This window comes from Lysobacter sp. CCNWLW3, from assembly GCF_036697405.1.
Classification (GTDB): Bacteria; Pseudomonadota; Gammaproteobacteria; order Xanthomonadales; family Xanthomonadaceae; genus Lysobacter.
In genome coordinates, this window is sequence record NZ_JBAHWA010000024.1 from 1 (window position 1) to 43,046 (window position 43,046).

Sequence of the window (43,046 nt, forward strand, 5' to 3'; positions counted from 1 at the left end):
TTTTCGAATGGACATCCTTGTCCATTCGAAAAACGGCGCGCGTCCTGCGCGCCGCCCTTCGGGTCTACGGTTGTTCGTGTGAGTGCGGGGCTGTGGATTCCAATGCCGCGGCAACCGCAACCGCAACCGCAACCGCAACCGCAACCGCAACCGCAACCGCGACTGCAACCGCGACTGCAACTGCAACTGCAACTGCAACTGCAACTGCAACTGCGACTGCGACTGCAATCGCTGGCCGTAGGATGCGGTGAGCCGTAGGCGAACCGCATCGTCGCGGGAGCCGGGGCTCTGGGGCTGCCATGCCGCATGGGCCGAAACGAAGGGGCTGCCTGCCCGATCTTTCGTTTTGCGGCGTCGCTGCGTCCGCGTGGAGACGTTCCGGCCGATTTCCCTAGGCCGATTCCCCCTAGGCCGACTCCCCTAGGCCGATCCCCCTAGGCCGATCCCCCTCGTGGCCGCGTCCCGCCGCTTGGGCCGCCCGCGCGGTCGCCGCCCTCTGTGCGCCGCTCGCCAAGTCCTGCACACTTCGCCGCATGAGCGACCGCAACTACGCCTCCCTGAAATGGCGCGCCCTCGCGCGGCGGCATCCGTCGGCGTTTCTGCTGGCCGCGCAGCTGCTGAGCATGCTGGCGTATCCGCTGTTCGAGCCCTCGGGCGGCGGGCGGGTGGTGTTCGGCGCGTTCGGGGTGCTGGTGCTGGCGCTGGCGGTGTGGGTGGTCAACCGCAGCCCGGCCAGTATGTGGGTGGCCTGGCTGCTGGCGGTACCGGCGTTCGCGCTGTCGATCCTGTCGGTGCTGGTCAGCAGCGACGTGCTGCTGGTGGCCTCCTCGGCGCTGGAGGCGTTGCTGTACTTCTATGCCGCCGGCAGCCTGATCGCCTACATGATGAGCGACCACCGGGTCACCGCCGACGAGTTGTTCGCGGCCGGTGCCACTTTCACCCTGCTGGCCTGGGGCTTCGCCTATGCCTTCCTGGTCTGCCAGGCCTGGTATCCGGGCAGCTTCGTCGGCGCCGAGCGGCCGGGCGAGCCACGGACCTGGATCGAGCTGCTGTTCCTGAGCTTCACCAATCTCTCGGCGGTGGGCCTGGGCGACGTGATTCCGCTGGGCTCGGGCGCGCGCGTGCTGGTGATGCTGGAGCAGTTCGCCGGCGTGGGCTACATCGCCGCGGTGGTTTCGCGCCTGATCGGGCTGACCATCCTGCGACAGGAGCGTCGTTAAGCGCCGATGCAGCCAGGCCACGGATAAAAAAATCGCGCCTTAGCCCCGTGAAGGCCGCGGCGCGAAAGTGGAACGATACGTTCTGTAGGACGTCGGCGAGAGAGGGCCTGTGTGCCACCCGCGATGAGTGCGGAGGTACCCGGCGACGTTAGAATGACGGCCTCAGGCGCGTTAGCCCGTGCGCGCCCCAGCGTTATGCCGGGTCTGGCCGTTGGCCTTACACGTCTTCAGGCACATGACGCCGAAGCGGCCCGCCGCGACCATTGCAGGATTCATGTCACGACCCCCCGAGCCATCGCCGCCGCCGCTGCCGTCCGAGCGCCTGCGCGTGGGCGACTGCCTGGTCGACGTGCCGCTGCGCGAGATCCTCGCGCCGGGTGCGCGCCGGCCGCGCCGGATCACGCCCAAGGCCATGGGCGTGCTGCTGAGCCTGGTCGAGCACCAGGGCAGGGTAGTGAGCCGCGACGCGCTGCTGACGGAGGTGTGGCCGGACACGCTGCCGACCAACGACGTCATCACCCAGGCCATCACCCAGCTGCGCAAAGCCTTCGATGACGAACGCGGCAATCCGCGCTACATCGAGACCATCGCCAAGAACGGTTATCGCCTGCTGACGCCGGTGGTATGGCTGGATGCGGCGTCCGACGGCGCCGCGCCGGCGCGCGCCGAACGCGCGCGACCGGAAGCGGCGCTGGTCGATCCCTCGCGCACCACCGCCGAACATCCCGCGTTTCCGGATTCCGAGCGCGACGAGGCGGTGGCGGCGATCCCGATCGTCGCCGCGCCCAGCGCGCGCGGCGCCTGGACCTCGATCGTGGGCACGATCGCGGCGGTGGCGGTGCTGGTCGGCGCGATCCTGCTGTGGTCGATGCTGCGCGAACCGGCGGCGGCGCCGCAGGACGCGCGCGCGATCAGCGCGATGCCCATGCCCAGCGAGCGTCCCTATCGTCTGATCACCTCGATGCCGGGCTTCGAACTGGCGCCGACCCTGTCGCCGGACGCGTCCATGGTGGCCTACGTCGCCATCCCCGAACGCGCGCGCGCCACCGCGATCATGGTCCAGACCACCGACCAGACCCAGCCGCGCGTGCTCAGCCATCCCAGCGGCGCGGCCGAGGACAGCGCGCCGGCGTGGTCGCCGGACGGGCGCTGGATCGCGTTCCTGCGCCTGGAGCCGGGCAGCGCCTGCCGGATCATGATGATCGCGGCCAACGGCGGCGCCGAGCGCGAGGTCGGCACCTGCGACCACCGCAGCCCGCCCAGCTTCGACTGGACCCCGGACAGCCACGGTCTGGTGTTCGGCAGCATGCCGACCGCGCTGGGCGTGGTCGGCATGCGTCAGCTCGACCTGGCCAGCGGCGAATGGACCGCGCTCAATTACCGTCGCGGTCGCGCCGACCTCGACAGCGCGCCGCGCTACTCGCCCGACGGGCGCTGGATCGCCTTCGTGCGCAACGCGCCGCTGGGCGACTTCTGGCGCGTGCCCGCCGAGGGCGGCGAAGCCGAGCGCATGACCGAGCTGCGCGCCGACGTGCGCGGCTGGGACTGGCTGCCCGATGGCAGCGGTCTGCTGTTCGGTCGCGCCGTCGACGGCGACGTGCGCATGTACCGGCTCGACTTCGACAGCGGCCGCATCACCGACACCGGCATCGTCGACGCCCAGAGCCCGGTGGCCGCGCGCAGCCGCCAGGCGGCGGTGTTCGTGCAGCGCAAACCCTATTTCGGCCTGTACCGGGTGATGGTGCCGGAGCATTCCGGCGGACTGGTGCACGTGGTCGAGCCCCTGTTCGCGTCCTCGGCGCGCGACGTGCTGCCGTCGATCGCGCCGGACGCTCGCCAGATGGTGTTCGTGTCCGACCGCTCCGGCAGCAACGGCCTGTGGTGGGCCGACCTGCAGCGGCCCGAATCGCTGCGGATGATCGCCGGCGTGCAGCCGGCCACCCGCTACGTGTCGAGTTGGTCGTCCGACGCGCGCAGCGTGCTGGTCAGCGGCCGCGATCGCGACGGCCGGCCGGTGGTGCACGAGGTGGTGCCCTCCAGCGGACGGGTCTCGCAATTGGACGTGCCGCTGAGCGAGCCCTTGCAGGCCCTGTACCTGCCCGATCCGAACCGGATCCTGGTCCTGGCCGGGGCCGGCGACGGCCATCTGCGCCTGCACCTGTTCGACCGCCGTCAGCGCCCGATGCAGGCCCTGGCCGTCGTCGACGACGTGTCCCAGGTCCAGTTCGACCCGGTCGGCCAGCGCGTGCTGTTCACCCGGCCGACCCGCAGCGGCCTGTGGCAGGCCGATCTCGGGCTGTCGCCGGGCAGCGTGCGCGAGCTGAACGCGGAGGAGCCGATCTCCGATCGCTACCGCCTGTGGGCGGTCGCCGGCGACGGCCAGATCCGCTACCTCGAACAGCTGCAAAGCTGTGCCGCGCGCTTGCGTCGCATCGGCCTGGGAGACGCCACGAAGGCCGCCCCCCTGTGCCTGGACCAAAGCCGCCGCGCCGCGGTCAACGGCTTCTCGGTCAGCCCGCGCGGCGATGCCATCTACGTGGCCCTGGTCGAGTGGGATGGGGCTGATATCGGTTACATGGACCTGCAGGGGCCTCCGAAGACCGAAGTGCCGGGTTGGTTCAAGTAATTGACCCAAAAGGAAAACATGCTTTCGGAACTTCTTCGGTTTTGCTCTCGTTGCGATTTCGCATAACTCTCCGACAACTTTCCTGAAGCCACGCTCCGGCTCCGGCAAAAGCTTTGGCCATTCTCGGCACATGAGGTGGACCAATGGAGCAATCGCAATGGGCGGATCGCGGGCAGCTGCTGCAGCTCGACAGCCCGGACAACGCAGCGCTGGGTAGCTGCGTCGGCGTCTCCCGCCTCGGCAGCGCACAGCTGTCGGGCGCCAACTTCTCGATCTGGGTGCAGCTGCGAGGCGCGTCCTGGGTCGAAGCCAAGGAAGGCAAGTTCCGTCTGCGTCGCGGCGATTGGATCGCCTTCGAGCGCGACTCCAAGCCGGTGCTGCAGGCCGACCGCCACGGCCTGTGCGTGGGCCTGAACCTGAGCGCCGACGCGCTCAAGGCGATGGCGCGCTTCACCGACTGCGGCCTGTACGCCGGCCGCGGTCGCATGACCCGGCGCGACGCCCGCGTCGCCCTGCGCCTGTGGCGCCAGGCCAGCGTACGCGCCGCCGACACCGAGGCCCCGGCCGAACTCACCGCGCTGCGCCCGATCCTGCTGCACCTGGCCGGCATCCAGCGCGACCTGGCTTCGCGCATCCCGCGCTGCCCGGGCCGTTCGCGCAGCCGCAAGCGCCAGGTGTTCGGGCGTCTGCAGCGCGCGCGCCTGTACCTGGAAGGCAATTGCGACCGCGTCGTGCGCATCAGCGAACTGGCCGAGCTCACCAGCTTCTCCAGCTGGTACTTCTCCAAGACCTTCCACAGTCTTTACGAAGAGAGCCCGCAGGCGGCATCGGCGCGCATGCGCCTGGAACACGCCGCGGATCTGCTCAAAAGCACCTCGATGATGATCGGCGAAGTCGCCGCAGCCAGCGGTTTCGACAACTGCTGCAGCTTCGCGCGTGCGTTCCGCGCGCGCTTCGGGGTGTCCGCCACGCGTTATCGCAGCGCCGCCGCGAGCGGTGCGGGCGCGGCCTCGCGGGCCGATTCGGCAAAGTCTCTCGGCGTCGCGCGCAAAGCGATGATGGCCACGGGAACCTGACGACGACGTCGGCGCATCCTATATCCAAGGTGCGCCGACGATCCGTCGCGACGCGCCGCGACGACGCCGCTCGATCGTCGCGGCCGATGTCATCGAATGCATCCGCAGCATCGCGCGCGCACCTCGCGCGCGCTTCGGCGCATCCGCATTGCGGCGACGAAGCATGGATGCGAACGACGCGAGCGTGAGCTCGCGGACCGACTCGGCAAAGTCTCTCGGCCTCGCGCGCAAAGCAGCGATGGCCACCGGAACGTAATTTTGCTGGGCGTTTTAACACGCCCATAACGATTACCTGGAGAGAGATAGATGAACCATCGCAATTTGCGTCCCGCGGTGCGGCTCGGCTTGCTGCCGGCCGGTATCGCGATCGCACTGGTGCCGGCGTTCGCCAGCGCCCAAGAAGCCGATGCAGCTCCCGCCCAAGACGCCACGACGCTCGATCGCATCGAGGTCACCGGCTCGCGCATCAAGCGCGCCGACATCGAAACTTCGCAGCCGATCTTCACCCTGACCCGCGCCGAGATCGACAAGCAGGGCGTGACCTCGGTCGCCGACGTGCTGCAGCGCATCTCCAGCAACGGCGCCGCGCTGAACTCCACCTTCAACAACGGCGGCGACGGCTCGGCGGGCATCAGCCTGCGTAACCTCGGCTCCAGCCGTACCCTGGTGCTGGTCAACGGCCGCCGCTGGACCACCCAGCTCGACGGCTCGGTCGACCTCAACACCATCCCGGCCTCGATCATCGAGCGCGTGGAAGTGCTGAAGGACGGCGCCTCGACCATCTACGGTTCCGACGCCATCGCCGGCGTGGTCAACATCATCACCCGTCGCAACTTCGAAGGCGCCGAAGCCGGCGCGTACTTCGGCCAGTACAGCGCGCAGGACGGCGACCGTCAGGCGTACGACGTCTCGATGGGCGTCAGCAACGACCGCTCCTCGCTGCTGATCGGCGCTTCCTACGTCAAGGAAGAGGCCGTCATGGCCGGCGCGCGCAAGATCTCCGCAGGCGGCGCGCCGTTCTATTCCGGCCAGAGCGGCACCGGCTTCCCGGGCTCGTTCGTCGACAACATGGGCACCGCGTCCAATACCGACGACGTGCGCTACGTGCTCGACGCGCAGGGCAACAAGGTCGTCTACGACTCGGCCGTGCACGGTTACAACACCGCCCCGGACAACTACCTGCTGACCCCGCAGGAGCGCACCTCGCTGTTCGCGCAGGGCACGTTCGACATCACCGACAACCTGACCTTCCGCACCGAGACGCTGTACAACCAGCGCCAGTCGGAGCAGCTGCTCGCCGCCATGCCGGTCACCGGCCAGACCCTGAGCAAGGACAGCCTGTATGCGCCGGCCGAGTACAAGGGCGTGCGCGACCTGATCGGCGTCAACCGCCGCTTCCAGGAAACCGGCGGCCGTTCGTACAACCAGGACACCAAGAACTTCCACTTCTACGGCGGACTGGAAGGTTATTTCAGCGTCGGCGAGCGTCAGTTCGATTGGGACGCCGGCTACCGCTACGACCGTTCCGACGACAGCACCCTGACCTACGGCCTGTTCAACGTGGCCGCGCTGCGCAACGCCTACGGTCCGTCGGAAATGCGCGACGGCAAGGCCGTGTGCGTGACCGCTCCGGGTGGTTCGGTCATCGCCGGCTGCGTGCCGATCAACCCGCTCGGCGGCCTGGGCTCGATCTCGCCCGAAGCGCTGGCATACACCGGTTTCACCGCGCACGATTCGTCCAAGGTCGAGTCCAAGAGCTACACCCTCAACGTCAGCGGCGACATCGTCGACCTGCCGGCCGGCCCGCTGGGCTTCGCCGCGGGTTATGAGCACCGCACCGAGAGCGGCCAGTTCGATCCGGACGCGTTCATCGCCGCCGGCCTGAGCACCGGCAATGCGCGTTCGCCCACCGCCGGCCAGTACTCGCTGGACGAGTTCTACCTCGAGCTCGCCGTGCCGGTGCTGTCCGACCTGCCGTTCGCCAAGCTGCTCGACTTCTCGGTCGCCACGCGTTACTCGGACTTCAGCAACTTCGGCAACACGCTGAACAGCAAGTTCGGTTTCCGCTGGAAGCCGATCGACGACCTGCTGATCCGCGGTAACTGGTCGGAGGGCTTCCGCGCCCCGAGCATCAGCGACCTCTACGGCGGCAACACCGATTCTTTCGAGAGCTACATCGACCCCTGCTCCAGCCACTCGCCGCTGCGCAGCAACCCGCAGGTCGCGGCTCGCTGCACCGCCGAGGGCGTGCCGAACACCTACGTCCAGCCGGGCAACGGTTCGTCGCGGCAGACGCTCGAGGCCTTCACCTGGACCTCGAACGACCAGCTGTCGCCGGAAACCTCGACCAGCAAGACCCTGGGCTTCGTCTACAGCCCGAGCTGGCTGCAGGGCTTCGACATCGCGGTGGACTGGTACAAGGTCAAGATCGAGAACGCGATCACCCGTCCGGAAGCGCAGTTCATCCTGGACAAGTGCTACGCCGGTACCCCGGGCGAGCAGGCCGCCTACTGCGGTCTGTACCAGCGCGGCGGCACCTCGGCCGGTAACCCGAACATCATCGACAAGCTCGAGATGCCGCTGCTCAACCTCGCTCAGTACGAGGTCGAGGGCTACGACGTGACCTTGAACTACCGTCTGCCGGAAACGGCCTACGGCAAGTTCTCGATCACCTGGGACACCAGCTATACCTCCAAGTGGATCGCCACGGCGACCGAAGACTCCGCGGCTGAAGAGCGTCAGGGCCTGTACCTGCCGAACGATCCGTACTGGCGCATCAAGTCCAATCTGTACCTGGATTGGAGCAAGGGCGACTTCGGCGCGACCTGGGGCATGCGCTACAAGTCGGGCATCGACGAGGTTTGCCCGTTCACCGGTGCGAACGCGCAGGCTTACTGCTCGGATCCGAACCGCGTGACCGCCGACGGTGCGGCGCCGCGTAACCACCTGGGCGCGACCACGTACCACGACATGCAGTTCCGCTACAACACGCCGTGGAACGCCACCGTCTCGGTCGGCGCGAACAACGTGTTCGACAAGGATCCGCCGCTGTCGCTGACCGCGAAGTACAACATGTTCGATCCGCAGTACGACCTGCCGGGCCGTTACTACTACCTGCAGTACCGTCAGCGCTTCTGATCGACGGTTGCCGTAGTAGGCAGCACGCAGTACCGGGAGGCGGGCCTATGGCCCGCCTCCTTTTTTTGTGCGCGTGTCCGGGCGTGGCGACGCCTTCGCGGTCCTGTGTACGATAGGGCGGTCGCAAGCCCGGATCGCACGATGAAATTGCAGGTGCCGTTCATCCAGTTGCCGCTGACCTTCGACGCGGCGCGGCTGGCCGCCGAGATCGCCGCCCTGGGCGAGGGGCCCTGGCGCCCGCATCCGCAGGGTTTCGCCGGCAATTCCATGCTGCCGCTGGTCGCGGTCGATGGCGATCCGGCCAACGAGGCCTTCTCCGGGCAGATGCGGCCGACACCGGAACTACTGCGCTGCCCCTATCTGTGCCAGGTCTTCGCCAGCCTGGGCGCCACCGTCGGCCGCAGCCGGCTGATGCGCCTGTCCGGCCATGCCGAGGTCACCCGCCATGCCGACCAGGGCTACTACTGGGCCGAGCGCGTGCGCGTGCACGTGCCGGTGGTGACCCAGCCCACGGTGCGCTTCGAATGCGGCGACGCCGCGATCAACATGGCCGCCGGCGAGTGCTGGATCTTCGACACCTGGCGCCAGCACCGGGTCATCAACGACGCCGTGGAGTCGCGCATTCATCTGGTGGTCGACACCGTCGGCGGCGGCGAGTTCTGGGAACTGGTCGGTCGCGGGCGCCCGCACAACGTGCCGCCCGCGGGTTGGCCGCAGCAGGCGGTCGCGCCGCGCGCGGGCGAGCGCGCGGGCTTCCCCTGCGAGACCGTCAACGTGCCGGCGGTGATGAGCCCCTGGGAGCTCAACGCCCACTTCGGCCTGCTGTTCGCCGACGCCGAGCCGCACCCGCAGTTGCAGCAGGTGCGCCAGGCCTCGATGCGCTTCGCGCGCCTCTGGCAGGGCCTGTGGTTCGAGTACGGCGAGCGCCCCGAAGGCCGCGCGCGTTACCGCGACGCGCTGCAACGCTTCATCGACGAGGTCAAAGGCCCCAGTCAGACCATCCGCCTCAGGAATGAGCTGCGCTGGTTCAACGCGATGATGACCATCGTGGCCAAGTTCGCCGTGAGCGGCGAGGCGCCGGCGGCGGGCAGCAGCGCCGAGCAGCAGCGAGCGGTCGGCGACAACGCCTGAGCGAGGCCGTGCTTGGCCTCTCTTCTTTGGGAGAGGGAGGGTGAGGGGCCGGCGCCAGCGCGCGACCCCCACCTCATTCGCGGCCCTCATCCGCCCTTCGGGCGCCTTCTCAGCTTTGCACTTCCTTCGGTCGCCGCAGGCGGGAGAAGGGAAGATCGAAAGCCAAGGCTCAAAACACGAAGGCCGCCCAAAGGCGGCCTCCGTAGTTCGCCGGCGCCGCGCGCGCCTTCAGAACTTCGGCTTGTCGCCTTCTTCGGTCGCGTTGTAGCGGTCGATCGCCTCGAGCAGGATCTGCTTGGCTTCGGCGGCCTTGCCCCAGCCGTCCAGCTTGACCCACTTGCCCTTCTCCAGATCCTTGTAGTGCTCGAAGAAGTGGCCGATGCGGTCCAGCCAATGCTGGCTGACCTGCTCGATGTCGGCGATGTGGCTGTAGCCGGCGAAGACCTTGTCGACCGGCACCGCCAGCAGCTTCTCGTCGCCGCCGGCTTCGTCGGTCATGCGCAGCACGCCGACCGGACGGCAGCGGATCACCGAGCCCGGGATCAGCGGCAGCGGCAGCACCACCAGCACGTCGGCCGGGTCGCCGTCGCCGCACAGGGTGTGCGGCACGTAGCCGTAGTTGCAGGGGTAACGCATCGGGGTCGACAGGATGCGGTCGACGAAGATCGCACCGGAGGCCTTGTCGACCTCGTACTTGACCGGCTCGGCGTCCTTCGGGATTTCGATGATGACGTTGATCTCTTCCGGCGGGTTCTTGCCGGTGGGGACGAGGTCCAGGCCCATGGTGCGTAGCTCCGACTGCTGGTGGCCCGCCGGGGGACGGGCCGAAAGAAAGAGCGGGCATTCTACGCGGCCGGCTGCTGCGATGCAGCATGGGCGGTCCGGAACCGGGGGGCTTACCTCGCGCGCGGCTCCCGGATTCCGGCCCCGCCGGCGCGCATGGGGCCGCAGCGCGCCGCCCGGGACGCCGCAGCGCATGGCCCCAGCCGATATGGGGCGCCTCATGGTTCAAGGCAGCGCCGCCCGGACACCGCGAGTTCGACTCCGCCTTGCGCGCCGGCGGCGGCCATCGCCCAAGTAGCGACGGCCGGCAGCGGCGCTGCTCGGGCCCGGCGTCGGTACGCGCAAGGCACGCCCAGCGAGCCCTGGGCCGCATACCATTCCCGCTCGGACGGCTTACACGAAACGGTGCAAGGGAATGGACAGAACGAAGGCCTGGAACCGGCTCAGCCTGTGCGCGCCGCTGCTGTTGGCGGCGGCCGCCGCCGATGCCAGGGGCGATGCCGACGAGGCGCGCACCGCGGCCTACTTCGAGCGCATCGCCGACAGCCCGCCGCAGTTGCGCATGTTCCTGCAGGCCATGCCCAAGGGCGGCGACCTGCACAACCACGCCAGTGGTTCGGTGTACGCCGAGGACTACCTGCGCTGGGCGGCGGAGCAGGGCTATTGCGTGGCCACCGACAGCCATCGCATCGTCCGCCCGCCCTGCGAGGCGCCGGCGACGGTCGCGGCGCGCGACCTGGCCAGCAAGGACTACGGCCGCTACAGCCGCGCCATCGACGCGCTGTCGATGCGCAACGCCACGTTGCCCGATTTCGACCGCTTCTTCGCCAGCTTCGACGGCTTCCGCGCCGTGTCCGCGGGCGATTCCGGGCGGGTGATCGCGGCCGCGCGCGAACTGGCCGCGGACGACCGCGTCGCCTACCTCGAACTGATGTCGATGCCGCGCAGCGCGCAGGGCCTGCTGGATGCCGCCAAGGCCAGCGGCCAGGACGGCAGCGACCTCGATGCGCTGTCGGCGGTGCTGGCGCCGCTGGTGCCGGCCGCGATCGCCGAGGCGCGCGCGGAACTGGATCGCGACGAAGCGGCCTTCGTCGCGGCCCAAGGCTGCGCCGGCGACGGCGCCCAGCCCGCGTGCGCGGTCGAGCTGCGCTACCAGATCCCGGTGCCGCGGCATCGGCCGCCCGCGCAGGCCTTCGCCGCCATGGTGTTCGGCTTCGCCCTGGTGGAGGCCGATCCGCGCTGGGTCGGCGTCAACATCGTCGGCCCCGAACACCATCCGGTGGCGCAGCGCGACTACGCGCTGCACATGCGCATGTTCGCCTACCTGAAGCGGCGCCAGCCCGCGGTGCCCTTGTCCCTGCACGCGGGCGAGCAGACCCTGGGCCTGGTCGCGCCGCGCGATCTGCGCTTCCACGTGCGCGATGCGGTGGCGGTGGCCGGCGCCAGGCGCATCGGCCACGGCGTCGACATCGCCTACGAGAGCGACGCGCCGGCGCTGCTGCGGCGCATGGCGCGCGAGCGCATCGCGGTGGAGATCAATCTGAGCAGCAACGCCGCCATCCTCGGCGTGCAGGGCGCGCAGCATCCGTTGCAGGCCTACCTCGCCGCGGGCGTACCGGTGGTGCTGGCCACCGACGACCAGGGCGTGCTCCGCAGCGACATGACCCACGAGTACCAGCGTGCGGCGCAGGAGCAGGGCCTGCGTTATCGGCAGCTCAAGCAGATCGCGCGCGACAGCCTCGAATACGCTTTCCTGCCCGGCGACAGCCTGTGGCAGGGCCGCGCGGGCGGAGCGCGCGTGGACGCCTGTGCGGGCGATGCCGCCGGGCCGGCCTGCGAACGCTACTTGCAGGGCAGCGCCAAGGCGCGGGCGCAGTGGCGGCTGGAACGGGAATTCGCGCAGTTCGAGCGCGGCCAGCGCTGAGCGCGCGCGGAAAAGAAAACGGCGGCCGTGGCCGCCGTTCTCCGTTGGCTTGAAACCTTGCGTTTACTCGACGTGGACCTCGACCCGGCGCGCTTCCTTGGCCGTGCCGTCGCCCTCCATCACCACCGGCTTGTCCATGCTCACGCGGTCGGCGGACAGGCCCTGCTGGATCAGCCAGTCCTTGACCACCGACGCGCGCTGCTTGGCCAGGTCGGCGTTGAGCTGGGGATTGCCGCTGCTGTCGTGGAAGCCCGACACCCGCGCCTTCAGCGCCGGATCGCGCTGCATGCGGTGGTAGACCTTGGACAGCACGGTTTCGAACTCGGCCGGCAGTGCGGCCGATCCGCTTTCGAAGTACAGCGTGGCCAGCGAGTCCGGCTGGCCGTCGGCGGCGGCCGGCGCGGCGTCCATCGCCGGTGCCGACAGCGCCGCCACCGGTGCGGCGTGCGCGGCCGCGTCGGCCGGGCCGGCGCCGCTGGGCAGCAGCGGCACCAGCAGCAGGGCGACGATGTTGATGATCTTGATCAGCGGATTGATCGCCGGGCCGGCGGTGTCCTTGTACGGATCGCCGACGGTGTCGCCGGTGACCGCGGCCTTGTGCGCCTCGGAACCCTTGCCGCCGTGGTGGCCGTCCTCGATGTACTTCTTGGCGTTGTCCCAGGCGCCGCCGCCGGTGGTCATCGAGATCGCCACGAACAGGCCGGTCACGATGGTGCCGATCAGCAGGCCGCCCAGCGCCTTCGGCCCCAGCAGCAGGCCGATCACCACCGGTACCGCGACCGGCAGCAGCGAGGGCACGATCATTTCCTTGATCGCCGACTTGGTCAGCATGTCCACCGCGCGCGAGTAATCGGGCTTGCCGGTGCCTTCCATGATGCCGGGGATGTCGCGGAACTGGCGGCGCACTTCCTCCACCACCGCGCCCGCCGCGCGGCCCACGGCTTCCATCGCCATGGCCCCGAACAGGTAGGGGATCAGGCCGCCGATCAGCAGGCCGATGATCACGTAGTGGTCGGACAGATCGAAGGAGAACACCGTGCCCGGATGCGCGGCCTGCAGGTTGTGGGTGTAGTCGGCGAACAGCACCAGCGCGGCCAGGGCGGCCGAACCGATCGCATAGCCCTTGGTCACCGCCTTGGTGGTGTTGCCGACGGCGTCGAGCGGGTCGGTCACCGCGCGCACTTCCGGCGGCAGCTCGGCCATCTCGGCGATGCCGCCGGCGTTGTCGGTGATCGGGCCGTAGGCGTCGAGGGCGACGATCATGCCGGCCATCGACAGCATCGAGGTCGCGGCGATGGCGATGCCGTACAGGCCGCCGCACGCGTGCGCGCCCCAGATCGCCAGGCACACCGCGATCACCGGCAGCGCGGTCGACTTCATCGACACGCCCAGGCCGGCGATGATGTTGGTGCCGTGACCGGTGGTCGAGGCGGCCGCGACGTGCTGCACCGGTTTGAACTGGGTGCCGGTGTAGTACTCGGTGATCCACACGATCACGCCGGTCAGGACCAGGCCGATCAGGGCGCACCAGTACAGGTTCAGCGCGCCGTAGGACGAGTCGGCCATCAGCTGGGTGGTGATCGGGTAGAACGCGATCGCCGCCAGCACCGCCGACACGATCACGCCCTTGTACAAGGCGCCCATGATCGAGCCGCCGGCCTTCACCTTGACGAAGAAGGCGCCGATGATCGAGGCGATGATCGACACGCCGCCCAGCACCAGCGGGTACAGCACCGCGTTGCTGCCGGCCTGGGCGATCATCAGCCCGCCCAGCAGCATGGTCGCGATCACGGTGACCGCGTAGGTTTCGAACAGGTCCGCGGCCATGCCGGCGCAGTCGCCGACGTTGTCGCCGACGTTGTCGGCGATCACCGCCGGGTTGCGCGGGTCGTCCTCGGGGATGCCGGCTTCGACCTTGCCGACCAGGTCGGCGCCGACGTCGGCGCCCTTGGTGAAGATGCCGCCGCCCAGGCGCGCGAAGATCGAGATCAGCGAGGAGCCGAAGGCCAGGCCGACCAGGGCGTGCAGCGCCGCTTCGCCGGTGATGCCCATCTTGGCCAGCACCAGCCAATAGCCGGCTACGCCGAGCAGGCCCAGGCCGACCACCAGCATGCCGGTGATGGCGCCGCCGCGGAAGGCGACGTCCATGGCCGGGCCGATGCCCTTGCGCGCGGCTTCGGCGGTGCGCACGTTGGCGCGCACCGATACGTTCATGCCGATGTAGCCGGCCGCGCCGGACAACACCGCGCCGATCAGGAAACCGATCGCCGTGGGCCAGTTCAGGAAGAAGCCGATGACCACGAACAGGACCACGCCGGCGATGCCGATGGTGCTGTACTGGCGGTTGAGGTAGGCGCGCGCGCCTTCCTGGATCGCGCCGGCGATCTCCTGCATGCGTTCGTTGCCGGCGGGTTGTGCGCTGATCCAGCGCGCGGAAATGATCCCGTACAGGATCGCGATGACGGCGCAAGCCAGCGCCAAGGTCAAACCGTACTGCTCCAGCATGAACCCCTCCCCAGAGTGGACATCAGGACAACGGGATTACCTCAGATTTTGGTCGCGTGCCGGAATCCCGGCGCGGCAACGCTGGGACTATCGCACAGCCCCTGGGCCTGTGAAACCTCGTGAAACCAAGGTTCAGCCCCAGCGTGCCAGCCTGCGACCCCAGTCACGTATCGATGGAGCCCTGTTCATGCGCATCGCCGTCGTCCTGTTCGCCGCCGCGCTGTCGCTGCCGGCCCTGGCCGCCGATCCGACCCCGGAAATCCAGCGCCCGGCCGCGTCGCCGCAGGCGCTCGGCGCCGTTCATACCCTGCGCCAGATCCCCGAAGCCTGCGCCCGCCTGGAGGGCCAGTTCACCGGCCAGGCCGCGCTGCCGTACAAGTTCGCGGTGGTCCGCACCAGCCCCAATTGCCAGCCGCGCGCGCGCTTCGTCGACGCCGCCAAGGCCCAGCCCTCGCTGGCCGCGGGTTGGAAATTCAACGATGTGATCCGCGTGCCCAGCGCGGCCTGCCCGTCGCAGCAGGCGGTGGTGCGGGTGTGGCGCAAGCCCGCCGACGTCGCCCCGCCCAAGCTCGACGGCCAGGGCCAGGCGCGTCTGTATCTGGCCGACGAGAAGGCCAAGGCCGCGGCCAACCAACTGGCGGCGGTGCCGATGTTCGCCGCGGCGATGACGGTCGAGGGCAAGGCCTGCGGCGGTTGAGGCGCGCCGCGCGCCGCGCGCCGCGCGCCGATCGCGGAAACGCGAACGGGCGCCGCTGGCGCGGCGCCCGTCGAAGATCGCGCGCCTTACTTGGCGAGCTTGAGCTTGTCGGCCAGGGCGTTGAACGCCGCGGCGTCGGTCGGCGACAGGTTCGGACGGCCGGCCACGATGCCCATGCCCAGCGTGCCCTGCACGTAATAGGTTTCGCCGGCTTCGATTTCCATGGTCAGCACGTCCTTGGTCTCGCCGTGCACGCGGTACTCGTGCGTGCCCGGTTCGGCGACGTGCACGAAGTACTTGCCGCTGCGCAGCTTGCCCAGCTCGGTTTCGCCTTCGCGCACCTTGAAGCCGACGGCGCCGCCGACGAACTTGGACGGACGGAAGAACACGATCTGGCCCTTGCCCTGGGGCGGCACGCCGATCACGCCGGCGGTCGCGGCGGCGGCTTTTTCCTCGCCGACGGTCGCTTCGGCCTGCGCGGTCGCGGTCGCGTCCTGGGCCAGCACGGCGCCGGAGAACAACAGGCCGAGCGCGAGTGCGGAAACACGGAACTTCAGATTCATCTAAGGACTACTCCTTGGGTGGTTGAACATCGCCGGCCGCTGCGGCCGGCGACGGAGAAACGGGGGCGGGCGTGGGCGCGTCGACCAGCGTGGCGGCGACGGGCAGTTCCAAATCCTGGGCGAGCTTGGCGCGCAGCGCGGTGTCGGCCGGTATCTCGATCTCGCGGCCGCGCACGAACATCGCGAACGGGCCGATCACGAAGGCCGCCCCCATCGCACCGTTGATCTGCTCGCGCCCGCTTTGCCCCAGCGACAGCCCGCGCAGAGGGATTTGGCGGCCGTTGTATTCCAGGTAGCGGCCTGCGATCAGCAGTTCTCCGGGCGCGCCGCCGCCGCGCGAACGCGCGCCGTGCACGACCTCGCCCACCGCGGGCGTGCCGGCCGGAATCGGTTCGGCGCCGGCGACGGTCAGCGGCTGGCTCAAGCGCAGCGCAAAACGGTCGCCGCGCTTGTGGCGCGCGGAGGACAGAGGCTCGCCTAGCTGCAGTTCGACCACGCTGCCCGCCGCGAGTCGGCAGCAGGGCGCGGGCGCAATGGGGCCGCCAGCCATGGCGGCGGTAGCGGCATCGTCGAGCGCAGGCGGCGCGACGTCCACCGGCGCTGCCGGCACGATCGTTGCGGATGGCGGAGCCGGCGCCGCGGTTTCCTGCGCCTGCGCGGCAGGAACGGCAAGCAAAGCCGCGAGCGCGGCTGCGAACATGAGCATGAGCGACGCCCCCCCTGAGCGTGGTCGCACCTTAGCCAAGCCGCCGATTTCGGGCAAGCGCCACGCGCCCGGCCCGCCTGAGCGGCCGGGCCGCGACGGCGGCGTCCACCCACGGCGCGGATGCGGCCCCGTAGCCAGGCCGCGCCGGTATTTTGCGCCCCGCGAGCCGGACCGCCGGCATCGCGCCGCGTGCCGGCGCACCGTCCTGGCGACGCCTGCTACCGATCTGGCGACTCGTCCGCGGCGGGCGCAGCCGCGGCAGCCCGTCAGGCTAGGCGGGCGGCGTATTTCGGCCGGGTTTCGCGTCCGCAACGGGTTTGCTTTTGCGCCCGGACTTGGACATTCTCATCGCGCCCGCGCAGCGGGCGCCTTGGGGGGAGGCGTTGGGGATCCGCGATCGCGTCGGCGCGATCGGCGGCGGCATGCCCGACCCCTGGGATTCAGTCAAATATCCACAGGGGATGTCGAAATGAAGCGTGGTTTTTTCCGCGGCCCGGTCGCGGCCGTATTGATGCTGCTCGCTCTTACCGGTTGCGTCAGCATGCCCAAGCAGCAGGCGTTCAACCGCGACGCGCACGGATCGGTCAAGACCATCGCGGTGCTGGAAACCCACAAGACGAACACCAGCGTGTTCATGCTCCATCACCCCGGCGTCAACTTCGGCTTGATCGGCGGCCTGATCGCGGCCGGCGACCAGGCGAGCAAGGAAAAGAAGTTCCACGCGACCATGCAGGCCGCGAACTTCGAGCCGCTGGCCTACTTCAGGGAGCGTCTGGACGCGCACATGAGCGAGCGCGGCTACAGCCTGGTCTGGCCGGCGACGCAGATCGACGCCAAGAAGACCCCCCGCACCTCGTTCGGCCTGCGCAAGAGCTACGCCGCCGTGCAGGGCGCGGACGCGCAACTCGACGTCAACTTCGGCTTCATCGGCTATGCCGCCGCCGGCGCCAGCGACGGCTCGCCGTACCGCCCGACCGCGACCATCGGCGCGCGCCTGGTCAGCCCGGACGGCAAGCAGAACTACTACACCGACTATTTCGCCTACAACAACGTATTCAATATGGCCGACGCGGTCGCGCTCAACGCCGACCAGCAGTACAGCTATCCGGACTTCGACGACCTGCACAAGGCCGGACCGCAGTCGATCGAGGGGCTGAAGGCCGCCATCGATTCGGTCGCGGCCGAACTCGCGCGCCAGCTCTGAGGGCGCCGGCATGCGTATCTGGGGTTTGTGGCCCATCGCCGCGCTGCTGCTGGGCAGCGGCTGCGCGTCCATGGCCTATAAGGCGAAAGCGCCCAACCTGGGCGGCCAATGCGCGGACGATCTGCGCAACGTCGCCGCCCTGCCGCTCAGGCACACCGTGACCACGGACAAGGCCAGCCTGAAAGCCAGTCTCAAGTACACCGAATTCGCGAGCATCGCCCACTGCTACCGCCCGGCCGACGCCGAGGCGATGGCGGTGGCGCTGTACCGGCTCGACGGCGTGAGCCCGCCGTCGCAGCTGAGCGTGTCGGTGCTGCTGTCGCCCGGCGGTACCTTCGCTTCGTCGGTGGAAGTGTTGGACGCCCAGTACCGGCCGCTGCAGCGCTACGGTTTCGAGCGCTTCGTGCGCCGCGGCGCGCAGTACTCGCTGAACGTGTTCCTCAACCCGTCCGACCAAGGCGCGCCGGCGTATCTGCTGCTGGCGCCGGACCGCGGCCAGGTCGGCAAGGTCGACACCGCCGTCGGCTCGCAGACCAACGCCATGCCGATCGTCACGGCGGGGGTGATGTTCACCTTCGTCTCCGGCACCGAAACCCAGGTCGCGCGGCCGTTCGTGGACGGCGGCCAGGTACGGGTGACCTCGCAGCCGCAGTCCTCGGCCTCGTTCGACGACTAGCGCAGCCGTCGCGACCGGTGCCCGCCAAGGCGGCACCGGTCGCATGCGCGGGCATCCGAATCGCCGGGCGCCGCCACGCGGCGTTCGCGCGCGGCGACGGCCGGCGCGCGGCTTACTGGATGCCGCGGCAGTTCTTCAGCCACACCAGGCGGTTGGCCTGGTCGTAATGATCGTAGGTGGCGTTGAGGTACATCTTGTCGCCGGTGCGCATCGCCAGCGAGTAACCGTTCTGGTCCGGCAGCATGCGGCAGGCGATGCGGATCTCGAACATGCGCGAGCGGCTCTGGATCAGGCCCGGCACCAGCGAGGGGTTCATGTCGAAGTAGAGCTCGAACGCGCCCTTCTTGCCGGCCACGCCCTTGTTGACGCCCTTGATGTTGTAGACCTTGCCTTCGAAGCGCACGTCGATCGCGGCGCCGTTCTCCAGGCCCTGGCGCTCGATGTCGGTGGCCAGGGAGGTGGCCTGGATCTCGATCGGCTTGGCCGCCGCGCGCGCCACCGGCGCCTTGCCGGGCTTGAGCTGGGTCAGCATCTTGCACATCGCGCTGCGGATGCCGTCGGCGTTGCCGAAGGAGCCGCGGCGCGTCTTCATCAGCATCGACACGGTGCCGTCGGGCTTGGCGGTGACGTAGACCTGCAGGCCCTTGTGGGCCATGTTCGCCGGTTCCTCGAGCAGCAGCGAACCGCTCTCCGCGCTTTCGTCCAGCACGTCCATGCCGTCGGCGATGGCGAGGTTGCGCATCTGGCCGATCGCGCTGGGCACGCTCAGGCCCGCGACCTTGTAGGAGGTCGAGTATTCGGCGCCGGACAGCGCATTGCCCTTCTTGCTGAAGTTGTCGTCGCACTGGCCGGCGAACGCGGACAGGGAGGGCAGCAACAGCAGCAGCGGAGATATCAGCTTGGCTTTCATGAGGAGTTCCTTGAAGTGATTCGGTCTTCCGTGCGCCTTGCCGACGGCCGGCGACGCCCGCGGCCGCAGATTGCCGGATTAGCCCAGTCGATTCAACGACAATCCGGCAGGAATTCCGTTATCGCGTTCGCATTCCTGCGCCCGGGCGTGCGTTGGGTGCGCTCAGTCGCAGGGATCGGCGGGGTAGCGGCGCTGCATTTCCTCGGGCGTCAACGTCTCGATGCTGTGACCGATGTTCCAGCGATGGCCGAAGGGATCGATCACCGTACCGGAGCGCTCGCCGTAGAAATGGTCGCGAGGCGCCATTGCCAGACGCGCGCCGGCCTCGACCGCGCGCGCGACCGTCGCGTCGGCATCGTCGACGTGCAGATGCAGGGTGTGGCTGTGGCCGCGTTCGGGTTCGGGGCGGCGGATATCGATCTCGGGATACTCCTCGCACAGCATCAGGGTGCTGCCGCCCAGGTCGAGTTCGACATGGCCGACGCGGCCGCCGGGTTCGACCAGGCGGAACTTCTCGCTGGCCTCGAAGGCATGGATATAGAACTCGACGGCGGCCCGGGCATCGGCGACGCAGAGGTAGGGGAACAGTTCGTGTACGGCCATGGCAGGGCTCCGCGGTTGGGTGTGCGGGCCAGCCTGCGCCCCGGGGCGGGCTCCGCGATTGGACGGAATTTACCGATTCGGCGTCGCTGCGGGCGAGCCGCGTGCGGGCGTCCGCGGCGGCGGTGCGGACCTTGCCCTGTGTGGGAGCGGCGTAAGCCGCGATGGGCAGGCGGCAACGACGAAGCTCACGGACGTCATGCGCCGGGTGCGGCAACGCGATCGCGGCTTACGCCGCTCCCACAGAAAGCGGCCCTGGCGCTTCAACTCAACGGCAGGTGGTTCGGCGAAGCGGGGGCGCGCGCGGCGTATTCGCGCGGGCTCACGCCGGCGAATTCGCGGAACTCGCGGATCAGGTGCGACTGATCGAAATAGCCCGCGTCCAGGGCCAGCTGCGCCCAGGCCGGGCGCGGCGTCGCCGCCAGCGCGGCGAGCAGGCGCTGGAAGCGCAGCACGCGCGCATAGCGCTTGGGCGCAAGGCCGGCGGCGTCGCGGAAGCCGGCGATGAAATGCCGGTGGCTGCGCCCGCAGGCATCGGCCAGCGCGGCCACATCGACATCGACCGGCGCGCGCTGCACCCGCGCCAGCGCCTGCGCGATCTGCGGATCCAATCCGCGCCCGGCGCGCGCGCGGCGCAGGCGCGCCTGCAGAAACTCCAGCAGCACCGCGCGGCGGCGGCCCGTTTCGGCCTCGGCGGCCAGGCGCTCGTACAGCAGTTCGGCCTCGCGGCCGCACAACTGCGCCAGATCGACGTGGCCGCTGGCGAGCTCGGCCGCCGACACGCCGAACAGCGCCAGCGCCGCGCCCGGGCGCAGCACCGCGCCTACCGAGGCGGCGGGCTGGGCGGTGTCCTTGATGCAGTAGCCGGCGCGCACGCCGCCGACGGTGGCCGCGCTGTAGCGGCGGCCCTGGCGATCGCCGGCATCGGCGTAGATCCGCAGCGGCGGCCCGTCCAGCCGGATCGACAGGTGCATGGCGCCGCTGGGCAGCGAATGTTCGCGCGCATGCGCGGGCGGCGCGGTCGGGCGCGCGCAGGCCCAAACCTGCGCGACCCAGGGCCGCAGCGCCGCCGTGGCAAGCACGCCCGCGGCCTCAGCCGGCGAAGTCCGGCAGCTTGCGCTTGACCGCCAGGTTCTTCAGCGCCACGTACTTGGGCAGGCCGTCGCGGCCGTAGGGCGGCGGCGCCTCGCCGCGGATCAGCGGCTCCAGGTACTTGCGCGCGGCGGCGGTGATCCCGTAGCCGTCCTTGCGGATGAAAGCCGCCGGCATCTTCTTCTCGTGGTTGGCGACCTTGTCCAGCGGCGCGGCCTCGATCTTCCAGCGATACGGCGTGTCGCCGCTGCGCACGATCACCGGCATCACCGCGTTGCGGCCCTTGAGCGCGTACTCGACCGCGGCCTTGCCGACCGCGCGCGCCTGCTCCACGTCGGTCTTGGAGGCCAGGTGGCGGGCCGAGCGCTGCAGGTAGTCGGGCAGGGTCCAGTGGACCTTGTAGCCCAGCGCATCCTTGACCCGGCCGGCGAGGTGCGAGGCCACGCCGCCCAGCTGGGTATGGCCGAAGGAGTCCTTGCCGCCGCCGGCGTCGGCGACGAAGCGGCCGTCGGCGGTCTGGATGCCCTCGCTGGCCACCACCACGCAATAGCCCACGCGCTCGACCACGGCCTGGACGCGCTTGAAGAAATCGGCCTCGTCGTAGGGGCGTTCCGGGAACAGGATCAGGTGCGGGGCCTGGTCCGGGCCCTCGCCGGCCAGGCCGGCGGCCGCGGCCAGCCAGCCGGCGTGGCGGCCCATGGCCTCGTAGACGAAGACCTTGGTCGAGGTCTCGGCCATCGCCGCCACGTCCAGCGCCGCCTCGCGCACCGACACCGCGGTGTACTTGGCGGCCGAGCCGAAGCCGGGGCAGCAGTCGGTCACGGCCAGGTCGTTGTCGACCGTCTTGGGCACGCCGATGCAGGTCAGCGGGTAGTCGAATTCGGCCGCCAGCCGCGACACTTTGAGCGCGGTATCGGCCGAGTCGTTGCCGCCGTTGTAGAGGAACCAGCGCACGTCGTGGGCCTTGAGCACCGCCAGCAGGCGCTCGTAGCGGGCGCGGTCGGCGTCCAGGGACTTGAGCTTGACCCGGCAGGAGCCGAAGGCGCCGCCCGGGGTATGGGCCAGGGCCCGGATCGCGGCCGCCGATTCCCTGGAGGTGTCGATCAGGTCCTCGCGCAGGGCGCCGAGGATGCCGTTGCGGGCGGCCAGCACCTTGACCTTGCGCGCGCGCGCGGTTTCGATCACGGCCGAGGCGGTGGCATTGATGACGGCGGTCACACCGCCGGATTGCGCGTACAGCAGGGTTCCAGAGGCCATGGGGGGTTCCAGGATTGACGCCGGATTGCGGTAAGCTGACCGCAATATTGACGCCCGGCGGTGGGGTGGCGACGGCTGAGTGTAGCGCCGCGCCCCGGGCACGCGACCCAGGCCGCTCCCGAGAGAGCGCCGGCCGCGCGAGCCATTCTTGTTCTAGGAGCGATGTAGATGCGATTGGTACTTCTGGGCGCGCCCGGTTCCGGCAAGGGCACGCAGGCAGCGCGGCTCAAAGATCACCTGCAGGTGCCGCACATTTCCACCGGCGACCTGCTGCGCGCCGAAGTGGCGGCCGGCAGCAAGCTCGGTCTGGAGGCCAAGGCGGTGATGGATGCCGGCAACCTGGTCAGCGACGAGATCCTGCTGGGCATGCTGGAGGATCGTTTCTCGCGTCCCGACACCCACGGCGGCTTCATTCTCGACGGCTACCCGCGCAACCTGGCCCAGGCCGACGCGCTGGACGTGCTGCTGAAGAAGATCGGCCAGCCCATGGACTACGCCGTGCAGCTGGAGGTGCCGATCGAGCTGCTGGTCGAGCGCATCGCCGGCCGCGCCGCCGAGCAGGGCCGCAAGGACGACAGTCCCGACGCCGTGCGCACGCGCCTGAAGGTCTACGACGACGTGACCGCGCCGGTGATCGAGTACTACCGCCAGCACGGCCGCCTGACCGCGATCGACGGCGTGGGCTCGCTGGACGAGGTGTTCACGCGCATCGTCGAGGCGCTGTCGCCGGCGCCGGTGGTTGGGTGAGTCAGCGCGTTTGCGAGCCATCGGCTCGCGCGCTGGCGAACGCCCGTAGCCGGAAGCGTAGGGCTGGAGCGACTTGATGAGCGCAGGGACGCGCGAATCTAGTCGCCGCGGCAACACTTAAGCGCGGTGTGCGAGCGCGCCGCAGCATTTCAGGAACGTCGGATCTTGAAGCTACATATTCTGGGCATCGCCGGAACCTTCATGGGCGGCGTCGCCGCGCTCGCGCGCGAACTCGGCCACGAGGTCGAAGGCAGCGACCAGGCGGTGTACCCGCCGATGTCGACCCAACTCGAACAGCTCGGCATCGCCCTGCGTCAGGGCTACCGGCCCGAGCACATCTCCGCGGACTGCGACGAGATCGTGGTCGGCAACGCGCTCTCGCGCGGCAACGACGCGGTCGAGCAGGTGCTCGACGACGGCCGCCGCTACACCTCCGGCGCGCAGTGGCTGTCCGAGCGCGTGCTGCCGGGCCGCGATACCCTGGCCGTCGCCGGCACCCACGGCAAGACCACCACCACCACCATCCTGACCTGGCTGCTCGAAGCCGCCGGCCGTTCGCCCGGTTTCCTGATCGGCGGCGTCGCCGAGGACTTCGGCGTGTCCGCGCGCGTCGGTGGCGGCCGCGAGTTCGTGGTCGAGGCCGACGAGTACGACACCGCCTTCTTCGACAAGCGCAGCAAGTTCGTCCATTACCGGCCGCTGGTGGCGATCCTCAACAATCTCGAATACGACCACGCCGACATCTTCCCAGACGTGGCCGCGATCCAGCGCCAGTTCCATCATCTGGTGCGCACCGTGCCGCGCCGCGGCCGCCTGATCGTCAACGGCGAGGACGCGCGCCTGGCCGAAGTGCTGGCGATGGGCTGCTGGACGCCGGTGGAGACCTTCGGTCTGGATGCCGGCAACGGCGCCGCCTACACCTGGAGCGCGCGCCTGCTGTCCGAGGACGGCAGCGCCTTCGTCGTGGTCCACGACGGCATCGAGATCGGCGAAGTGCGCTGGCCGTTGCTGGGCCGCCATAACGTGATGAACGCGCTGGCCGCGCTGGCCGCCGCGCACGCGGTCGGCGTCGAGGTCGTCTCGGTGCTGCCGGCCCTGGCCGCGTTCCGCAGCGTCAAGCGCCGCCTGGAAGTGATCGGGCAGGCCGATGGCATCACCGTCTACGACGACTTCGCCCACCACCCGACCGCGATCGCGACCACCCTGGCCGGTTTGCGTGCCCGGGTCGGCGCCGCCCGCATCGTGGTGGCGATGGAGCCGCGCAGCAATTCCATGCGCCTGGGCGCGCACGCGGCGGCCCTGGCGCCTTCGCTGGACGGTGCCGACGAGGTGGTGTTCCTGCATCGCCCGGAACTGGCCTGGGATGCCGGCCAGGTCGTCGCCGGCCTGCGCGGCGAGGGCGTGACCGTGGCCGACGCCGAGGCCCTGATCGCCGCCCTGCGCGCCCGCGCCCGCGCCGGCGACCATGTCGTCTTCATGTCCAACGGCGGCTTCGACGGCGCGCCGCGTCGCTTCCTCGCGGCCTTGCGAGATCACGCGGGCTGAGCGCGTCACGGGCGGTCGTTGGCCAGTCGCCCGTCCGCGATAACGCCAATCTGAATGTGCCTATTGAAGCGGTTTTTAATGCCGCTTCTTGCGGCCATCCATTGGATCCCTGGCGTATCGACACATTATTGACGCTTATAAATCACCTCAGTAGTGCCTAGTTGCGCTGGTTTGGCATCAAGAAATCGCACACGGCCGGTCGTTGGGCGATAGCAACTTAAAATTGCTATTCGTGCATACCAAAAGTGCCACTCTGGGCTGCGGGATACGCAACAATGAGTTGCGTCATTCTCGCTGCCCGTGCGCTGCCTCCGCGCCCGCCCGGGCGGTCCGTTTCGGCCTGGCAGGATGCATGGGCGGTACCGCATGAACTCAATCCACCACGACTTCGCCCAGCGCCTGCGCCACGCGCTGGACTATTCCGGTTTCATCAAGGGCCGTGGCCGCATCGGCGCCCTCGCGATCCAGTACAACGTCAGCCGCGAGACCGCGCGCAAATGGCTGGCCGGGCTGTCCCTGCCCGAACTGCAGCGCATGATCGACATCGCCAGGCAGCAGCGCGTGAGCTTCGAATGGCTGAGCACCGGGCGCGGCAGCGTCGACGGCAACGGCGTGTCGGTCCGCGACGGCAGCGGTCACTACGGGGATCCCGACGAACTGCAGCTGGCCGGATTGGTCCAGCGCCTGTCGCGCAAGAAGCGGCGCGCCCTGATCGAGCTGCTGGAGCCCCAGCCCCAGTGAGGCGATAGCCGCGCGCGAGGCGCGGGTACACTGGCTGGCATGTCGCTCGATCCCGATGCCACCGCGTCCAGCCCGGAAACGCTGGGCCTGTTTCCCCTGCATACGGTGCTGGTGCCCGGCGCCGCGCTCGGCCTGCGCGTGTTCGAGCCGCGCTATCTGGATCTGGTGCGCGACTGCGGGCGCCGCGGTCGCGGCTTCGGCGTATGCCTGATCATCGACGGCGAGGAAGCCGGCACGCCGGCCAGCGCCGCCGCCTTCGGCACCGAAGCGGTGATCGAGGATTTCGGCACCGGCGCAGACGGCCTGCTGACCCTGCGCGTGCGCGGCGCCCGCCGCTTCCACGCGCGCCGCGTGCGGGTGCGCGACAACGGCCTGCAGGTGGCCGAGATCGAATGGTGCGCGCCCGACCCCGAGCAGGCGCTGCGTCCCGAGCACGGCCTGCTCGCGACCTTGCTGCAGGAGCTGATCGACCGCTACGGCGGCGAACACGCGCTGGCGCCGCGGCTGCGCATGGAAGACGCGGCCTGGGTGGGCTGGCGCCTGGCCGAACTGCTGCCGCTGCAGCATGCCCAGCGCCAGGCCCTGCTGCAGATCGACGACCCCCACGAACGCCTGGACCGCTTGCTGGGCCTGCTGCCCTGATCGCGGTCCGTAGGATGCGGTGAGCCGCAGGCGAACCGCATCGCATCGCGTCGGCGCGCCTCCGACGATGCCGCGTCGGCCCAGGCACGCTTAAGAACCGGTCAGTTCAGGCCAACGGCTCCCGTAGGATGCGGTGAGCCGAAGGCGAACCGCATCGCATCGAACTCCGCATCCGGCATGGACCTGAGGCCTGGAACTGCGCCGCAATCAGCCCTAAGGCCCGCGCCCCTCCGGCAACTCCCCGCCCACCGGCAGCGTCCGCAGCCGCAGCACCGGCGTGCCGTGCAGCCCCGAGGCCTCGATGGCGCTGAACTCCTTCAACGCCGCGCGCACCGTCGCATGCGCGCGCACGTCGTCGCTGGTCGGCAGCCACAAGGCCGCCGCGTCCAGGGGCTTGTTCAGGCGCAGCACCTGGCTGGTGCCCAGCCACAGCGGCGTGCCGTCGTCGAGTTTCGCCGGCGCCGGCCACAGGCGCAGCGCGTACTGCTCGTCGGGGCGCGTGCTCGCGCGCAGCAACAGCAGTGACTCGGCCTGCGCGTCCAGGGTGGCCGGCAGCACCGCCTGCTTCAGCGGCGCGGCCTCGTCGTTGAGCAACATGATCGTGGCCATCCAATCGGCCTGCGGCTGCACTCGCCAACCCTGCGCCACCAGCGTCGCGCGCAGCGGCTCCAGCGGCCCGGCGACCTGCAGGTCCAGCGGCCAGCGCCGGCGCAGGTCGCGTTCGTTGCGGTGCTCGGGCAGGGTCGCCCAGTCGCGCCGCCACCAGGCGTCGATCGACAGCACGCGGGTCGGCGCGGCCGCGGCGAACTTGGCCAGCAAGGCATCGGCCGACCGCGGCGCATGCCACAGCGCCGCGGCCGCGAAGCTGCCGTAGAACAGCCAGGCCAGCGGCCGCATCCAGAACGAGCGGGCGACGTGGCGGCGATAGGCGATGCCCAGCACCAGCAGCCAGACGATGCCGAAGAGGGTGCCGCCGACCAGATCGCTGGGCCAATGCGCGCCCAGATAGAGGCGGGCGAAGCCGACCAGGGTGGTGACCACGCCCGCCAGCAGGTACGGCCACACCCGTTGCCGCCCCGGCAGCTCGCGCGCGATCAGCACCGCGAAGAAACCGAACACGATCGTGGTCATGGTCACCGCGACCGAGGGGAAGCCGAAGCCGGCCGGCGCGGTCGGCGGACGCGGCATGTCGATCGCCGCTTCCAGCAGGGAGGTCAGGGCCAGGCCGAACACGATCGCCGCAACCCAGTGCGCCGCGGCCATCCAGCGCCGCCGCCACAGCAGATAGCCCAGCGCGACCAGCGCCGCCGGCGCCAGCACCGCGGCGTCGCCCAGGCTGGCCAGCGCCGCCATCAGGCGGTCGGCGAGCGGATTGCGCAGGCTCCACATCAGCTCGTGGATGCTGTGGTCCAGCGCCAGCGGACCGCCGCTGGCGAGCAGGGTGGCGAGCAGGGTGAACCAGACCCAGCTGATGCCGAGCAGGCACACCGCCAGGATCGCCAGCGAGGCCGACTCCGGCCGGTTCGGGTCGATCAGGGCTTCGGCGTAGCGGCCCATGTGCGGATGCCGGCGGGTCCAGCGCAGCGCGCGCGCGAGCAGGTTGTTGGCGTGCGCGGCGAACCAGCGCCAGGTGTAGAGCACGCAGGCCCAGACCAGCGCGACCGCGACCAGCAGCCCGCCCAGCACCAGGGCCAGGCGGTCGGCGACCGCGGCCACCGCGTCGTAGGACGCGCCCAGCACCCAGCCCGGCGCCAGGAACGCGGCCGCCCAGGCGATGCAGGCGAACAAGCTGGGCAGGGCGTAGCGCCGCGCCGGCATGTGCAGCATGCCGGCGATCGCCGGCACGAACGGCCGCACCGCGCCGACGAAGCGCGCGATCAGGATGCTCTTGCTGCCGTGGCGGCGGAACAACTGCTCGCCGCGGTCCAGCCACTGCGGGTAGCGCGAGAACGGCCAGCGCTGGCGCAGCTGCGGCCCCCAGCGATAGCCGACCCAGTAGCTGAGCCCGTCGCCGACGAAGGCGCCCGCGGCCGCGCAGGTCAGTGCGTAGGGCCCGCTGATATGGCCCAGGCCGACCAGCGTGCCCACCGCGAACAACAGCGGCAGGGCCGGGACCACGATGCCGGCGATGATCAGGGCGTCGCAGAACGCGATCAGGAAGATCACCGCGCCGGCGGCGGTGGGGTTCGCCGCGATCCATGCGGTCGCGCTTTCGAGCCAGACTGAATCCATCGGCCGATTATAGGAGCCGGGATTGCGGATTCGGGATTCGGGATTGGCAAAAACGCCGATGCGTCGCGCCGGTACACTGCGCTCGTGACAGCCGACATCGCTGGGAGCCGGGATTCGGGATTGCGGATTCGGGCTTCGTAGAGCGCCGGTGCGGCGCGTCGATACACTGGCCCCAGCCTGCTCCGGATCTTCAATACAGCGCGCCCCGCCTTTGCCAATCCCGAATCCCGAATCCCCAATCCCGGCGATAGAAATCGCCGCGCTCAAGGCCGACAGCTTCGGCCGCATCGCGCTGATGCGCGACGGGCAGGGCCTGTTCGTGCGCCGCGACCTCGCCCACGTGCCGCTGTGGCTGCGCCTGCCGGCGTGGTGGTTGGCGCGGCGCGAAGCCTTGGCCCTGCGTTGCGTGCAGGGCCTGGCCGCGCCGCAGCTGCTGCGCTGGGACGGGCGCCGGCTCGACCGCAGCTACCTCGACGGTGCGGCCATGTACCAGCGCCCCCCGCACGGCGATCTGGCCTACTTCCAGCGTGCGCGCCGCCTGCTGCAGCAACTGCATCGCAGCGGCATCGTCCACAACGACCTGGCCAAGGAGGCCAACTGGCTGGTCCTGGCCGACGGCGCGCCGGCGGTGATCGATTTCCAGCTCGCGATGCGCGGCCGGCCGCGCGCGCGCTGGCTGCGCCTGCTCGCGCGCGAGGACCTGCGCCACCTGCTCAAGCACAAGCGCACCTACTGCCCGCAGGCCCTGACCCCGGTGGAGCGGCGACTGCTGAAGCGGCATTCCTGGCTGCGCGAGGCCTGGTTCGCGACCGGCAAACCGGTGTACCGCTTCGTGACCCGGCGTATCCTGCATTGGGAAGACAACGAAGGGCAGGGACCCAAGCCCTGAAGGCTCGGTCCGCCGCGTCCGTACGCAGGCGGGCCGGGAGCGCATGGTGCGACGCCTCGGCTAGGATCGATTGCGCTGGCGGGCGCCGCCGCCCACGAATCACGTCACGACCAGGCCGCGGTCGCGCAGGCGATCGCCGCCGGCGTTCCCCCAAGGAGTTCCCATGAGCAGTTTGTCCGGCAAGACCCTCTTCATCACCGGCGCCTCGCGCGGCATCGGGCGCGCGATCGCGCTGCGCGCCGCGCGCGATGGCGCCAACGTCGCGATCGCGGCCAAGTCCGAAGTCGCCAACCCCAAGCTGCCCGGCACCATCCACAGCGTCGCGGCCGAGATCGAGGCCGCCGGCGGCCGCGCGCTCGCGCTCAAGTGCGACATCCGCGAGGAGGACCAGGTCCGCGCCGCGGTCGCGGCCACGGTGGACGCCTTCGGCGGCATCGACATCCTGGTCAACAACGCCAGCGCGATCTGGCTGCGCGGCGTCCTGGACACGCCGATGAAGCGCTTCGACCTGATGCAGCAGGTCAACGCGCGCGGCAGCTTCCTGTGCGCGCAGGCCTGCCTGCCGCATCTGCTGCAGGCGCCCAACCCGCACATCCTGACCCTGGCGCCGCCGCTGAGCACCGACCCGAAGTGGTGGACGCCGCACACCGGTTACACCCTGGCCAAGATGGGCATGAGCTTCGTCACCCTGGGCCTGGCCGGCGAGTTCGGCCCGCAGGGCGTGGCGGTCAACGCCCTGTGGCCGCGCACGGTGATCGCCACCGACGCGATCAACATGATCCCGGGCGTGCAGGCCGAACGCTGCCGCACCCCGGAGATCGTCGCCGACGCCGCGCATGCGGTGCTGGTGCGGCCGGCGCAGGGCTACTACGGCCACTTCCTGATCGACGACGACGTGCTGTTCGCGCTGGGCGTCACCGACTTCACGCCCTACGCGGTCGATCCTGGCCAGCCGCTGCTGCCGGATCTGTTCCTGGATTTCGACAGCGCGCCCAAGCACCGGCGCTGAGCGCGGCGGCATGCGCCGGATCGCATTCGCGATCCGGCGCGCAAGCCGTCGATGCGGCGTGCGCAGCGAACCGCCGCGCCCGCCGCGGCGTGCTTATTTCTTCGTCGTCTTCAAGGCGTCCGACAGCGCATACATCAGATCGACGTAGAAACGCTCGGCCTGGGTCAGCCCGGCGATCTTCGAGCCGGCCTGCGGCTCGACCACCATGTACTCGTTGGGCGCGTGCGCGCCGCTGCCGTGGCCCAGGCCGCCGGCGATCATCGGCAGGCCCAGGGTCTGGGTGAACACGTAGTAGGGCGCGCTGCCGGCCAGGCGCGGAGCGATGGTCGGAGTGAAGCCGTACTTGCGGTAGGTGCCGATCGCCGCGCGCGACAGCGGCGCGTCCACCGAGGTCTGCGCCGGCGGGTAGCCCGACAGCTGGCGCACCACGATATCGTCGAAGCCCTGCGCGTCGAGCTGTTTGCGGATCAGCGCCAACGCCTGTTCCGGGGTCTGGTTGGGCACCAGCCGCGAATCGATCTTGGCCACCGCGCGGTGCGGCAGGATGGTCTTGACGCCTTCGCCGGTGTAGCCCGCGACCAGGCCGTCGATGTTGAGCGTGGTGTCGAACAGCTCCGAGGCCACCGCCTCGCGCACGTTGCGGCCGTTCTTCCAGCGCGTGGCGCCCAGCACCTCCAGATTCTTGGCCGCGTCCTGTTCGCGGTCGCGGATCAGGCCGTTGTACAGGCGCTGTTCCTCGGCGTTGGGCGGGCGGATCGCGTCGCGATAGCCGGGCACCGCGATCTCGCCCTCGGGCGTGGTCAGGGTCGACAGCGCCTGCACCAAGCGCCAGGTCGGCGAATCCAGGGTGGCCGCCATCGAGCCGTGGACCTCGCTCTTCTGCGAGCCGCCGGTCTTGGGATTGCCGCGCGCCTCCAGCTCGAAATACAGGATGCCCTTCACGCCCAGGAACATGTTCGGCTCGCCGTCGCGGCCCTGGGTGTTCATCGGGAAGAACACGCCGTCGGCCTTGCGCAGCTGCGCCTCGTACTTGGCCACCACTTCCGGATAGTGCGGCGAGCCCAACTCCTCCTCGCCCTCGGCCAGCACGATCAGATTCACCGGCGGCTTGCCGCGCACCGCGATCATCGCCTGCAGCGCGTTGAGGAAGGCGCGCTGCGGACCCTTCTGGTTGGTCGCGCCGCGCGCCATCAGCACCTTGCCCAGGCCGGGCTCGTCGACCAGTTCGCCCTTGAAGGCGTCGACCTTCCAGCCGGTGGGTTCGATCGGCTGCACGTCGTACATCATGTACACCACCAGGGTGTGCTCGGCGCCGGCGTCGTAATAGCCGTACACGCCCGGATGGCCGGCGGTCGGCACCAGCGCGGTGTCGCGGAAGCCCAGGGCCTGCAGGTCGGCGCGCAGCAGCTCCGCCATGTCCTGGATGCCCTTGTTCTGGGCGCTGATCGACGGCTGCCGCACCCAGCGCCGCAATTGCTCCAGATCCTGCGCGCGGTTCTTCTCCAAGTGGGCGTAGACGTCGGCGTAGTCGCCGGCGTAGGCCGGTACCGAGGCGGCGTCGAAGGCCGCGGTCTCGGTGATCGCGATCTTGGGCGCCGGCGCATCGGACGGTGCCGCGGCGGCGGCGCCGGCGGCGAGCAGGGCGGACAACAGGCAGGCGAACGACGAGCGGCGCGGCTGGGTCATGAGCGTGTAGGTCCTGAGGGGGTGGTTCCCGATTCTGCGCGCGCTGGGCCGCGCATCGCATGACGCAGCGCACAGTGCGTCCTGGCGCATGCCGTCTTGTCGGTCCCGTGCGAGCGGGCTAAGGTCTGCGGGCTTTTCCGATCGGGGATGGGGATGTCGTACTTGCAGGGCTTGCCGGCGTTCGCCGGCTATTTCGCGGTCGGGCTGGGATTCGTCGCCCTGTTCCTGGCGGTCTATCTGCAGTTCACGCCGCATCGCGAACTGCAGTTGATCCGCGACGGCAACCTCGCCGCCAGCACCGCCCTGGCCGGCGCCTTGCTGGGCTTCTGCCTGCCCCTGGCCAGCGCGATGGCGCACAGCCTCAGCCTGATCGACCTGGCCGTGTGGGGCGCGGTCGCGATGCTGGCGCAGGCCGCCGCGCACCTGCTCACCCGCCTGCTGCTGCCCGGATTTCCCGCGCGCATCGAGCGCGGCGAACAGGCGGCCGCGCTCCTGTCGGCGACCTTGCACCTGGGCGTGGGCCTGATCAACGCCGCGGCGATGACCTACTGACGATGGCGAAGAAACGCAGTTCCTCGCAAGCCACGCCGACGATCACGCAGCCTGGCCCGCTCAAGCGCAAACGCTCCTACGAGGTGCCCTTGCTGTGGCTGGGGGCCGCCGCGCTGATCGGCTATCCGATCGTGCGCGATCTCACCGCCGAACCGGTGCAGCGCGGCGGTTATGCCGATCGCTACAGCTGCGAATGCGATTACAGCGACCGCTGCGTCTACGAGAACGGGCGCTGGTACGGCCCCTGGTATCCGGACAAGGCCCAGGATCCGCGCGACGCCCAGGCCGGCAACCGCTGCCGCCATCACCGCGGTTACTACGGCGGCTACGGCACCGCCAGCGGCTACCGCAGCGACGGCGAATACCGCGCGCCGACGATGGAGCGCGGTTATCGCGGCGGTTTCGGCCGCACCGGCACCGCGCGCTCGGTCCGCTCCTGATGCGTCGCGAGCGCTGCGCGCCGCGACCGGACTGGCGCGCGCGGGTCGAGGCGCTGGGCTTCGACTTCCACAGCCTCGACGGCGCCTATTGGGTCGACGACGCCTGCTACCGTTTCCGCGCCGAGCAGATCGACCGCATCGAGGCCGCGACCGGCGAGCTGCATCAGTTGTGCCTGCAGGCCGTGGCGCATGTCGTCGAACGCGGCGACTATCTCGAACTGGGCTTGAACGCGCGCGCGGCCGAACTGGTCGAGCGCTCCTGGCGTGCGCGCGAACCGGCCGTGTACGGCCGCTTCGACCTGGCCTACGACGGCCACGGCGAGCCCAAGCTGCTCGAGTACAACGCCGACACCCCGACTTCGCTGTTCGAGGCCGCGGTGGTGCAGTGGTACTGGCTGGAGGACACCGCCGCCGGCGCCGATCAGTTCAATCTGATCCACGAGCGCCTGGTCGAGCGTTGGCCGCAGGTCCTGCCCGCCGGTGCGCGGGTGCATTTCGCCGGCTGCCTGGAGGCGCCCGAGGACCGGGCCACCGTCGAATACCTGCGCGAGACCTGCGCCCAGGCCGGCTACGCCACCCAATCCCTGGACATCTCCGAGATCGGCTGGCTCGAACAGCGTTACGTCGATCTCGAAGACCGCCCGATCGCGCAGCTGTTCAAGCTCTATCCCTGGGAATGGTTGCTGGACGAGCCCTTCGCCGAACACCTGCCGACGGCGCCGATGCGCTGGATCGAGCCGGCCTGGAAGCAGCTGCTGTCGAATAAATCCCTGCTGCCGCTGCTGTGGCGCCTGTTCCCGGGCCATCCCAACCTGCTGGCGGCGTCGCACGATCCGGCCGCGATCGACGGGCCGCTGGTCGCCAAACCGCGTCTGGGCCGCGAGGGCGAGGGCGTGGCGATGTTCGAGCGGCCGCCGCTGATGGCCGCGCCGGACACGGTCTACCAGGCCTATTCGCCGCTGTACCAAAGCGCCGCCGGCCACGCCGTGCTCGGCGCGTGGGTGGTCGGCGACGCCGCCGCGGGCCTGGGCGTGCGCGAGGACGGCGACCGCATCACCCGCAACAGCAGCCGCTTCGTGCCGCACTGCTTCGACTGAGCCGTCGCGTCGGCGTCGCGCCGCAACGCCAGCGCCGGCCGCCGACTTGGGCGAGAATATGCGTTCTCCCCAACCGATCCTGCGTCCGATGACCGCCTCGACCGAATCGCTGTTCGCCCTTTCCGAGCGCTATTACCTGCCGGTCTACCGTCCGCGCCGGATCGTGCTCGACCGCGGCCAGGGCGCGCGCATCTGGGACCGCGACGGCCGCGAGTACGTGGATTTCGGCGCCGGCATCGCCGTCAACGCGCTAGGTCACGCCCATCCGGCGCTGATCGCGGCGCTGACCGAGCAGGCCGGCAAGCTCTGGCACACCAGCAACGTGTTCGTGAGCGAGCCGCCGCTGCGCCTGGCCGAAGCGCTGGTGAGCGCCTCGGGCTTCGCCGAGCGGGTGTTCTTCTGCAATTCCGGCGCCGAAGCCAACGAGGCCGCGATCAAGCTCGCGCGCAAGTGGGCGACCGCGCAGGGGCGCGAGCCCGAGCGCCGCGCCATCCTCAGCTTCCGCGGCAGCTTCCACGGCCGCACCCTGGCCGCCGTCACCGCCACCGCCCAGCCCAAGTACCACGAGGGTTTCGAGCCGCTGCCGCCGGGGTTCCGCTACAGCGATTTCAACGATCTGGCCGCGGCCGAGGCGGCGATGGCCGACGGCGCGGTCTGCGCGGTGCTGGTCGAGCCGGTGCAGGGCGAGGGCGGGGTGACGCCGGCGACGGCGGAGTTCCTGCGCGGCCTGCGCGCGCTTTGCGACCGCCACGGCGCCCTGCTGATCCTGGACGAGATCCAATGCGGCATGGGTCGCACCGGTCGGCTGTTCGCCTGCCATGGCTACGAGGTCGTGCCCGACGTGGTCACCCTGGCCAAGGCCCTGGGCAGCGGTTTCCCGATCGGCGCCATGCTGGTCGGCGCGCGCGCCGGCCAGAGCATGCAGTTCGGCGCCCACGGCACCACCTTCGGCGGCAATCCGCTGGCCGCCGCGGTCGCCAACGCGGCCCTGCGCGAGCTGTCGTCGCCGGCGCTGCTGGCCAATGTGGAACGCCAGTCGCAGGCGCTGCGCGCGGCCTTGACGGCCCTGGACGACGAGTTCTCGCTGTTCTCCGAAGTGCGCGGCCGCGGCTTGATGCTGGGCGCGCAGCTGCGCGCGGAGCACGCCGGCAAGGCCGGCGAGATCCTCGACCGCTGCGTCGACCACGGCCTGCTGCTGTTGCAGGCCGGCCCCGACGTGCTGCGCTTCGTGCCGGCACTGAATATCTCCGACGCCGACGTCGCCGAAGGCCTGACGCGTTTGCGCGCGGCGCTGGCGGCGTTCGTGGGCCGCTAAGCGGCGGCCCAGGATGCGATGAGCGAGGACTGCGTCTTCTGCGCGATCGCGGCCGGCACCGCGCCGGTCAGCCTCGTGCACGAAGACGAGCTCGCGCTGGCCTTCGTCGATCTGCGCCAGGCCGTGAGCGGCCATGTGCTGATCGTGCCGCGCGCGCACGTGCCCGACCTCTATGCCTTGGACGAAGCCACCGCCGCGCATCTGATGCGCTTGGCGGTGCGCATCGCGCGCGCCTTGGCCGCCGACGGCCGCCCCGACGGGCTCAGCCTGTGGCAGTCCAACGGCGCGGCGGCGATGCAGGAAGTGCCGCACTTTCACCTGCATCTGCAGCCCCGCCGCCACGGCGACGGCTTGCTCGACGCGTACCCACGCGGCCTGCCCGCGCCGCTCGCGCGCGAGGACTTGGATGCGCTCGCGCAGCGCATCGCCGAGCGCCTGTCCGCCCACTACTGACGCCATCCGCCGCGTCGCATCCGTTCGATGCGAAGGCCTGAAAGGCTTGGCATCCGCTGCTTAACTAAACGATAATGATTATCGTTTACTAAATCCAGCCGGAGACCCCATGCCCCGCTCTCGTATCACCCCGGCCCCCCTGGCCGTGGCGCTCGTGTTTGCCCTGACCGCGCCTGTTGCGCTGGCCCAGACCTCGCCCAGCCCCGATGGCGGCGATGCGGCGGCCGACCGCGCCACCACCCTGGATCATGTGGTCGTGGAGGGCGCGGCCGTGGAGGGCTACAAGGCCGCCAACGCCCGCAGCGCGACCAAGACCGACACCCCGATCTCGGAAACGCCGCAGGCGATCACCGTGGTGACTCGGGAGCGCATGAGCGACCAGGGCGCGCAGAGCGTGCAGGACGCGCTCAACTACGCCGCCGGCGTGCGCTCGGACGCCTACGGCCTGGATTCGCGCGGCGACTGGACCCTGATCCGCGGCAGTTCCCCCAGCGAATACCTCGACGGCCTGCGCAACGCGTTCAACTACTACACCAGCAGCGCGCGCACCGATCCCTACATGCTCGAGCGCATCGAAGTGCTGCGCGGCCCGGCCTCGATGCTGTTCGGGCAGGGCAGCACCGCCGGCATCGTCAACCTGGTCAGCAAGCGCCCGCAGGCCGAAACCCGGCGCGAGATCGGCGTGCAGATCGGCAGCTACGACCGCCGCCAGCTCAACGCCGATTTCACCGGCCCGCTCAGCGACGACGGCACCTGGCTGTACCGCCTGGTCGGTGTGTACCGCGACAGCGAAACCCAGGTCGATCAGGTCGACGACGACCGCCGCCTGTTCGCGCCCTCGCTGACCTGGAAGCCCAGCGAGGACACCTCGCTGACCCTGCAACTGCGCTGGCAGCGCGACCGCACCGGCTCGACCTCGCAGTTCTTCGGCTGGAGCGGCCTGCTGGCGCCCAACCCGAACGGGCGCGTGCCGTCCCGCCGCTACATCGGCAATCCCGGCGATCACTACGACACCGACCGCAGCACCGCCGGCTGGTTGTTCGAGCATCGCTTCAACGAAAACTGGAGCGTGCGTCAGTCCTTCCGCGCCGCGCGCAACAAGGTCGATTACGCCAGCGTCTACGGCAATCCCTTCGCCAACCCGACCGATCCTTTCCTCGACCCGCAACAGCGCCTGCTGCCGCGCGAAGGCTGGTTCGCCAAGACCCAGGTGCGGATGCAGAACATCGATCAGCACGTCGAGGGGCGCTTCAAGACCGGCGCGATCGAGCATCAGATGCTGCTGGGCCTGGACGCGGTGCGGTTCAAGCAGGACGAAGCGCAGCTGTTCGACAGCAACGTGCCGCCGGTGGACATCTTCGACCCGGTGTACACGCCCTATACGCCGCCGGCGTTGGGCGCACCGGTCAGGACCAGCCAACGCCAGGTCGGCTTGTACCTGCAGGACCAGATGAGGTTCGGCGAGCATTGGATCGTGGTGGCCGGTTTGCGCCACGACCGGGTCAAGAACGGGCTGGCCGGCGCCGTCGACGAAGACTCCAGCGCCACCACCAAGCGCCTGGGCCTGATGTTCCACGATTGGGCCGGCTGGTCGCCGTACGTGAGCTATAGCGAGTCCTTCACGCCCTTGGCCGGCACCAACGCCATCACCGGCGCGCGCTACACGCCGCAAAAGGGCGAGCAGGTCGAAGCCGGCTTGAAGTTCGAGCCGGCGGGACGCGATCTGAGCTTCACCGCTGCGGCCTACGAGCTGCGCGAGGAAAATCGCCTGGTCCCGGATCCGCGCAACCCCAACACCAACATCCAGGCCGGCAAGACCAAGGTCAACGGCCTGGAGCTGGAAGTCAGCGGCCGGCTCACCGACTCGTTCGACATCACCGCGCACTACAACTATCTGGAAAACGACAAGCAGCTCGAAAACACCCCGCGCCACCAGGCCGCGGTCTGGGGCAAGCAGCGCTTCCGCGTCGCAGGCCGCGAAGGCTTCGCCGCCGGCCTGGGCCTGCGCTACATGAGCGCCTTCGACAGCCCGCCCGCGCCGACCACGCCGTCGGTGACCCTGGCCGACGCCCTGCTGTCCTACGACACCGGCGCCTGGCGCTGGGCGCTCAACGTCAACAACCTGACCGACAAGCGCTACTTCAGCATCTGCATGGGTCGCGGCGATTGCTGGTTCGGTGCGCGCCGCAACATCGGACTGAGCGCGACCTTCGTGTTCTGATGTGGACTCGAGAGCGGGCAAAAACGGCCGGCGAATTCGCCGGCCGTTTTTGCCGCTACACGATTGCGACGCGCCGCCTCGGATGGCGACAGCCATCGCTCGTGCCGATCCCGGGCGCGCCGCGGATCAGTGCAAGCGCGGAATATCGTTCAGGGGCACGCCGTTGTTCGCGGTCGGGTTGCCATTTCCGTCCCATTCGAAGTAGCGGCCGTACGCGGTCACCGTTTCGATGATGCCGTTCGGCCCGCTCCGCTGCTCGCGACTGCCGAACTTGCAAGTCGTTCCCGCCGGCCGATAGGCACAGGGGCCATTGGCATAGCGCGGAGTGCTCAACAGCGTGTTGGTGGCGATCAGCGAGCCGGCTGCGTCGTAAGTCCAATAACGTCCGTAAGCGGTGATCGATTCGTACAGCCCGCCCCATTGCGGCGGATTGAACATGTCGCGCGTGTCGAAGGTGCAAGGCGCGCCGCCAGCGTAGGCACAAGGCCCATTGGCGTAGCGAGGCACGCTGGTCAAAAGCGATCCACTGCCGCTCAACTGGCTGTTGTTCTGGTCGAAGTTCCAAAAGCGGCCGTAGGCGGTCACTGATTCGATATAGCCGAACTCCGGATAGTCGAGCGTGGTCACCGAATCGAGCGTGCAAATCTGGCCGGCCGGCGCGTACTGACAAGGGCCGTCCTTATAGTGCGGGAACGCATTCAACTTTTTCGCCACGCCGCTTTGATTGCCGGCTGCATCGAACTGCCAGCGGTAACCGTAGGCATAGACCGATTCCACCAGCGTGCCGCTGCCGTTGACGTACTGGCTGAGGCCTTCGATGCTGCAGCTCAACGGGTAAGATGGATTGCCGGCGCTGCACGGCCCGGTGCTGGTGGTCGCCGCTAACGCCACCGAGTTCGCGACGTTGAGCAGGCCGGGGCCGCAGTTGGTGCCGCAAGACAGGAGCGCGGTCGCGGATTGCTGCAAGATCCGACCGACTTGATCGGGGCGCAGGTTCGGCTTGACCGACAGCATCAGGCCGACGGTCCCGGAGACGTGGGGCGCGGCCATCGAGGTGCCCGACAGGTAGCGATAGCAATGCGAATTGCCGCTCGCTGGGGACGTGGTCCAGGCCGATACGACGCCGCGTTGCCTGATATCGGGATTGAAGGAGCTCGCGAGATCGGGGTTGCACTGCGGCACATCCATCCGGACCAGCATGCCGCCATAGATCGTCGAGGTCGGTAGGACGTTGCCGTTCGAATCGTACAAGTACGAGCCGCCGCCGCCGGGAGCGGTGATGCCGATGTTCGGCCCGCGATTGCTGTAGAGCGCGAGGGCACTGCTGGGATCGACGGCGGCGACCGAGATCACGTCGGGGCAGGACGCCGGCGTCGCGTTGTCGACGCTGCCAGACCCGTTGCCCGCGGCGGCGACCAGCGTCACGCCATTGTCCCGGGCACGGCGGATGGCCGCGCGCAGGACCGGGAAAGACACCTGAGTGCAGGCGCCGGGAAACTCGAAGCTCATATTGATGACGCGCGCGCCGTTCTCGGTTGCCCAATCGATGCTGTTGGTGATCCACAGCGTGTTCGGGTTGTCGTCGCCGCTGCCCGGAGCGACGATGCCGGTATCGCTGTCGCCGACCTTCACGTTCATCAGCGTGCAACCCGGACAGACGCCCGCGCCACCGATGTTGTTGTCGACCGTGGCGCCGACGATGCCGGCCACGTGGGTGCCGTGGCGCCAGCTCCCATTGTCCTTAGCGGGCTGACCAGGCGCGGGGGCGTTGTACTCGTCGATCATGTTGTACTCGTCGACCATGAAGCGGCCGCTCAAATCCGGATGATCCGAGCGGCCCGAGTCGAGTACGGCGATGCGTACCGAGGCATTGCCCCTGCCCGAGGCGGCCCATGCGTTTGACAGCGAGATGAGCGGGTAGTGCCATTGGTCCGCGAACAGGGGGTCGCTGGAGAACTCGAACAGATAGTTCAGCTGCGCGTATTCCACATCGGCGCGCTGGCGCAATTCGGCCAGCAGGGCCAGGGTTTCGGCCTTCGCTGCATCCTTGTCGGAACGTGCGGCGTTCGGGCGGCGGATCTTCGCGACCCAGAAATGCTGGGACGGCCGCTCCAGTGCGATATCGGCCGAGGCGGCGGCCAGCGCCGATTTTTCCCCGCCAGGTTTGAACTTGACGAGGACTTCGTAGGGAATGAAACGCGGTTGAGTATCGGTTCCGGGCGGCGGGGCCGCCATCGCGCTATGGATCGAGGCCGCGCCGAGCAGCGCGACGAACAGGTACGAGTGGGGCTTCATGGTCGGTCCTTGTGGTTATTCGCATTCGAGAGGAATCGAAAATCACAACCTAGTAGCCAGACCAAGCATACCTGCGGCGATCCGGGCGCGCTTCTGCCCGAATCGAATGCGCATCACGGAACAATCGAGGCGAGTTCCAGTGTCTGAGAACTTGCTGTCGCCGCCGCGAACGCAGGCGGGCGCGTATCACAAGGCCGCGAAACTCGCGCGCGCGGCTTCCAGCGTGTGCGCGATCTCGGCCTCACCGTGCGTGCTGGACATGAAGCCGGCCTCGAACGCCGACGGTGCCAGGTACACGCCGCGCTCGAGCATGCCGTGGAAGAAACGGTTGAAGCGCTGCGTGTCCGAAGCCATGGCGTCGGCGAAGCTCTCGACCGGACCTTCGCGGAAATACAGGCCGAACATGCCCGGCGCGCGAGTGGTGTGGAAGGCCACGCCGGCCTCGCGCGCGGCCGCTTCCAGGCCGTCGCAGAGCGCGTGGGTGCTGCGTTCCAGCGCATCGTGGAAGCCCGGCGCGCGGATCAGGTCCAGCGTCGCCAGGCCCGCGGCCATCGCCACCGGATTGCCGCTGAGCGTGCCTGCCTGGTAGATCGGGCCGCTGGGCGCGACCTGACTCATCAGATCGCGGCGGCCGCCGTAGGCGCCGACCGGCATGCCGCCGCCGATGATCTTGCCGAAGGTGCTCAGGTCCGGCTTGATGCCGTAGCGCTGCTGCGCGCCGCCCAGCGCGACCCGGAAACCGGTCATCACCTCGTCGAAGATCAGCAGCGCCCCGTAGCGCGTGCACAGCTCGCGCAGGTGCTGCAGATAGCCGTCCTTGGGCAGGATGCAGTTGGCGTTGCCGACGATGGGCTCGATGATCAGGCCGGCGATCTGGTCGCCGACGTCGTCGAACAGACGCGTCGCCGCGTCGAAATCGTTGTAGGGCAGGGTCAGGGTCAGATCGGCCAGCGCCGAGGGCACGCCCGGCGAGTTCGGCAGGCCCAGGGTCAGCGCGCCGCTGCCGGCCTTGACCAGGAAACTGTCGCCGTGGCCGTGGTAGCAGCCCTCGAACTTGACGATGCGCGTGCGCCCGGTCGCGCCGCGCGCGACCCGGATCGCCGACAGCGTGGCCTCGGTGCCCGAGTTCACCATGCGCACCATCTCGCAGCTGGGCACGATCGAGGTGATCGCCTCGGCCATGGTCACTTCCAGCGCATTGGGCACGCCGAAGCTGAGGCCGTCGCGCATGGTGCGCGCGACCGCGTCCAGCACCTGCGGATGGGCGTGGCCGGCGATCATCGGGCCCCAGGAACCGACGTAATCGACATAGCGGTTGCCGTCGACGTCGTACAGATACGCGCCTTCGGCGCGCTGGGCGAAGAACGGCTCGCCGCCGACGGATTTGAACGCGCGCACCGGCGAATTGACGCCGCCGGGCAGCAGCTCGGAAGCGCGGGTGAACAGGGCGTGCGAACGGGCGTTATTCATGGGCGGGCAAGGGTCTTCAGTAAAGGGGAACGGAGTCGAAACAGGCGCGGTAAGCGCGCGTCGCGGCGGCCGGATCCGGCGCGTCGAACACGCCGCTGATCACCGCCAGCAGGTCGGCGCCGGCCGCGACCAGCGCCGGCGCATTGTCCGGGGTGATGCCGCCGATCGCCACCCGCGGCACGTTCAAATCCGCCGCGTCGCGCAGCAGCTGCGGCGTGGCGCGGCGCGCATTGGGCTTGGTCGGCGAAGGGAAAAACGCGCCGAAGGCGACGTAGTCGGCACCGGCGGCGACCGCGGCGCGGGCCAGCGCGGCCTGGTCGTAGCAGGACACCCCCAGGATCGCGTCCGCGCCCAGCAGCGTGCGCGCGGCCGCGATATCGCCGTCGTCCTCGCCCAGATGCGCGCCGTCGGCACCGATCCGCGCGGCCAGGCGCCAGTCGTCGTTCACGATCAGCGGCGCGCCATGGCGCCGGCACGGCTCCAGCAGGGCGCGCGCCTGGCGCTCGCGCGTGGCTTCGTCGGCGGCCTTGTTGCGGTACTGCAGCCAGGCCGCGCCGGCGGCCAGCACCGTCTCGACCCGCGCGAGCAGGCGCCGGTCGTCGGTTTCGTCGGGGGTGATCGCGTAGACGCCGCGGCGCGGCCAGGATGAATGCATGACGGCGCTTCCGTGGGCGCGGCGGGGGTGGGACAATACGCGTCCCGCAAGACAGCCATTATCCGCCCATATGTCCGAGATCGCCGCCGCCACCGTCTTCCGCACCTGGATGTGCGTCGTGTGCGGTTTCATCTACGACGAGGCCAAGGGCCTGCCGGAAGAGGGCATTGCCCCGGGCACCCGCTGGGCGGACGTGCCCGATACCTGGACTTGTCCGGACTGCGGCGTGACCAAGGACGACTTCGAGATGATGGAGCTCTGAGCGCCTAGGCGGTTCAGGGCTTGGGCAGGCCCGGCCCGAAGGTCAGCACGGCGCCGTCCTGCAGTTTCAGCTTGGCCGCCTGGCCGGCGTTGAGTTCCAGCACGTAACGCGCCGGCGCGGCGCTGGGGTAGGGCGGGCACTGGTTGCCGGCCGAGCACGGCGGCACGTCGCGCTGCTGCGACACCAGCTTGCGGTCGTTGTCGAAGTACAGGATATCCAGCGGAATCTTGGTGTTTTTCATCCAGTAGGCCTGCGGTTCCTGGCGCTCGTGGATGAAGACCATGCCGCGGTCGACGGCCATTTCCTCGCGGAACATAAGGCCCATGGCGCGCTCTTCGTCGTCGTCGGCGACTTCCACCGTATAGCGCTGCCCGGCCAGCTCCACCCAGGTGTCGGCGCCGCTGGCGCAACCGGACAGGGCCAGGCCGCAGCAGGCGGCCAACAGACGTAGCTTGGACATCGAGCGTGTTCCTTGTTGCCAGAGGGGTGCGGCGACCATCGGGCAGCGCGGCGCGGCGGTCAAGTCGAATTATTTTCGCTGACCCCCTTCCCTATTCAGCTTGAGCTGTGCACAATGCGCGCCCCGCCGAGCTGCATTCACCGAGCGACGCGGGGCGGATCGAAAGCGGTACGAAATCGGTTGACGACTTCGAACTCTGCTGTAAGATGCGCGGCCCGGCAGACGGG

At 69.5% G+C, this 43,046-nt stretch carries 36 protein-coding genes and 1 pseudogene; 22 read left to right on the forward strand and 15 right to left on the reverse strand.

Going from position 1 to position 43,046, the window contains the following annotated elements:
• Positions 1-533 precede the first annotated feature (533 nt).
• The 5 genes from V1318_RS20320 to V1318_RS20340 all read left to right on the forward strand — a co-directional run bounded on the left by V1318_RS20320 (position 534) and on the right by V1318_RS20340 (position 9,191).
• Entirely contained in the window at positions 534-1,220 is a 687-nt protein-coding gene (locus V1318_RS20320; protein WP_332941589.1) for an ion channel, read from the forward strand.
• Between the two features lie 274 nt (positions 1,221-1,494).
• Positions 1,495-3,846: a winged helix-turn-helix domain-containing protein gene (locus V1318_RS20325; protein ID WP_332941590.1), complete on the forward strand. Its 2,352-nt coding sequence runs from the start codon at positions 1,495-1,497 to the stop codon at positions 3,844-3,846.
• A 143-nt stretch (positions 3,847-3,989) separates the two neighbouring features.
• Positions 3,990-4,922 carry a helix-turn-helix domain-containing protein gene (locus tag V1318_RS20330; RefSeq protein ID WP_332941591.1) on the forward strand — a complete coding sequence of 311 codons (933 nt, stop codon included), beginning with the start codon at positions 3,990-3,992 and terminating at the stop codon, positions 4,920-4,922.
• Between the two features lie 306 nt (positions 4,923-5,228).
• The gene (locus V1318_RS20335; protein ID WP_332941592.1) at positions 5,229-8,060 is read left to right on the forward strand and encodes a TonB-dependent receptor; all 2,832 of its coding nucleotides are present in this window, start codon (positions 5,229-5,231) and stop codon (positions 8,058-8,060) included.
• 141 nt (positions 8,061-8,201) lie between these two features.
• A complete protein-coding gene (locus V1318_RS20340; RefSeq protein WP_332941593.1) occupies positions 8,202-9,191 on the forward strand; it encodes an aspartyl/asparaginyl beta-hydroxylase domain-containing protein in 990 nt (329 codons plus the stop codon).
• A gap of 228 nt (positions 9,192-9,419) precedes the next feature.
• Here V1318_RS20340 and ppa read toward each other — a convergent pair whose 3' ends face one another.
• A complete protein-coding gene (gene ppa / locus V1318_RS20345; protein WP_332941594.1) occupies positions 9,420-9,974 on the reverse strand; it encodes an inorganic diphosphatase in 555 nt (184 codons plus the stop codon).
• Positions 9,975-10,389: 415 nt separating this feature from the next.
• Between ppa and V1318_RS20350 the strand changes: the two genes are divergently transcribed.
• Positions 10,390-11,898 carry an adenosine deaminase gene (locus V1318_RS20350; RefSeq protein ID WP_332941595.1) on the forward strand — a complete coding sequence of 503 codons (1,509 nt, stop codon included), beginning with the start codon at positions 10,390-10,392 and terminating at the stop codon, positions 11,896-11,898.
• Between the two features lie 63 nt (positions 11,899-11,961).
• Here the strand turns inward: V1318_RS20350 and V1318_RS20355 are convergent, their stop codons facing one another.
• Positions 11,962-12,309, reverse strand: coding sequence for an OmpA family protein (locus V1318_RS20355; protein WP_332941620.1), 348 nt, complete (start codon positions 12,307-12,309; stop codon positions 11,962-11,964).
• 69 nt (positions 12,310-12,378) lie between these two features.
• Positions 12,379-14,403: pseudogene (locus tag V1318_RS20360) on the reverse strand (sodium-translocating pyrophosphatase); the annotation flags it as partial.
• A gap of 187 nt (positions 14,404-14,590) precedes the next feature.
• Between V1318_RS20360 and V1318_RS20365 the strand changes: the two are divergent.
• A complete protein-coding gene (locus V1318_RS20365) occupies positions 14,591-15,100 on the forward strand; it encodes a hypothetical protein (protein ID WP_332941596.1) in 510 nt (169 codons plus the stop codon).
• 86 nt (positions 15,101-15,186) lie between these two features.
• Here the strand turns inward: V1318_RS20365 and V1318_RS20370 are convergent, their stop codons facing one another.
• On the reverse strand, positions 15,187-15,663 hold the full coding sequence (locus tag V1318_RS20370) for a DUF2846 domain-containing protein (protein WP_332941597.1): 477 nt from the start codon (positions 15,661-15,663) through the stop codon (positions 15,187-15,189).
• Positions 15,664-15,670: 7 nt separating this feature from the next.
• Positions 15,671-16,426 (reverse strand): hypothetical protein, encoded by a 756-nt coding sequence (locus tag V1318_RS20375; protein ID WP_332941598.1) that lies wholly within the window; start codon positions 16,424-16,426, stop codon positions 15,671-15,673.
• A 412-nt stretch (positions 16,427-16,838) separates the two neighbouring features.
• Here V1318_RS20375 and V1318_RS20380 point away from each other — a divergent pair, with 412 nt between their 5' ends.
• Positions 16,839-17,573 carry a hypothetical protein gene (locus V1318_RS20380; protein ID WP_332941599.1) on the forward strand — a complete coding sequence of 245 codons (735 nt, stop codon included), beginning with the start codon at positions 16,839-16,841 and terminating at the stop codon, positions 17,571-17,573.
• Positions 17,574-17,583: 10 nt separating this feature from the next.
• Positions 17,584-18,249, forward strand: coding sequence for a hypothetical protein (locus tag V1318_RS20385; RefSeq protein WP_332941600.1), 666 nt, complete (start codon positions 17,584-17,586; stop codon positions 18,247-18,249).
• Between the two features lie 112 nt (positions 18,250-18,361).
• Here V1318_RS20385 and V1318_RS20390 read toward each other — a convergent pair whose 3' ends face one another.
• The 4 genes from V1318_RS20390 to V1318_RS20405 all read right to left on the reverse strand — a co-directional run bounded on the left by V1318_RS20390 (position 18,362) and on the right by V1318_RS20405 (position 22,108).
• Positions 18,362-19,159: a hypothetical protein gene (locus V1318_RS20390; RefSeq protein ID WP_332941601.1), complete on the reverse strand. Its 798-nt coding sequence runs from the start codon at positions 19,157-19,159 to the stop codon at positions 18,362-18,364.
• 162 nt (positions 19,160-19,321) lie between these two features.
• Positions 19,322-19,762, reverse strand: a complete 441-nt coding sequence (locus tag V1318_RS20395) for a VOC family protein (protein WP_332941602.1) — start codon at positions 19,760-19,762, stop codon at positions 19,322-19,324.
• 260 nt (positions 19,763-20,022) lie between these two features.
• A complete protein-coding gene (locus V1318_RS20400; protein ID WP_332941603.1) occupies positions 20,023-20,841 on the reverse strand; it encodes a helix-turn-helix transcriptional regulator in 819 nt (272 codons plus the stop codon).
• 10 nt (positions 20,842-20,851) lie between these two features.
• Entirely contained in the window at positions 20,852-22,108 is a 1,257-nt protein-coding gene (locus tag V1318_RS20405; RefSeq protein ID WP_332941604.1) for a 6-phosphofructokinase, read from the reverse strand.
• A 168-nt stretch (positions 22,109-22,276) separates the two neighbouring features.
• On the opposite strand from V1318_RS20405, the gene V1318_RS20410 reads away from it, so the two are divergent.
• From V1318_RS20410 to V1318_RS20425, 4 genes are all read left to right on the forward strand, one after another.
• Positions 22,277-22,855, forward strand: coding sequence for an adenylate kinase (locus tag V1318_RS20410; RefSeq protein ID WP_332941605.1), 579 nt, complete (start codon positions 22,277-22,279; stop codon positions 22,853-22,855).
• Between the two features lie 162 nt (positions 22,856-23,017).
• Complete coding sequence (gene mpl, locus V1318_RS20415) at positions 23,018-24,400, forward strand: UDP-N-acetylmuramate:L-alanyl-gamma-D-glutamyl-meso-diaminopimelate ligase (protein ID WP_332941621.1); 1,383 nt, start codon at positions 23,018-23,020, stop codon at positions 24,398-24,400.
• A 366-nt stretch (positions 24,401-24,766) separates the two neighbouring features.
• On the forward strand, positions 24,767-25,141 hold the full coding sequence (locus V1318_RS20420) for a DNA-binding protein (RefSeq protein WP_332941606.1): 375 nt from the start codon (positions 24,767-24,769) through the stop codon (positions 25,139-25,141).
• Between the two features lie 39 nt (positions 25,142-25,180).
• A complete protein-coding gene (locus V1318_RS20425; protein WP_332941607.1) occupies positions 25,181-25,783 on the forward strand; it encodes an LON peptidase substrate-binding domain-containing protein in 603 nt (200 codons plus the stop codon).
• Between the two features lie 213 nt (positions 25,784-25,996).
• Here the strand turns inward: V1318_RS20425 and V1318_RS20430 are convergent, their stop codons facing one another.
• Positions 25,997-28,015 (reverse strand): bifunctional DedA family/phosphatase PAP2 family protein, encoded by a 2,019-nt coding sequence (locus tag V1318_RS20430; RefSeq protein WP_332941608.1) that lies wholly within the window; start codon positions 28,013-28,015, stop codon positions 25,997-25,999.
• A gap of 238 nt (positions 28,016-28,253) precedes the next feature.
• On the opposite strand from V1318_RS20430, the gene V1318_RS20435 reads away from it, so the two are divergent.
• Positions 28,254-28,904, forward strand: coding sequence for a serine/threonine protein kinase (locus V1318_RS20435; RefSeq protein WP_332941622.1), 651 nt, complete (start codon positions 28,254-28,256; stop codon positions 28,902-28,904).
• A 163-nt stretch (positions 28,905-29,067) separates the two neighbouring features.
• Positions 29,068-29,913, forward strand: coding sequence for an NAD(P)-dependent oxidoreductase (locus V1318_RS20440; RefSeq protein WP_332941609.1), 846 nt, complete (start codon positions 29,068-29,070; stop codon positions 29,911-29,913).
• 93 nt (positions 29,914-30,006) lie between these two features.
• On the opposite strand, the gene V1318_RS20445 is transcribed toward V1318_RS20440, so the two are convergent.
• Complete coding sequence (locus V1318_RS20445; protein ID WP_332941610.1) at positions 30,007-31,599, reverse strand: M20/M25/M40 family metallo-hydrolase; 1,593 nt, start codon at positions 31,597-31,599, stop codon at positions 30,007-30,009.
• 153 nt (positions 31,600-31,752) lie between these two features.
• On the opposite strand from V1318_RS20445, the gene V1318_RS20450 reads away from it, so the two are divergent.
• The 6 genes from V1318_RS20450 to V1318_RS20475 all read left to right on the forward strand — a co-directional run bounded on the left by V1318_RS20450 (position 31,753) and on the right by V1318_RS20475 (position 37,677).
• Complete coding sequence (locus V1318_RS20450; RefSeq protein WP_332941611.1) at positions 31,753-32,151, forward strand: DUF350 domain-containing protein; 399 nt, start codon at positions 31,753-31,755, stop codon at positions 32,149-32,151.
• Between the two features lie 2 nt (positions 32,152-32,153).
• On the forward strand, positions 32,154-32,591 hold the full coding sequence (locus V1318_RS20455) for a hypothetical protein (protein ID WP_332941612.1): 438 nt from the start codon (positions 32,154-32,156) through the stop codon (positions 32,589-32,591).
• Positions 32,591-33,688 (forward strand): glutathionylspermidine synthase family protein, encoded by a 1,098-nt coding sequence (locus V1318_RS20460; protein WP_332941613.1) that lies wholly within the window; start codon positions 32,591-32,593, stop codon positions 33,686-33,688. Before V1318_RS20455 ends, V1318_RS20460 begins: the two co-directional genes overlap by 1 nt.
• Positions 33,689-33,776: 88 nt before the next feature.
• Positions 33,777-35,003 (forward strand): acetylornithine/succinyldiaminopimelate transaminase, encoded by a 1,227-nt coding sequence (locus V1318_RS20465; RefSeq protein ID WP_332941623.1) that lies wholly within the window; start codon positions 33,777-33,779, stop codon positions 35,001-35,003.
• Between the two features lie 18 nt (positions 35,004-35,021).
• On the forward strand, positions 35,022-35,456 hold the full coding sequence (locus V1318_RS20470) for an HIT domain-containing protein (RefSeq protein WP_332941614.1): 435 nt from the start codon (positions 35,022-35,024) through the stop codon (positions 35,454-35,456).
• Between the two features lie 109 nt (positions 35,457-35,565).
• Complete coding sequence (locus tag V1318_RS20475) at positions 35,566-37,677, forward strand: TonB-dependent siderophore receptor (protein WP_332941615.1); 2,112 nt, start codon at positions 35,566-35,568, stop codon at positions 37,675-37,677.
• A 126-nt stretch (positions 37,678-37,803) separates the two neighbouring features.
• On the opposite strand, the gene V1318_RS20480 is transcribed toward V1318_RS20475, so the two are convergent.
• The 3 genes from V1318_RS20480 to thiE all read right to left on the reverse strand — a co-directional run bounded on the left by V1318_RS20480 (position 37,804) and on the right by thiE (position 42,097).
• Positions 37,804-39,972: a S8 family serine peptidase gene (locus V1318_RS20480; RefSeq protein WP_332941616.1), complete on the reverse strand. Its 2,169-nt coding sequence runs from the start codon at positions 39,970-39,972 to the stop codon at positions 37,804-37,806.
• Between the two features lie 186 nt (positions 39,973-40,158).
• A complete protein-coding gene (gene hemL / locus V1318_RS20485) occupies positions 40,159-41,442 on the reverse strand; it encodes a glutamate-1-semialdehyde 2,1-aminomutase (protein ID WP_332941617.1) in 1,284 nt (427 codons plus the stop codon).
• 16 nt (positions 41,443-41,458) lie between these two features.
• A complete protein-coding gene (thiE, locus tag V1318_RS20490) occupies positions 41,459-42,097 on the reverse strand; it encodes a thiamine phosphate synthase (RefSeq protein ID WP_332941618.1) in 639 nt (212 codons plus the stop codon).
• A 70-nt stretch (positions 42,098-42,167) separates the two neighbouring features.
• On the opposite strand from thiE, the gene V1318_RS20495 reads away from it, so the two are divergent.
• Complete coding sequence (locus V1318_RS20495; protein WP_056180017.1) at positions 42,168-42,359, forward strand: rubredoxin; 192 nt, start codon at positions 42,168-42,170, stop codon at positions 42,357-42,359.
• A gap of 13 nt (positions 42,360-42,372) precedes the next feature.
• Here the strand turns inward: V1318_RS20495 and V1318_RS20500 are convergent, their stop codons facing one another.
• Positions 42,373-42,819, reverse strand: a complete 447-nt coding sequence (locus V1318_RS20500; protein ID WP_332941619.1) for a DUF192 domain-containing protein — start codon at positions 42,817-42,819, stop codon at positions 42,373-42,375.
• Positions 42,820-43,046: the final 227 nt, after the last annotated feature.

Excerpts from the sequence above, each read along its gene's own strand:
- V1318_RS20320 (WP_332941589.1), top strand. The coding sequence starts at position 534 with ATGAGCGACCGCAACTACGCCTCCCTGAAATGGCGCGCCCTCGCGCGG.
- V1318_RS20325 (WP_332941590.1), top strand. The coding sequence starts at position 1,495 with ATGTCACGACCCCCCGAGCCATCGCCGCCGCCGCTGCCGTCCGAGCGC.
- V1318_RS20330 (WP_332941591.1), top strand. The coding sequence starts at position 3,990 with ATGGAGCAATCGCAATGGGCGGATCGCGGGCAGCTGCTGCAGCTCGAC.
- V1318_RS20335 (WP_332941592.1), top strand. The coding sequence starts at position 5,229 with ATGAACCATCGCAATTTGCGTCCCGCGGTGCGGCTCGGCTTGCTGCCG.
- V1318_RS20340 (WP_332941593.1), top strand. The coding sequence starts at position 8,202 with ATGAAATTGCAGGTGCCGTTCATCCAGTTGCCGCTGACCTTCGACGCG.
- ppa (WP_332941594.1), bottom strand. The coding sequence starts at position 9,974 with ATGGGCCTGGACCTCGTCCCCACCGGCAAGAACCCGCCGGAAGAGATC.
- V1318_RS20350 (WP_332941595.1), top strand. The coding sequence starts at position 10,390 with ATGGACAGAACGAAGGCCTGGAACCGGCTCAGCCTGTGCGCGCCGCTG.
- V1318_RS20355 (WP_332941620.1), bottom strand. The coding sequence starts at position 12,309 with ATGGACGCCGCGCCGGCCGCCGCCGACGGCCAGCCGGACTCGCTGGCC.
- V1318_RS20365 (WP_332941596.1), top strand. The coding sequence starts at position 14,591 with ATGCGCATCGCCGTCGTCCTGTTCGCCGCCGCGCTGTCGCTGCCGGCC.
- V1318_RS20370 (WP_332941597.1), bottom strand. The coding sequence starts at position 15,663 with ATGAATCTGAAGTTCCGTGTTTCCGCACTCGCGCTCGGCCTGTTGTTC.
- V1318_RS20380 (WP_332941599.1), top strand. The coding sequence starts at position 16,839 with ATGAAGCGTGGTTTTTTCCGCGGCCCGGTCGCGGCCGTATTGATGCTG.
- V1318_RS20385 (WP_332941600.1), top strand. The coding sequence starts at position 17,584 with ATGCGTATCTGGGGTTTGTGGCCCATCGCCGCGCTGCTGCTGGGCAGC.
- V1318_RS20390 (WP_332941601.1), bottom strand. The coding sequence starts at position 19,159 with ATGAAAGCCAAGCTGATATCTCCGCTGCTGCTGTTGCTGCCCTCCCTG.
- V1318_RS20395 (WP_332941602.1), bottom strand. The coding sequence starts at position 19,762 with ATGGCCGTACACGAACTGTTCCCCTACCTCTGCGTCGCCGATGCCCGG.
- V1318_RS20405 (WP_332941604.1), bottom strand. The coding sequence starts at position 22,108 with ATGGCCTCTGGAACCCTGCTGTACGCGCAATCCGGCGGTGTGACCGCC.
- V1318_RS20410 (WP_332941605.1), top strand. The coding sequence starts at position 22,277 with ATGCGATTGGTACTTCTGGGCGCGCCCGGTTCCGGCAAGGGCACGCAG.
- V1318_RS20420 (WP_332941606.1), top strand. The coding sequence starts at position 24,767 with ATGAACTCAATCCACCACGACTTCGCCCAGCGCCTGCGCCACGCGCTG.
- V1318_RS20425 (WP_332941607.1), top strand. The coding sequence starts at position 25,181 with ATGTCGCTCGATCCCGATGCCACCGCGTCCAGCCCGGAAACGCTGGGC.
- V1318_RS20430 (WP_332941608.1), bottom strand. The coding sequence starts at position 28,015 with ATGGATTCAGTCTGGCTCGAAAGCGCGACCGCATGGATCGCGGCGAAC.
- V1318_RS20440 (WP_332941609.1), top strand. The coding sequence starts at position 29,068 with ATGAGCAGTTTGTCCGGCAAGACCCTCTTCATCACCGGCGCCTCGCGC.
- V1318_RS20445 (WP_332941610.1), bottom strand. The coding sequence starts at position 31,599 with ATGACCCAGCCGCGCCGCTCGTCGTTCGCCTGCCTGTTGTCCGCCCTG.
- V1318_RS20450 (WP_332941611.1), top strand. The coding sequence starts at position 31,753 with ATGTCGTACTTGCAGGGCTTGCCGGCGTTCGCCGGCTATTTCGCGGTC.
- V1318_RS20455 (WP_332941612.1), top strand. The coding sequence starts at position 32,154 with ATGGCGAAGAAACGCAGTTCCTCGCAAGCCACGCCGACGATCACGCAG.
- V1318_RS20460 (WP_332941613.1), top strand. The coding sequence starts at position 32,591 with ATGCGTCGCGAGCGCTGCGCGCCGCGACCGGACTGGCGCGCGCGGGTC.
- V1318_RS20465 (WP_332941623.1), top strand. The coding sequence starts at position 33,777 with ATGACCGCCTCGACCGAATCGCTGTTCGCCCTTTCCGAGCGCTATTAC.
- V1318_RS20470 (WP_332941614.1), top strand. The coding sequence starts at position 35,022 with ATGAGCGAGGACTGCGTCTTCTGCGCGATCGCGGCCGGCACCGCGCCG.
- V1318_RS20475 (WP_332941615.1), top strand. The coding sequence starts at position 35,566 with ATGCCCCGCTCTCGTATCACCCCGGCCCCCCTGGCCGTGGCGCTCGTG.
- V1318_RS20480 (WP_332941616.1), bottom strand. The coding sequence starts at position 39,972 with ATGAAGCCCCACTCGTACCTGTTCGTCGCGCTGCTCGGCGCGGCCTCG.
- hemL (WP_332941617.1), bottom strand. The coding sequence starts at position 41,442 with ATGAATAACGCCCGTTCGCACGCCCTGTTCACCCGCGCTTCCGAGCTG.
- thiE (WP_332941618.1), bottom strand. The coding sequence starts at position 42,097 with ATGCATTCATCCTGGCCGCGCCGCGGCGTCTACGCGATCACCCCCGAC.
- V1318_RS20495 (WP_056180017.1), top strand. The coding sequence starts at position 42,168 with ATGTCCGAGATCGCCGCCGCCACCGTCTTCCGCACCTGGATGTGCGTC.
- V1318_RS20500 (WP_332941619.1), bottom strand. The coding sequence starts at position 42,819 with ATGTCCAAGCTACGTCTGTTGGCCGCCTGCTGCGGCCTGGCCCTGTCC.